Origin of the sequence: Agrilactobacillus yilanensis, assembly GCF_003946725.1 — a bacterium.
Lineage (GTDB): Bacteria > Bacillota > Bacilli > Lactobacillales > Lactobacillaceae > Agrilactobacillus > Agrilactobacillus yilanensis.
In genome coordinates this window covers 1-57,671 of sequence record NZ_RHOY01000002.1, presented here as the reverse complement: position 1 = coordinate 57,671, position 57,671 = coordinate 1, and the positions used below count along the sequence as shown (strand labels likewise).

The 57,671-nt window shown below is 39.6% G+C and carries 53 protein-coding genes, 1 riboswitch and 2 other annotated features (1 of these 56 running past the window's edge); of the genes, 24 read left to right on the top strand and 29 right to left on the bottom strand.

Going from position 1 to position 57,671, the window contains the following annotated elements:
* From EKM93_RS01740 to EKM93_RS01730, 3 genes are all read right to left on the bottom strand, one after another.
* Window positions 1-305: the beginning of an MFS transporter gene (locus EKM93_RS01740; RefSeq protein ID WP_125712450.1), read on the bottom strand. The gene continues 994 nt to the left of window position 1, outside the view; 305 of the gene's 1,299 nt are visible here — the first part of the coding sequence; its start codon is at window positions 303-305; its stop codon lies off the left edge, out of view.
* Window positions 306-410: 105 nt separating this feature from the next.
* Window positions 411-629: a binding site (T-box leader), on the bottom strand.
* A gap of 140 nt (window positions 630-769) precedes the next feature.
* Entirely contained in the window at window positions 770-1,237 is a 468-nt protein-coding gene (locus tag EKM93_RS01735; RefSeq protein ID WP_125712448.1) for a hypothetical protein, read from the bottom strand.
* A 47-nt stretch (window positions 1,238-1,284) separates the two neighbouring features.
* The gene (locus EKM93_RS01730) at window positions 1,285-1,680 is read right to left on the bottom strand and encodes an iron-sulfur cluster biosynthesis family protein (protein ID WP_125712446.1); all 396 of its coding nucleotides are present in this window, start codon (window positions 1,678-1,680) and stop codon (window positions 1,285-1,287) included.
* A 214-nt stretch (window positions 1,681-1,894) separates the two neighbouring features.
* Here EKM93_RS01730 and EKM93_RS01725 point away from each other — a divergent pair, with 214 nt between their 5' ends.
* Window positions 1,895-2,482 (top strand): tyrosine-type recombinase/integrase, encoded by a 588-nt coding sequence (locus tag EKM93_RS01725; protein WP_125712444.1) that lies wholly within the window; start codon window positions 1,895-1,897, stop codon window positions 2,480-2,482.
* Here EKM93_RS01725 and EKM93_RS01720 read toward each other — a convergent pair.
* Window positions 2,479-3,444: a glycoside hydrolase family 43 protein gene (locus tag EKM93_RS01720; protein WP_125712442.1), complete on the bottom strand. Its 966-nt coding sequence runs from the start codon at window positions 3,442-3,444 to the stop codon at window positions 2,479-2,481. The two genes, EKM93_RS01725 and EKM93_RS01720, sit on opposite strands and share 4 nt — an antisense overlap.
* 97 nt (window positions 3,445-3,541) lie before the next feature.
* Window positions 3,542-4,900, bottom strand: coding sequence for an 8-oxoguanine deaminase (locus EKM93_RS01715; RefSeq protein ID WP_125712440.1), 1,359 nt, complete (start codon window positions 4,898-4,900; stop codon window positions 3,542-3,544).
* A 70-nt stretch (window positions 4,901-4,970) separates the two neighbouring features.
* Window positions 4,971-5,067, bottom strand: a riboswitch (purine riboswitch).
* Window positions 5,068-5,208: 141 nt separating this feature from the next.
* Between EKM93_RS01715 and EKM93_RS01710 the strand changes: the two genes are divergently transcribed.
* Window positions 5,209-6,675, top strand: coding sequence for an NCS1 family nucleobase:cation symporter-1 (locus EKM93_RS01710; RefSeq protein ID WP_125712438.1), 1,467 nt, complete (start codon window positions 5,209-5,211; stop codon window positions 6,673-6,675).
* A gap of 846 nt (window positions 6,676-7,521) precedes the next feature.
* On the top strand, window positions 7,522-8,877 hold the full coding sequence (locus EKM93_RS01705) for a uracil-xanthine permease family protein (RefSeq protein WP_125712436.1): 1,356 nt from the start codon (window positions 7,522-7,524) through the stop codon (window positions 8,875-8,877).
* A gap of 77 nt (window positions 8,878-8,954) precedes the next feature.
* Here the strand turns inward: EKM93_RS01705 and EKM93_RS01700 are convergent, their stop codons facing one another.
* A complete protein-coding gene (locus EKM93_RS01700) occupies window positions 8,955-9,797 on the bottom strand; it encodes a MurR/RpiR family transcriptional regulator (RefSeq protein WP_125712434.1) in 843 nt (280 codons plus the stop codon).
* Between the two features lie 179 nt (window positions 9,798-9,976).
* Here EKM93_RS01700 and EKM93_RS01695 point away from each other — a divergent pair, with 179 nt between their 5' ends.
* Entirely contained in the window at window positions 9,977-10,639 is a 663-nt protein-coding gene (locus EKM93_RS01695; RefSeq protein ID WP_225423601.1) for a ribose-5-phosphate isomerase A, read from the top strand.
* A gap of 1 nt (window position 10,640) precedes the next feature.
* The gene (locus EKM93_RS01690; RefSeq protein ID WP_125712432.1) at window positions 10,641-11,621 is read left to right on the top strand and encodes a Gfo/Idh/MocA family protein; all 981 of its coding nucleotides are present in this window, start codon (window positions 10,641-10,643) and stop codon (window positions 11,619-11,621) included.
* A gap of 234 nt (window positions 11,622-11,855) precedes the next feature.
* On the opposite strand, the gene EKM93_RS01685 is transcribed toward EKM93_RS01690, so the two are convergent.
* The 11 genes from EKM93_RS01685 to EKM93_RS01635 form a co-directional block, all read right to left on the bottom strand.
* Window positions 11,856-12,956, bottom strand: a complete 1,101-nt coding sequence (locus EKM93_RS01685; RefSeq protein ID WP_125712430.1) for a sortase domain-containing protein — start codon at window positions 12,954-12,956, stop codon at window positions 11,856-11,858.
* A 292-nt stretch (window positions 12,957-13,248) separates the two neighbouring features.
* Window positions 13,249-13,701 (bottom strand): DUF3955 domain-containing protein, encoded by a 453-nt coding sequence (locus EKM93_RS01680; RefSeq protein WP_125712428.1) that lies wholly within the window; start codon window positions 13,699-13,701, stop codon window positions 13,249-13,251.
* A 320-nt stretch (window positions 13,702-14,021) separates the two neighbouring features.
* The gene (locus EKM93_RS01675; protein WP_191988473.1) at window positions 14,022-14,681 is read right to left on the bottom strand and encodes a VTT domain-containing protein; all 660 of its coding nucleotides are present in this window, start codon (window positions 14,679-14,681) and stop codon (window positions 14,022-14,024) included.
* Window positions 14,682-14,718: 37 nt separating this feature from the next.
* Entirely contained in the window at window positions 14,719-15,612 is an 894-nt protein-coding gene (locus EKM93_RS01670) for a DUF4097 family beta strand repeat-containing protein (protein WP_125712426.1), read from the bottom strand.
* 2 nt (window positions 15,613-15,614) lie between these two features.
* Window positions 15,615-16,250: a DUF1700 domain-containing protein gene (locus EKM93_RS01665; RefSeq protein WP_164506960.1), complete on the bottom strand. Its 636-nt coding sequence runs from the start codon at window positions 16,248-16,250 to the stop codon at window positions 15,615-15,617.
* The gene (locus tag EKM93_RS01660) at window positions 16,240-16,584 is read right to left on the bottom strand and encodes a PadR family transcriptional regulator (protein WP_125712422.1); all 345 of its coding nucleotides are present in this window, start codon (window positions 16,582-16,584) and stop codon (window positions 16,240-16,242) included. Before EKM93_RS01660 ends, EKM93_RS01665 begins: the two co-directional genes overlap by 11 nt.
* Window positions 16,585-17,054: 470 nt before the next feature.
* The gene (locus EKM93_RS01655; RefSeq protein WP_125712420.1) at window positions 17,055-17,978 is read right to left on the bottom strand and encodes an L-lactate dehydrogenase; all 924 of its coding nucleotides are present in this window, start codon (window positions 17,976-17,978) and stop codon (window positions 17,055-17,057) included.
* A 27-nt stretch (window positions 17,979-18,005) separates the two neighbouring features.
* Window positions 18,006-19,361, bottom strand: coding sequence for a Na+/H+ antiporter NhaC family protein (locus EKM93_RS01650; protein WP_125712418.1), 1,356 nt, complete (start codon window positions 19,359-19,361; stop codon window positions 18,006-18,008).
* A gap of 35 nt (window positions 19,362-19,396) precedes the next feature.
* Complete coding sequence (gene megL, locus EKM93_RS01645; RefSeq protein WP_125712416.1) at window positions 19,397-20,578, bottom strand: methionine gamma-lyase; 1,182 nt, start codon at window positions 20,576-20,578, stop codon at window positions 19,397-19,399.
* A gap of 398 nt (window positions 20,579-20,976) precedes the next feature.
* Entirely contained in the window at window positions 20,977-21,198 is a 222-nt protein-coding gene (locus EKM93_RS01640; protein ID WP_125712414.1) for a helix-turn-helix domain-containing protein, read from the bottom strand.
* A gap of 11 nt (window positions 21,199-21,209) precedes the next feature.
* A complete protein-coding gene (locus EKM93_RS01635; protein ID WP_125712412.1) occupies window positions 21,210-21,695 on the bottom strand; it encodes a DUF2975 domain-containing protein in 486 nt (161 codons plus the stop codon).
* Window positions 21,696-22,238: 543 nt separating this feature from the next.
* Here EKM93_RS01635 and EKM93_RS01630 point away from each other — a divergent pair.
* The 8 genes from EKM93_RS01630 to EKM93_RS01595 all read left to right on the top strand — a co-directional run bounded on the left by EKM93_RS01630 (window position 22,239) and on the right by EKM93_RS01595 (window position 29,270).
* Window positions 22,239-23,261, top strand: coding sequence for a LacI family DNA-binding transcriptional regulator (locus EKM93_RS01630; protein WP_125712410.1), 1,023 nt, complete (start codon window positions 22,239-22,241; stop codon window positions 23,259-23,261).
* Window positions 23,262-23,437: 176 nt separating this feature from the next.
* A complete protein-coding gene (locus EKM93_RS01625; RefSeq protein ID WP_125712408.1) occupies window positions 23,438-24,115 on the top strand; it encodes a hypothetical protein in 678 nt (225 codons plus the stop codon).
* A 193-nt stretch (window positions 24,116-24,308) separates the two neighbouring features.
* Window positions 24,309-24,986 carry a hypothetical protein gene (locus EKM93_RS01620; protein WP_125712406.1) on the top strand — a complete coding sequence of 226 codons (678 nt, stop codon included), beginning with the start codon at window positions 24,309-24,311 and terminating at the stop codon, window positions 24,984-24,986.
* Window positions 24,987-25,007: 21 nt separating this feature from the next.
* Entirely contained in the window at window positions 25,008-26,024 is a 1,017-nt protein-coding gene (locus tag EKM93_RS01615) for an aldo/keto reductase (RefSeq protein WP_125712404.1), read from the top strand.
* A gap of 57 nt (window positions 26,025-26,081) precedes the next feature.
* Window positions 26,082-26,344 (top strand) — a binding site (T-box leader).
* Between the two features lie 130 nt (window positions 26,345-26,474).
* On the top strand, window positions 26,475-27,914 hold the full coding sequence (locus EKM93_RS01610) for an anthranilate synthase component I family protein (protein WP_125712402.1): 1,440 nt from the start codon (window positions 26,475-26,477) through the stop codon (window positions 27,912-27,914).
* Window positions 27,898-28,470: an anthranilate synthase component II gene (locus EKM93_RS01605; RefSeq protein WP_125712400.1), complete on the top strand. Its 573-nt coding sequence runs from the start codon at window positions 27,898-27,900 to the stop codon at window positions 28,468-28,470. The genes EKM93_RS01610 and EKM93_RS01605 overlap by 17 nt, the downstream gene beginning before the upstream one ends.
* A 117-nt stretch (window positions 28,471-28,587) precedes the next feature.
* Window positions 28,588-28,914: a cupin domain-containing protein gene (locus EKM93_RS01600; protein WP_125712398.1), complete on the top strand. Its 327-nt coding sequence runs from the start codon at window positions 28,588-28,590 to the stop codon at window positions 28,912-28,914.
* Between the two features lie 68 nt (window positions 28,915-28,982).
* Entirely contained in the window at window positions 28,983-29,270 is a 288-nt protein-coding gene (locus EKM93_RS01595) for a cupin domain-containing protein (protein ID WP_376923057.1), read from the top strand.
* A gap of 238 nt (window positions 29,271-29,508) precedes the next feature.
* Here EKM93_RS01595 and EKM93_RS01590 read toward each other — a convergent pair whose 3' ends face one another.
* Together EKM93_RS01590 and EKM93_RS01585 are read right to left on the bottom strand one after the other, a co-directional pair.
* Window positions 29,509-30,372, bottom strand: coding sequence for an aldo/keto reductase (locus EKM93_RS01590; RefSeq protein ID WP_125712394.1), 864 nt, complete (start codon window positions 30,370-30,372; stop codon window positions 29,509-29,511).
* Between the two features lie 20 nt (window positions 30,373-30,392).
* Window positions 30,393-31,262: an aldo/keto reductase gene (locus tag EKM93_RS01585; RefSeq protein WP_125712392.1), complete on the bottom strand. Its 870-nt coding sequence runs from the start codon at window positions 31,260-31,262 to the stop codon at window positions 30,393-30,395.
* A gap of 113 nt (window positions 31,263-31,375) precedes the next feature.
* Here EKM93_RS01585 and EKM93_RS01580 point away from each other — a divergent pair, with 113 nt between their 5' ends.
* Entirely contained in the window at window positions 31,376-32,251 is an 876-nt protein-coding gene (locus tag EKM93_RS01580; protein ID WP_125712390.1) for a LysR family transcriptional regulator, read from the top strand.
* 104 nt (window positions 32,252-32,355) lie between these two features.
* Window positions 32,356-33,075: a hypothetical protein gene (locus EKM93_RS01575; protein WP_125712388.1), complete on the top strand. Its 720-nt coding sequence runs from the start codon at window positions 32,356-32,358 to the stop codon at window positions 33,073-33,075.
* Window positions 33,076-33,147: 72 nt separating this feature from the next.
* Here EKM93_RS01575 and EKM93_RS01570 read toward each other — a convergent pair whose 3' ends face one another.
* From EKM93_RS01570 to EKM93_RS01550, 5 genes are all read right to left on the bottom strand, one after another.
* The gene (locus tag EKM93_RS01570; RefSeq protein WP_125712386.1) at window positions 33,148-34,830 is read right to left on the bottom strand and encodes an FAD-dependent oxidoreductase; all 1,683 of its coding nucleotides are present in this window, start codon (window positions 34,828-34,830) and stop codon (window positions 33,148-33,150) included.
* A gap of 15 nt (window positions 34,831-34,845) precedes the next feature.
* The gene (ahpC, locus tag EKM93_RS01565; RefSeq protein ID WP_125712384.1) at window positions 34,846-35,409 is read right to left on the bottom strand and encodes an alkyl hydroperoxide reductase subunit C; all 564 of its coding nucleotides are present in this window, start codon (window positions 35,407-35,409) and stop codon (window positions 34,846-34,848) included.
* Window positions 35,410-35,660: 251 nt separating this feature from the next.
* Window positions 35,661-36,329: an HAD family hydrolase gene (locus EKM93_RS01560; protein ID WP_125712381.1), complete on the bottom strand. Its 669-nt coding sequence runs from the start codon at window positions 36,327-36,329 to the stop codon at window positions 35,661-35,663.
* 206 nt (window positions 36,330-36,535) lie between these two features.
* Window positions 36,536-36,769: a hypothetical protein gene (locus EKM93_RS01555; protein WP_125712379.1), complete on the bottom strand. Its 234-nt coding sequence runs from the start codon at window positions 36,767-36,769 to the stop codon at window positions 36,536-36,538.
* Between the two features lie 82 nt (window positions 36,770-36,851).
* Entirely contained in the window at window positions 36,852-37,334 is a 483-nt protein-coding gene (locus EKM93_RS01550; RefSeq protein WP_125712378.1) for a MarR family winged helix-turn-helix transcriptional regulator, read from the bottom strand.
* Between the two features lie 130 nt (window positions 37,335-37,464).
* Between EKM93_RS01550 and EKM93_RS01545 the strand changes: the two genes are divergently transcribed.
* Window positions 37,465-39,786 (top strand): ABC transporter ATP-binding protein/permease, encoded by a 2,322-nt coding sequence (locus EKM93_RS01545; protein ID WP_125712376.1) that lies wholly within the window; start codon window positions 37,465-37,467, stop codon window positions 39,784-39,786.
* 75 nt (window positions 39,787-39,861) lie between these two features.
* On the opposite strand, the gene EKM93_RS01540 is transcribed toward EKM93_RS01545, so the two are convergent.
* Window positions 39,862-40,725, bottom strand: coding sequence for an arginase family protein (locus tag EKM93_RS01540; RefSeq protein ID WP_125712374.1), 864 nt, complete (start codon window positions 40,723-40,725; stop codon window positions 39,862-39,864).
* A gap of 96 nt (window positions 40,726-40,821) precedes the next feature.
* Between EKM93_RS01540 and EKM93_RS01535 the strand changes: the two genes are divergently transcribed.
* Window positions 40,822-41,655, top strand: coding sequence for a MerR family transcriptional regulator (locus EKM93_RS01535; protein ID WP_164506959.1), 834 nt, complete (start codon window positions 40,822-40,824; stop codon window positions 41,653-41,655).
* Between the two features lie 2 nt (window positions 41,656-41,657).
* Here EKM93_RS01535 and EKM93_RS01530 read toward each other — a convergent pair whose 3' ends face one another.
* Both EKM93_RS01530 and EKM93_RS01525 read right to left on the bottom strand, forming a co-directional pair.
* Window positions 41,658-43,205, bottom strand: a complete 1,548-nt coding sequence (locus EKM93_RS01530) for an endonuclease MutS2 (protein WP_125712370.1) — start codon at window positions 43,203-43,205, stop codon at window positions 41,658-41,660.
* Window positions 43,206-43,535: 330 nt separating this feature from the next.
* Window positions 43,536-44,864, bottom strand: a complete 1,329-nt coding sequence (locus EKM93_RS01525; RefSeq protein WP_125712368.1) for a dihydrolipoyl dehydrogenase family protein — start codon at window positions 44,862-44,864, stop codon at window positions 43,536-43,538.
* A 212-nt stretch (window positions 44,865-45,076) separates the two neighbouring features.
* Between EKM93_RS01525 and EKM93_RS01520 the strand changes: the two genes are divergently transcribed.
* Complete coding sequence (locus EKM93_RS01520; RefSeq protein ID WP_225423600.1) at window positions 45,077-46,300, top strand: MalY/PatB family protein; 1,224 nt, start codon at window positions 45,077-45,079, stop codon at window positions 46,298-46,300.
* Between the two features lie 49 nt (window positions 46,301-46,349).
* On the opposite strand, the gene EKM93_RS01515 is transcribed toward EKM93_RS01520, so the two are convergent.
* Both EKM93_RS01515 and ilvD read right to left on the bottom strand, forming a co-directional pair.
* Window positions 46,350-47,339 (bottom strand): bile acid:sodium symporter family protein, encoded by a 990-nt coding sequence (locus EKM93_RS01515; protein WP_125712366.1) that lies wholly within the window; start codon window positions 47,337-47,339, stop codon window positions 46,350-46,352.
* Between the two features lie 48 nt (window positions 47,340-47,387).
* Complete coding sequence (ilvD, locus tag EKM93_RS01510) at window positions 47,388-49,124, bottom strand: dihydroxy-acid dehydratase (RefSeq protein WP_125712365.1); 1,737 nt, start codon at window positions 49,122-49,124, stop codon at window positions 47,388-47,390.
* A 1,101-nt stretch (window positions 49,125-50,225) separates the two neighbouring features.
* Between ilvD and lpdA the strand changes: the two genes are divergently transcribed.
* From lpdA to EKM93_RS01480, 6 genes are all read left to right on the top strand, one after another.
* A complete protein-coding gene (gene lpdA, locus EKM93_RS01505) occupies window positions 50,226-51,566 on the top strand; it encodes a dihydrolipoyl dehydrogenase (RefSeq protein WP_125712857.1) in 1,341 nt (446 codons plus the stop codon).
* A 24-nt stretch (window positions 51,567-51,590) separates the two neighbouring features.
* Window positions 51,591-52,559, top strand: coding sequence for a thiamine pyrophosphate-dependent dehydrogenase E1 component subunit alpha (locus tag EKM93_RS01500; RefSeq protein ID WP_125712363.1), 969 nt, complete (start codon window positions 51,591-51,593; stop codon window positions 52,557-52,559).
* Window positions 52,560-52,586: 27 nt separating this feature from the next.
* Complete coding sequence (locus EKM93_RS01495) at window positions 52,587-53,633, top strand: alpha-ketoacid dehydrogenase subunit beta (protein ID WP_125712361.1); 1,047 nt, start codon at window positions 52,587-52,589, stop codon at window positions 53,631-53,633.
* Between the two features lie 12 nt (window positions 53,634-53,645).
* Window positions 53,646-54,857, top strand: a complete 1,212-nt coding sequence (locus EKM93_RS01490; protein ID WP_125712359.1) for a dihydrolipoamide acetyltransferase family protein — start codon at window positions 53,646-53,648, stop codon at window positions 54,855-54,857.
* A gap of 222 nt (window positions 54,858-55,079) precedes the next feature.
* Window positions 55,080-56,363, top strand: coding sequence for an RNA polymerase factor sigma-54 (gene rpoN / locus EKM93_RS01485; RefSeq protein ID WP_125712357.1), 1,284 nt, complete (start codon window positions 55,080-55,082; stop codon window positions 56,361-56,363).
* Between the two features lie 4 nt (window positions 56,364-56,367).
* Window positions 56,368-57,357: a sigma 54-interacting transcriptional regulator gene (locus EKM93_RS01480; RefSeq protein ID WP_125712355.1), complete on the top strand. Its 990-nt coding sequence runs from the start codon at window positions 56,368-56,370 to the stop codon at window positions 57,355-57,357.
* Window positions 57,358-57,671: the final 314 nt, after the last annotated feature.

The following is a 57,671-nucleotide window of genomic DNA, read 5'->3' as shown; positions in this document are numbered from 1 at the left end:
AAGGTAAATAATCCAAATAATAGCAAGTTAATCTGATAAGCTTTTTTACGGCCATAAAAATCACCGATAATCCCGGCAGCGATGGAACCCACGAACAGACCTAAAAAACCTGCAGATAAAAACATCGAACTTTGCAGCATCGTGGCGAACTTAGTACTCAATAAATCCGTATTTACTGCACTGGCCATGTAAACATCCCCAGCATCTAAAATCATCCCTCCGGCAATCAAACCAAAGACTTTGTAAAACAACGGGGTTTCTTTAGCGCTATCCAAACGATTTTGCAATTTAAAACTACTTTCCATAGTCACACACTCCTATTTTAATCATAATCACATTTTTTAATTTAAATTATTTTTATTTATGCATGCCCCCTTTTTTAAACAAAAAAACGCCCTTCGACATAATTGTCAAAGGACGTTAAATAATTAGCGTGGTACCACCTTAATTTACTGAAAAAATTCAGCCTCAACCGCGTCAAACAACACGTGCCGATATAGTGGTCGGTCCCAGCAGCTTCCACTGCAAAACTCTAGAATTTACTTCAGCACCCATATTTTGTCTTGTTCCACCCTTCCAAGACTCGCTGGAAAAATACAGTCACTTACTCTTTCTATCAACGTTTTATAATTAATATTTAATATATTTATAATAATACTGCAATTTTTATAAAAGTCAAGCTGCTTATTCATCAATTTGGTTTAACCAAATTAAAAAACCGCTGTATTGATCAAAAGACCAATTCAACGGCTTTCCGCATATCTAAAAATCATTTATTTTTAGGATCAATGGCAATTGTTTCTTGATAACTTTGTAAAACTTGTAAAAAAGCAGCATATTCTTGTGCAAATTCAAAGTGAATCTGAATATCGCCTTGATTTGGTCCAGCAAAATTAATTTCAAAAAAGGAGGTTTCTTTAAAAGATTGCTGACCGACAGGGGCAAAATAATGATCGTTAACTTCATCTTTATAAACTTTTTGGATCACAATATAGATCAACGTCAAAAACTGTTTGAACTGGCGCCGATCTGTATCAGTATCCGCTACCGCATCATGAATGGTAATCAAGTTTTGGTCCGGGTCGGTCTCAAGCTTTTGTCGCTGTACATTTATTTTCATATTCGTTATATAAGCTGGTAAAAGTCCAAAAGGATTCTTATCGGGACTCTGAAGATGCTCGACGCGCTTGACGGAAATTTCTTTAACTTTGAGTTTACTACGTTTTTTCTTAGCCACTAGTGACGTCCTCTCATATCTATGACACAATAGTCATTTTTTAAGCTTTAGCAAGGTTTTGATGGCCCATTAAAACCGGCTTTGAATTTTGCCACAATATCTGCGCCTTTGGCAACCATCACGGCGCTATCTAATAAACCTGAATCATCCCGTAAAACGATTTGATAATTCAAGTAATCTAATTTTAAGCCCGGGCCTAAAAAAGTCAGATCATAATCTGAAGTTTTTAAATCTATTCCGGCATCATTCGCTAAAGGCACATTATATTCTGGATCCGGCTGTGCTAATTCAATTAATGCAAAGTTTGAACCAATACTGCAAGCCCCACCAGACTGGGAATAGCGGCCACCAGCATCTTCTGTAATTAGTAGTAAATGCTTATCTTGAAGCTGTTTATCAGTTAATTGCTGCAACATAGCAGCTGTAATTATAATTTTTGACATAATCTTCACCTCAAAGCTATTATAATAGTTTTGTATTGGTTTGGCGATTGTGGTTGATAGATATTTCGAATGCGTTAATATAAATAATTTTATATCCGCGCACACAGCTAAACTTCATCTTGTATTCTTACCCTAAACTCCCGTATAATAGGGTCATCCTATAATACACGGTATTTTTTAAAACGTGTATTAATTACTGAAAGGAAGTTACCCCATGTCTCAACCGCATAATACCAACAAAGGTGAACGTCTTAATGTACAGCCCATTCGAAAAAAATCAGATATTGAAATTGCCCGCTTTTTATTATCTAAAAACAAACATGGCCAGCGGGATGTCTTACTTTTTTTGATGGGGATCAATACCGGTCTGCGGGCTAGTGATTTGGTGGTCCGCACAGTAGGTGAATTCCGTAACACAAAACATCCCGTTATCGTGGAACAAAAAACCCATAAAAAAAGGACACTCAACGTTAGTAATTTGAGTGACCTGATTGATGATTTTATCAAAGATAAACAAGATAATGACTATTTGTTTCAAAGCAATAAATTTAAAAACTATCATATTAAAGTAAATGGTGTTTACCAAATTATGCAAAAATTAGGGCGTCAAATGGACCGAGATGACTTTGGCACCCACACGATGCGTAAGACATTTGGGTACCATTATTATCGTCAAACCCATGATATTGCAACTTTAATGACAATTTTTAACCATAGTTCTCAACAAATCACCAAGCGTTACATTGGGATTACCGAAGATGAAATCAATGAATCTTTGGATAAATTTAAATTAGGTCTTTAGTCAATACCGTAATGATTAATTAACCGATCATACTCTGACTTAGTGATCGTTAAAACAGAGCCATGTCGGGCATCAGCTGGTAAACGATACTGATCTGTGGCCAATTTTTGGAAGTTCCCATGGTCAATATCCGTTGTCATTACGGGTTCATAACCCCCCGCATTATAGTGGTCTAACAGTAAAATCCATTTATTTTGACCATATAATTGATAAGCAATTGGGCCTTCCACACCGGTTAAATTATTTAACAACGGACTGGTAATTGCTTTACCTTCTGACGTTGTTAAATCAGCTACCCGTTCTTCATAGACTTGGCTGGTCGCTTCATTTTTTGTAAACCGTAAATAATGATCGCCATTTTTGATTAATGTGGTATCTAGTCGACTTGTATCCCCAGCTACATAAGTTTGCGGTACAGAATACGTTTGAAAATCATTCGTATTGGCCGTTTGAACAATGAACTTCGTATCTGTCGGCTGTGTCCAATACATCTTATAGCCGTTGATCGCTGCATCATACACCGCTTCTGGTGCCCAAATCCGAGTAGTATCTGTATCGGTTACGGCCACTCTTTGATCAGTCCAATTCAATAAATCTGAACTATGATAGACAAACATTGAATATGGCGTTGGGAAAACTTTTGTCCCCACCGAAGATGCTAAAATATAAAAGCCTTGATTATCCGCTTGCCGTACTATAAACGGATCTCTCAAAACGTTCTCACTTTTAATCGCTGGCTGCCCGTGATTTAATTCCTGATAATGCAAACCATCATCACTAACCGCAAAATAAACTTTTTGATCGTTAGGCGTATAACTTGGTGATTTAAAATAAACTAATAAATAGTGATCGGTCACTTCGTCAGCCGCGTTAACGGTATGTGCTTTTATTAAAGTTGTACTAAATAAGATGCCAGCAGCTAAAGCCACCAGCCAAAACCAGTGTTGCCATTTTTGATGCATGATAATCCCTCCCGATAGATACTTACAGTCTATTCTAAGCTTTTTATCATGGACACACCAGTTTTTATTATAAAAATGATGACATCAATTAACTAAACTAATTTCTCATCAAAAATTCTCGTTGCAATTGATTGGCATCGGCTACAAATTTTTGCTCGTCCAAATGGGTTAATTCGCCGTGTTCCACGACCACATCCCCGTCAACAATGGTATAATCTACCGCACTTAAATACCCTACCGTCCCTAAAACAGCCTTAGGATCCTGCAGGGTGCCTACTAAGCCGATTTGCCGTGTATCGATCATAAATAGATCCCCGGCTTTACCAACTTCTAAAGCACCAATATCGTCTCTACCCAATAGTTTAGCACTACCATTCGTTGCCATTTTCAAGAAATCATAGCCCGTTGGCGCCGCATTACTGGCATTCAAACGCTGTAATAAAAAGCCAACTCGCAAGTCTTCCAGCAGATTAGAGGCATCGTTACTGGCACTGCCATCTACCCCAAGGCCTACAGGTACCCCTAGTTTTAACATTTCTGGAATTTGACAAATCCCTGAGGCTAATTTCATATTTGAAATCGGGCAATGCGCCACCCCAGTCTGTGTTTCAGCTAAAAAGGCCAACTCTTCTTGGTTAAAATGAATCCCGTGGGCATACCACACATCTTTACCTGTCCAGCCTAAAGAATCCATGTAAGCTAACGGCCGCATACCAAAGTTTTCTAAAACAAAATTTTCTTCATCTTTAGTTTCTGCCAAGTGTGTGTGTAGCCGGACGCCCAACTGACGGGCTAATTTAGCAGTTTCTCGCATCAAATCGCTAGTGACACTAAATGGCGAACAAGGGGCCAGTACAATTTGATGTTTTGAAAATGGTTTTGGATCATGGAATTTTTCCACAATGCGCTGGGAATCTTCTAAAATAGCATCCACTTCTTGGACGACGCTGTCTGGTGGCAGACCGCCGTCTTTTTTACTGAGACTCATGCTCCCTCTAGAAGCATGCAAACGAATGCCTAAATCATCCGCCCCTTTGAACTGCGCTTCTAACAGACCCGTTTCCGCCCCTTTAGGGAAAACATAGTGATGATCAAACGCTGTTGTACAGCCACTTTTTAGTAGTTCGCCTAGACCGGTTACGGTACTGTAATAGACGACTTTTTGATCCAAATTTTTCCAAATTTCATATAACGTATTTAACCAGTCAAATAATTCCATATTCTGGACTTCCGGCAAGTTTCGGGTGAACGTTTGATAAAGATGATGGTGGGTATTCACCAGTCCGGGATAAACCAAATGATGACTGGCATCAATCGTCTTATCGGCTGGTTTTTCATCCGAGCCGATGTATTGAATGACCCCGTCTTGAATCCATAAGTTCACATCTTTTAAAACACGATCTTGGGTATCACAAGTTACAATTGTTTGGGCATTTTTGATCAATAAGGTTGTCATAGTAGTGCCTCCCAGCAAGTTTTTAGTCTGCGCTAAGCTATAAAAAAACTGCCGGACAAATTGAAAAGCTACTCGATTAAGAGTAACTCATAGTCAACTTGTTCGGCAGTTGGTAGAAACGTCTATCCATATCATAGGCTTATATGAGTATAATTTATGTATTAATTACAAGCATCATAACCAATTCACTTAGGCTTTGTCAATCAAATTTTAATTTTTAGCAATTTGACGAAAATCTGAAAGATCCGTAAAATCGTTTGTTGTAAGCGCTTCACAAGTGCTTAACTTTATAATTCGAGGTTTGTAAAATGACAGTTTTCCAAAAATCAAATCATGGCGTTGTCGAACTTACGCCGGCGGGCTTGGCCGAAATTAAAAAATATCCAGGTAATGTTTATAGCGACCAAACCCAACCCTATGCTTTTGAGCAGCGAACTTGGAACACCTATGCCTTTGCGTCACTTTGGGTAGGGATTATTATCTCCATTCCAGTCTACATGTTGGCCAGCGGGCTATTATCCAACGGTATGAACTGGTGGCAAGCGTTATTCACCGTTGTTTTAGGTCATACCATCGTTATGGTCCCAGCAGTTTTATTAGGCCACTTTGGGACAAAGTATGGCACCAACTTTCCGTTATTGTCTAAATTTGCTTTCGGACCTAAAGGCAATGTATTTCCTACCCTCGTTCGAGGTATTTTAGGCTGTTTTTGGTTTGGTATTCAGTGCTGGATTGGAGGCACCGCGGTTAATTCAATCTTATCCGTTTTAATTCCCGGCTTTGCCGACCTTAGTGTCAACGTGTATCTTTCTTTTGGCTTATTTTTAATTTTAAACATCATCATTGGTCTTAAAGGCTCTGGATTCATCAAGTTTATTGAAAATTATTTAGCCGTCGTCCTAATCGCCTTATGCTTTATTGTAATTTTTTGGGGCAGTGCTAAAGCAAATGGCTTCTTTAACGTGTTTAAAAATCCGGTGGCGCAAGGTAATGGCGGTAATTTCTGGCATGCTTTTTGGCCAGCACTAACCTCCATGATCGCCTTTGACAGTACGATTGCTTTAAACATGTCTGATTTCACCCGGCATGCAAAATCTCAAAAAGATCAAATTATCGGCCAACTTGTTGGTTCGCCATTCACCACTTTATTTATCGTTTTAGTAAGTATTTTCGGCTCCGTTGGCTCTCAAATTGCTTTTGGGACAGCCATTTGGGAACCAGCTACTTTGGTCAGCAAATTTGATAACCCAGTGGTTGTTATCATTTTTTCATTGGTCATTTTGATGGCTGTTTTAACAACCAATGTAGCCGGTAATCTAATTCCCGCTGGGATTGTTTTTTCTTCGCTTTGGGGTAAAATCGTAAAATATAAATATGCGATCTTGGCGGTTGGTTTAATTGGGGTCGTGACGCGGCCTTGGGCAATTATCAAAAATCCTGACAGTTATTACAATTTTATTAATACGGTCGCCACTGTCTTAGGGCCAATGACCGGTATTTATATGGTGATGTACGCTCGAACTTTAAAACAACCGATTAATCTGGTTGATTTGTATCGTAAAGATGGCGGTCAGTACTATTACACCAATGGCTGGAACGTCAGTGGGGTTGTTGTTTTAATTTTGACCACAATTTTTGTCTTGATTGGTAAATTTGTGCCAAGCTTGCATGCTATTTATGATAGTTCTTATATTCTCGGCGTGCTCTTATCCGCCATTCTTTATTACGTGATTAGTAAATTTCAAAAACCTATTGATGCTGAAGCGCTGGATTAAGTCCTGCTTCCCCCCGATTTATTTAAAAATGGAATAAAATGTAAATTTTTGAATGTTTTAAACGAGTGCTTATTAATTTAAATAGCAATTAAAATTGTTTTGAAATCTCTAATAAACCTTTAAATGGCAATTCATTATTCTTTAGTGTTAGGTTATTTAATAATTTATATATTTTTGAACTAAGTATAAATTCTATAGTCTTTAATATATATCAAGTACACTACTAAAAAAAATTATTTTTCCAAACAAAATTTAATTGTAATTCCGAGTTTCATGGTATATCATGATAGTAGTTATTATCTTCACAATAATATAATAAAAATGTACAAACGGGGTGATGATTTATATGTATCTTTGCGGTTATCTAAATCAGTAAACAGCGCGCTATCAAGCCCATGACTATTTAGATAATTGATTGATTAAGACTCTTGGATCCACCCAGTGTTTTTCACTAAACACTGAGCAAAGTTGCTTGACAACAAGAAGTTAATACATAAGAAAATTTAATCACATTGATCTGCAATCATGTATAAAATACTTGTGTATCTAATCTTGGCCAGCATTTTTTAAATGTTGTAATTTCTTGATATTTAGGCTGACTTATAGCTTTGTGGAAGCAAACATTAATCATGTAAGGGTATTGGCTCAATTGATAGCTGAGTTCATACTAAAGATTAACGTATATCTATTTAAATTTTTGGAAGCGTATACATACCACTAATGAAAATTTAAACGCGCTTAACGGCGCAAACTTCCCAATCCCCTCCTTAGTTGCCAGATCCATCTGGGGGATTGATGGCTAGTCAACTTACGTATCCTAGAAGAATCGAATGGAGGATTTACTAGATGAGTAAGGATAACAAAGTAGTAGCAGATAAAGATCTGGTCTATCAACTGGAAGGCAGACCCAAATTTTCAATCGCCTTTCCTTTAGGCATGCAACACGTCTTGGCAATGTTTGCCGGGAACTTGGCACCAATGTTAATTATTGCCGCTGTCGCTAAAGCAACACCGGCGCAAACCGTTGTTATGGTTCAAGCCGGGATGTTAATTTCCGGTTTAACAACATTCCTGCAATTATATCCTATCAAAATTGGGAAGTTCCAGCTTGGTTCTGGCCTACCAATTGTCATGGGGACCAGTTTTGCATTCGTTCCAACGGCTTCCGCAGCAGCTGCTGTCGGTGGCGTTCCAGCCGTTTTGGGGGGCGCATTAGTCGGTAGTGTGGTTGAAGGTTTGATCGGTATTTTCTACAAATACTTAAAACGTTTCTTCACTCCATTAGTTATCGGTTGTACTTTAATCGCTATTGGGATTAACTTATTGGCCGTTGGTCGTGATTATTTCGCCGGTGGTACTGGTGCTTCAGACTATGGTTCTTGGCAAAACTTGACGATTGCCTTTGCAACTTTCATCTGTGTTGCTGTTTTACAACGTTTTGGTAAAGGCGTTATTAAAACTGCCGCATTATTATTTGGTTTAGTATTTGGTTATGTATTGGCTTTGTTCTTCGGCAAAGTTAGTTTTGCATCAGTTGGATCAGCTTCTTGGGTTAACGTTCCGTTACCTTTCCATTTCATTCCAACTTTTGATACAAAAACCATTATTAGCTTTATCGCAATTTACATCACAATCGCAATGGAAACGATCGGGAACACTTCTGGTATCACGATTGCAACCTTCAACCGTACTGCCAATGAAAAAGAAACATCTGGTTCTGTTTTAGCCGATTCTATCGGTTGTGCCGTTGCTTCTATCTTTGGTTCTATGCCACAAACTGCCTTTGGTCAAAACGTTGGTATCGTTTCAATGACTAAAGTTATTAACAAATGGTGTATCTCTATGGGTGCTGCCGTTCTTGTTATTTGTGGTTTCTTACCTAAACTTGGTGCTGTCTTTGCTTCTATCCCATCTGCCGTTTTAGGTGGGGCTTTAATCTCAGTATTTGCTATGATCTTGATCAACGGGGTTAAAATGTTAGCACAAGCTGGCTTTAGTGAACGTAACGTCTTAGTTATCGGGATCACAATTGCCTTAGGTATTGGTTTAGGCGGTAACGCCGAAGCTATTTCCGGCTTACCTACTTGGTTAAAATTTGTCTTTGAAGATAGTATCGCTGCAACTACTTTCATCGGTATCCTTGCAAACTTACTTTTCCCTGAAGATAAAAAAGAAGCCGCTACAGAAACTGCTGAAGCTTAAGACCAGTATTTCTGTTTGAAAGATTAATATAGAAAGACCAGTTACTTGAAATTATCTTGTAACTGGCCTTTTTTTGTTTAAATTTTTGTTTCAGCCACCAAGTCTTCATGGGCCTTAATGTGATCTAAATACGTTTTATCTTCCGTAATTAACAGTAAAAACAAAGCTTCTATTGCCGTCATTGCAGCCACCCTAGAAAAGAAATATTCTGACTGCAGCACCTGCTGACGAACGGCAATGGTAAACTGCAAATCCGCCTGCAAGCTGATCGGTGCATCCCCCCGATTGGTAATTGCAATCACCAAAATCCCCCGTTGTTGTGCAATTTTGATCTGCTGTAATAAGCTTTTTGTTTCCCCAGAGTTAGAAATTACAAGTAAGACGGCTTGCTTTGGCAAATTCATTGTTTGTGCAATGGCCGTTTCCCAAGACTCGGCCGCAATTGCAAAAATACCTAGCTGGTTGAACTTATAAACCGCATCTGCGGCCACTGGATACGTATCTCCGGCAGCCGCAATTTGAACCACCTGCGCCTTTTTTAAAGCTTGTAAAATTTGTTTAATGGTCGCTGTTGGCACTTTGGTTAACGTATTTTCTAATTCGGCCACTTTATTAGCAGTAATATTTTGTAAAGACTGTTGCAAATCATCAGGCTTTAAATTCTGGTAATAACTATATTTGTCAGCCGCTACCGTTGCCAATTGAATTTTTAACTGATGAAAACCGGACAAATTCAAATTTTTACAAAATCTAGAAACCGAAGCATCGCTGACACCAGCTGCCCTAGATAATTCTGAAATCGTAAAATTCACAATTTTAGCCGGGTCTTTTAAGATTACCGCTGCAATTTTTTGATCTGATCCTGTCATTGAATGCGCTTTACTGTATAATAAATCAACAATATTTTGCTCGTCGTTCATAAGCCACCTCAAAATTCTCGCCATTTTTAATACTAAGAAAATCATCTACTTGCGATTATAATCGATTCACTTTCTAAATTATAGCTTAATTTTCAGCTTGACGAAAGTTAATTTCTGTTTTATATTTTTAATGAAAATAAATTTCCAAATAAACTCATTTTTTGAAAGGATGATCTGTCGTGTCTTCAGTTTTAACAACCGCATTAAACTTAATTAAGCCAGGTATGACCGTTAGTCTCGGTGGCGGCAGCCATGTACAAGCCTTAGCTGAATTAATCCAGGCAACACCTAATTTACCAGTACAACTCTGTACCCCTTCTGAATTAACCCGCGATTACTGTCAAAGTATTGGCCTACCAATCGTTGCCAATTGGACAACAATTGATTTAGCTTTTGATGGTTGTGATTCAGCTGATCAAAATTTGAATTTATTAAAAAGCAACGGTGGTATCCATACACTGGAAAAAATTTATGCTCAAGCTTCTGACGAATATATCATTATGACGCAAAGTGACAAAGTGACAAAAACATTGAATTCAAAATTTCCACTAACTTTAGAAGTCATTGACGAAGCTGTGCCCCAGGTTATCACGGCTGCCCAGCAGCTGAATTTAACCGTTCAACGACGTTTAGCCACAAATTTTATGGGCTATACCCGCAGTGCCCATGGTAATCAGCTGCTTGATTGTTTTAGTCAAGACTGGCATGAAATTCACAATTTAGACCAACAATTACGGCAACTTAACGGTGTTGTTGGAACTTCTTATTTTGAAAATTTAGCAACAAAACTCTTAATTGAAACGCCTGAAAAAACGATTAAAATTTTAAAAAGGGGTGCTTAAAATGACAAAATTAAACTGGGGTATGATTGGTACTGGTTGGATTGCCCACGAAATGGCAGATGCTTTAAATACCGTTAACGGTGAAATATACGGTGTAACTGGGGTTAACCAAGAAAAGTTACAACGCTTTGCGGCCGAAAAACAGATTCAACATACTTTTGCAAACGCTGAGGCTTTGATTGCTGATCCTAAAATTGATATCGTCTATATTGCAACGCCCCATACAACCCACTATGAATTCATTAAACAAGCTTTAAACGCCGGCAAACATGTTCTTGCTGAAAAAGCGATTACAGTTAACGAACGCCAATTTGATGAAGTGCAGAAATTAGCCCAAGATAAGGGTTTATTGCTTATGGAAGGCTTTACAATTTATCACATGCCTATTTATCCAATGGTTAAAGAACTCATCACCAGCGGTCAATTAGGCACAATTAATTTAGTTCAAGTCAATTTTGGAAGCTTAAAAGCTGATGACATGACAAACCGTTTCTTCAATAAAGACTTAGCTGGTGGTGCACTTTTAGATATCGGCGGTTATGCCACCGCCTTTGCTCGTTATTTTTTGAACACTCAACCAAACGTTTTACTAACTACTGCCAAGTTTACGGAAACTGGCGTTGATGAACAATCTGGTATTATTTTAAAAAATGATCAAGAGCAAATGGCCGTTATGGCACTCTCCTTTAGAGCCAAACAGCCAAAAAGAGGTGTGATTGCGGGCACTAAAGGCTACGTGGAAATTTCTAATTACCCAAGGGCCGATCAAGCGACAGTCACTTATACAAGCGATGCGCATGGTGAGACCACACAACAATTAACCGCTGGTAAATCCAGCGAGGCATTGGTTTATGAAGTACAGCACATGCAAGATTATGTTCTTGCTGGTCACGACAACGGTGAATTACAACTTTCCCATGATGTTAGTCATTTACTAGGCAGTATTCGTAATGCTTGGGGCCTAAAATTTCCCTTTGAATAAGCAATCACAAAAAAAGACAGGATAATTTGCCGATTATCCTGTCTTTTTTGCCTAAATTAGGGCTTATAAACGTTGATATATAGGGTTATGTCAGATTTGAATAGAAATCTTATTCAAAGTTGAAATCTATTTTTAAAATAATCTGATATTATACTAACTGTAAGAAACAAACCCAATGCCAGTTGGGTCGGATCCTAAAAGTTAGCGAAGATTCAAATCACTTTGCCGAGTGATTTAGATCCCATTTGCAACAACGATTCGAATTGAATATTCATCAATACACGTTTGTAACGTAATTTTCTCAGTATTACCTGCATACAGATTATCAAAAACATTTTGACCTGTGTCGAGGTCAATCCACTGATTACCAGAATTGGATGCCGGAAGTCGATAGATGGCAGCTATTTGGTAATTTTTTGTGTTGTTATTCGAATCTGTAGCTGTAATAATATTCCCCACATTAACCTTCATCAAGGGTGTAAACGCGCCGACATTATGACCAATAAAGTAACTGTTCTTGTTATCTGTGGTCGAGAATTCCGGTGCCGCCTGATCGTTAATGTGGTTATTTGCGTTGGCATTAATATTCCAAACACCAGCAGTTTGCTTGTTCAACCAGCCTTGTAAGTCTGTATCTCGATAATTCGATCCGTCGTTAACATTAGGTGTGTCTGCGACGTTATCTTGATACCTTACAGTGTAGCCCGCAATTTTTAACGTGTCCGTTGCCGGGCCGTTATATGCTGTCGAGGTACTGGCTGCTTGATTTGCAGTACTAGCTTGGCTTACAGCAGCTACCTGTTGATCTGTCGTTCTTGCTTGAACACTAGCCGGTTGATTTTCAGCCGATTTATTGATGACGTTAACAGCGGCGGTCGATGTTTGCGTTTGTCCCTCTCGCGCCTGGGTTGTCATTACCGTCGGTGTCTTTGCCTCTGCGGTAGCATCCTGCACTACTGCTGCGGTAGTACCGCTAGACATCTCCAGCTGCGTGTCCGTAATCGCGACTTCCTGGTAACCAGGTTGCTGCTCCGAAGTGGTATCTTCCCATTGGTTATACCCTAATTTCAACCAATTCTGTCCGTTACTAAACATCGTACTCTGTGTTTCCGTTGTCGATGAAGTAAATAAATCCATCGAATTAAACGCCACACGGTTGTTTAGTAACGAAGTTCGTTGCCCACTTGGTAAAGTTGCGGCCGAAACAACTTTTGTTGAGTCGTTTCGGCTTACCTTGACAGATGTATCTTGATTTAAAATCACTGCCGATGATAATGATAGTGCAGTGGCTGAAGCCACTACCAATCCAATCACCTTTGCAAGGTCAGATTTCATAATGCGCCCCCATTAATATGTAAGCTACGACTACATATCTATTCAATTTTTAGTGAAACAAGATTTATTGCCACATCACCACCCTTTCTAAAAGGTATCCCTAACAAAGCATAGTCCGATTTTAAATCGCACCATACTTTGAAACTGACTAAATAAGTTTAACCTGATTATAGCAGATAAAAAGCCATTTGATTAGTCTTTTTTACAAAAAAATAACAAAATTTATTTGATCATTAATTTTGTTATTTTTTATTATATTATTTATATTAACTGCCTTTTTGCCGTTAGATCACTACGAATGTCGCTTTTTGAGATATTTAATCACTAAACTAATCAGAGTAACTACAATTCCACTGACCAGAAATAAATAACCAATCGGGATCAAAAAAAATGGCTCGTGCAAAATTCCATTGCTATCAAGGCTTGAGCCAATGATCGTCTTAGCTAAAAAGCAGCCAAGTCCAATGACTATCAACAAAATACTTATCATATTAAAACGTGCTCGCCGAACATTACTACTATCTTTAACCAATTTTTTTGTCATCGCTGCATCTCCTAAAATAAGTTGATCCAAAGATAGACCAAAGGTTTGTGCAATTTGAACAACCATCTCTAAGTCCGGTAAATTACGATTATTCTCCCAACTAGAAATCGTTTGCCGCGACACATTTAGCTGTATCGCCATCTGTGCTTGGGTAAGTTCATGGGTTATCCGAATTTTTTTAACTTGCGCCCCAAAGTCCATATCGTTGAATCTCCTTATGTTTTCTATTGCAATTTCACTATATAAAAAGTGGTTTCAAAAGGCTAGCTTGCAATTCGAGCATCCCGCTAAATACACGCTAGCCCCACAAGCAACGTTATAACGGCGTTACAGATAAAATGAAAATTAGACCAATTACGTATTGCACGATTGAATTTACTAAAATTGATTATTTCAGTTAATGAATGCGTTAATATAAACAATCATTTTATTAATGTTAATTCACTATTAATTGCAATAAAATAAAACTCCGAAATCGTCTTACTGATCCCAGAGCTTTATCTAAATTTATTTAGTTCTTATTATTCATCAATACCAACAGGTTTAGTCGTAAATTTATTTTTCAAATAGACAATGAGCATTGGCAATAATGAAATGGCAATAATACCCATAGCTACTAGCGAGAAATTCTCTTTCACAAACGAGATATTACCGAAGAAATGACCACCACCGACGCATAACGTCACCCAAGCTAACCCGCCCAAGAAATTATACATTAGGAAATGGCGATAATTCATATGACTGCCGCCGGAAACAAAAGGCGCAAAGGTTCGAACGATTGGCACAAACCGAGCCAAAGCAATGGTTTTCCCACCATGGCGATCGAAGAAATTCTCGGCGACTTTTAATTTATCTCGATTAATCAGTCGACCGAACCGGCTACTCTCCAAAGCATGATCGCTTAAGTGCTTCCCAATTTCATAATTGACAGTATCCCCAATAACCGCAGCTAGCAAAAAACCAAAGAATAAGACGCCGTTGTTCAAATGATACATCGGATTAGCGGCTAACGCTGCTGCTGCAAATAACAAAGAATCCCCAGGTAGAAACGGAAAGATGACTAAACCAGTTTCGATAAAGACCATCAAGAATAAGATGACATATGACCAATTCCCAAACGTATTTACAAGTGTCACTAAATGTTGGTCAATGTGCAAAATAAAGTCGATTAATTGTGTCAATACAGGACCTACTTTCTATTCATCATTGTTCTGTTGCTTACCAGATTATATTATCTCCAAACGTATTCGTCAATTCAATTCTATCCGCTGCTGTTTCATTATGTTGTAAAGTCTCCGGATTATCTGAATCGTCATCGTCTGTTTTTTGATCAAAAAGCTGATTATCACCATCTTGCGTCTTCACAATATAACCGATAGCCCTATCCGCATTTTTGATTTCATTATCACCGCTTTGATTGGTAATTGTCGTCACACCGGTTGTTCTTGTATTTGTCGCTTCAAAATCACCATTTTTTAGCTTAAATGTACCTGCGGTTAATGTATCAAATTTTAACGAAATATCGCCGCTGTCTGCCGTCATAATTGGATTGTTCAGCTGACTATTTTCAACTTGAATATCCCCGTTAGTTGTATAAATTGAAATGCTGTCAGTTAACTTAGAATCAAAAATCCGAATATTACTATTTCGCGTATCTACAATTAGCTTATTCACAGTCACCTGTGCTAAGTGTAAACCACCATTATTTCTACTTTGAATCGCCGTTAATTTAGCCGTCTTAGGTACCGTGATCTCGATTTCTGGTTCATCATTAGTATGGAAACTAATCACCGGCCAAGTCGTTCGTGCGGGCTGTTTTACACTCAATGTACCATTAGTTACTTTAGTTGTTGCCAAAGTGGCATCTACACCGCTGACCTTAACTTGATAACGCGTACCAGATTTGATTTTGACTAAATAATCACTTGTATCTAATTGAATATTTTTAAACGCAGGTAACGTTTTTGTCTTAGTGTTATTCTGCTGGTCAATGACTTTAGGTTTACCTGAAACTAGCGCCACATCTTGAAACCCCTTTTTAGAAAAACCAACTAAACTGAAGAAAATACCGACTAATAACACAAAAGCGCCTACTTTAGCTAAACGTTTCATGATTAGGCCACCCCCTGTCGACGATTTCGACGGTCATTAAACTTAGTGTAGATATATCTAAAGAAGTTGCCCATCGCTTGAAATAAAACCTTAGCCATCAAACGAATGAACGGGATTAAGATAAACACAATCCCTACACCGACTAAGCCCAGCCCCATATAACTTAAACCGACAAAGAAGTGGGTCAAGATTAAACCTAGACCAATATAGAAGCAAAAAGCACTCAAGACAATACCGCCGATGATAAGTGCTGCTAGAGTTGCTAAAATCGAACCAATAATAATAACAGCTGTTATGACAAATGCAAATAATACCAATAAAATGACGATACTTATAGGGATTGTCACCGGTGTCGATAAAATCGCTAAAATAATTACCCAAATCATTGAGATATTTGATTTTGGCGTTACCTGTCTACCAGATTCTGAATTAATTTCATTTTGTTTAATAGAATGATCTGCTAAAATTTTACGAGCTAACTGCCGTGGTGTTCCTAACTTTGCAATAACTTCAGCATCCGTCGTTAACTTGGCATCCTCGATGTATTCTAAGTAAAAGTCTAAAACATCGGCTTGCTCATCTTCATCTAAAGGTGCCAATTGTCGCTGAAGTTCATCTAAATAGGCTTCAATTGTCATCATTTACCTCCATAGTCGTAGGTAGTGCTGGCTGCTCAAAAAAGTAATTTAAGCGCTGTTTATAACCAGCCCATTCCCGTGTAATTATTTCAAGTTGTTGCAGTCCTGCCGGTGTAATTTGATAATAGCGACGATTACGGCCCTGAAAGGGTTTATCGTAAGTGATTAACCAGTGTTGTGCCTTTAGACGTCGCAACACCGGATACAGCGTTGACGGTGACAAAGTCAAAGATTCTTGAATTCGCTGCGTTAATGCATAACCGTACATATCTTCTTGACGTAAAATCGCTAATACAACCCCATCCAATAGCTCCGTACTAATTTGAATACTCATGGGATACTCCTTTCACATCATTTATCAAACTATATTATACGTCATATAATATGAAGGTCAATACTATATCCCATAAATTTAAAAAATCAGACCTAAGACCCAGAGCGTGAGCTAGAGCGGGAAAGCCTCGAGCACTAACCTAGTCTTACGATATAAGCCCGAACTTGGCTTGTAAGTAAGGCGTAGTTAGGTGAGAGCTTTGCTCTAGTGAACGCGTTTAAGACCCAGAGCGAGAACTAGAGCGGGAAAGCCTCGAGCACTAACCTAGCCTTACGATATAAGCCCGAACTTGGCTTGTGAGTAAGGCGTAGTTAGGTGAGAAGTCAGTGCCCCTGAACGCGTTTTAGAATCCCAACCTAAATCAAACTGCCGTGAGCGGTTTTCGCTCACAAGTCAAACATATCAATGACCATAAAAAAAGACCAAGTCAAAAGTTCCCTTTCAACTCAGTCTCCGATCAAATTAATAATCTATTCCATAACTGGTTCCTTCAAACTGGCATACATCTCTTTGACCTTAGCCGCAGAGCTTTCCCAATTATGTTGTTCTTGATCATTTAAAGCAACATGATAGTCTTCCCGGACACCAGTTGCTGTAACAACAGCTGGATGACCCACATAACAATTAGCCGCTTCACTATAATTAGACACTGGCAAAATCTGCCGCGTATCTTTTAAAATAGCCTCTGCACAAATATTAGCCTGATTGGCAATACCATAAGATGTATAGCCTTTACCGCCAATCGTATCCCAAGCACTTTGTTTGGCCCCATCTGCGAAAGCTTGCAACTGCGCTGGCGTCAAAACCTCGGTTAACGCTTGATCTGTCAAACGCACACTAGACCAAGCCACAAATTGTGAGTTACCATGTTCGCCTAACACATAGCCATGAACCGTATTGGGATCCACATTAAACTGCTGTCCCACAGCCACTTGCATTCGAGCAGTATCTAGCGTTGTGCCCGTGCCGATCACCCGATGCTTCGGAAAACCAGTTAATTCTTGGAAATACTGCGTAATGACATCACATGGATTTGTAATATTCAACAACACACCTTTAAAGTCCGCTGCCTTCAATTTAGGTGCCCATTCTTCCACGGTCGTTCGTGTATATTTCAGTTCATCAAAACGATCATTGCTATGTTGCAAAATAGAAATGTCGCCTGCTGAAAAAATAACTAAATCACAATCGGCCAACTGACTTAAATCGGAGGCAATCACTTTAACTTGACCCTTACGGCCAACTTGGCCATCAGTCAAATCATTTTTTTCTGCGGCAACCAAAGCTTCATTCTTATCAAACAATACTAAAGTGTCACATAACTGACGGGTAATCAACGTGTAGGCAACCGTGCTTCCCACATGGCCAATCCCGATAACTGCAACTTTTTTCATAGTTTAACGCTCCAAATCCATAATAGTTTAACTGCCAATCGATTTTTGCGGTTCCAAGATTTCGTTTTTTGTACCCGGTCGCTTTTCCTTTGGCGAAAACTTAGTCAATAAGAAAATAACGGAAACAACAAACAGTACCATACAATACCAGCTATACGGCACAATTGACGCCGCTGAAATACCAACAATCGAAGACGCTAATAATAACTGCGCCCCATATGGGATAATCCCTTGGCCAACACAAGAGAAAATATCTAAAATACTGGCCGTATAAGAAGGTGAAATGTCATAAGTCTTTGCTAAGTCTTTGGCAATTGGACCAGCAATCATGATCGAAACTGTATTATTAGTCGTAATTAAATCCAATAGTAAGATCAAGAAAGCAATGGAAAATTTCCCACCTACCGGACCATTCGCCCGCTTAGTGATTTTAGCCAACAGCCATTGGATGCCACCCATATGATGCATTAACTGAGCCAGGCCCCCAACGACAATTGAAATAAAGGAAACATCTGCCATCGACAACATCCCTTTATGAATCGAGTTCATCGCCTGGATCAACGTGAAATCGCCATAAATCAAGCCAATGACCACCGCAGAAACGATGCCCAAAATCAAGACAATCAGCACATTAATATTCATAAAGGAAGCCACAATAACAATAACATACGGCAATATTTTAACCCAATTAATTGCCCCCAAGCTCAAAATATCCACATTACCGACTTGTACAAACGTCAGCAAAAACGTTGTTAATACAAAAGCCGGCACAACGATAATCGCATTTGTTTTGAATTTTTCAAAAATCGTAACATCCTGTGTTTTCGCTGAGATAATCGCTGAAGCTGAGATCAAAGATAAATCATCCCCGAACATAGCGCCACCAACAACGACCCCTGCTAACAGCGGCAAACTAATATCTGCCATCTGCCCAATATTTGCCGCAATCGGCATCAACGCTGCTACCGTCCCCATTGACGTCCCCATGGCAAAACTGATAACACAGCCTAAAACAAAAATACCTGGGATTAAAAAACTACTGGGCAAAAAAGTCAAACCAATATTCGTCACCGCATCCACTGCATGCATAGACTTAGTAACATAGTAAAAAGCACCAGCTAGCATGAAGATCACGATCATCAAAATCATCGTTTCTTGGCCGGCCCCCTTACAAAAGACCACCAATTTGTCCGAAAATTTATCATCTTTATTATCGCCTTTTAAAGCAAACGCAATCATACATGCAATAATCATCGCTACTAATAAAGGTAACGAGTCAAAATTTTTAGTAATTAACCCCGAGCTAATATAAATAACCAAGAAGAAAATGAGCGGTAATAACCCTATGAAATTGCCTTCATCCGTATTCGCCTGCTTTTTCATAAACTTGCCTACTTTCTTAGATCATCGCAACTCACTTAAAGTTGCGCTAAAGCTTGATCTAAATCATTAATCAGATCTTTGGCATCTTCTAAGCCAATTGATAACCGGACTAAACCTTCAGAAATACCCGCTTTTTGTAGCGCTTCTGGTGAATAAGTCGCATGTGTCATGCTGGCAGGATGTTCAATCAATGTTTCTGCATCACCTAAACTTACAGCAAGTGTCAATAATTCAACCGCATCCATTAATTTTTCACCGGCAGCTCGGCCGTCTTTTAGTTCAAATGAGATCATTGCCCCAGGTAAGTTCATTTGTCTTTTAGCAACTTCATGGCCTTTAAAACTCTCGAGCCCTGGATAATAAACTTTGCTAATCTTAGGATGCCCATCCAAAAAGGCGACAACCTTCTTGGCATTTTGCACATGTTTTTCCATCCGGATATCTAACGTCTTCAACCCACGACTTACTAAAAAGGCATCAAATGGTGAAATAATTGAACCCGTCATATCTTTCATACCCACCATATGAATCTGATCAATCAATTCTTTACGGCCAGTAACTGCACCAGCTACCACATCCCCATGACCATTCAAATACTTCGTTGCTGAATAAACCACTAAATCAGCGCCTAAATCAATTGGTCGTTGAATGTATGGGGTACAAAATGTATTGTCCACAACAAACAAGCAGTCATGCGCTTTAGCGATTTTGGCAATCGCGCCAATATCTGAAATATCTAAAGTTGGATTCGCTGGTGTTTCTATGTAAATCAGTCTTGTATTTTCTTTAATATTTGCTTCAATCGCTGCTGTATCCGTTGTATCTACAAAGGTCACATCCACATCATAGCGCCGCAAGCCTTCGTCAAATAACGAGTGTGTACAGCCATAAACAACTTTAGAAGCAATCATATGGTCGCCGGCCTTTAAGAAAGTATGCATTGTAGAACTAATTGCGCCCATCCCTGAAGCCGTTACAACGCCAGCTTCCGCATTATCCAGACCCGCTAATTTCTCTTCAAGTTCCATTTCCGTTGGATTACCTAGACGTGTATAAATAAAGCCATCTTCTTCGCCAGCAAATCGCTTAGCCCCTTGTTGGGCACTATCAAAAACAAAAGTGGATGATTGATAAATTGGGCTGGTCAAAGCACCTGGTAAGTTCTTCGTGTGTCCCCCGTGAATTTGTTTTGTTGCAAAACCATATTCCTTGTTCATAATAAACCATCCTCTCACAAATTTTAGTTTGTGTTGCTTTGTACGCCTGTTATATTACACTGCGAAATCGTTCGTGTAAACGCTTTCTATCTTAAATAACATAGCGTTTTTTGTTCTTTAATCTTTAGAATTCATGAGGGACTTACCTTAGATTCTCATTTATTTTTGGACCTATCCAATTTTCTGTATTAATTAAATGGGTACAGAATCGTATAATTACCGCAATCTGCTGATAATTTTTTATTAACCGTTACTGAGATTAATTAATGCTAAATTAGTGAATTTTGTTTTTAAATTTTTGCCTATTTAGCCGATATTTTAAAATAAATTTGTTAAATAACGCTATTTTTTACATAATTTTACATTAATTTCTGTTTTAATTTTTTTAATGCGTGCATTTAGACGTCTTCTGAATTATCAGGTTGATACCTTAAAATATCACCAGGCTGGCAGTCTAAAATTCGGCAAATAGCTGACAAAGTCGAAAAACGAACGGCTTTGGCTTTCCCATTTTTTAAAATGGACACGTTGGCCATTGTAATGCCCACCGCTTCAGATAATTCTGTGACACTCATCTTCCGCTTTGCCAACATTACATCTAAATCTACAATAATCGCCATTGCTATTCCTCCTAAACCGTCAATTCGTTTTCTGTTTTGATCGCAATCGCCTCTTTAAGCAACATTTCCATAACATACGCAAAAATTCCAATCACCAGCGGTGCAGAAGCGAATAAAAAGGCAAAAATGATTAAGCCTGGTGCATCCCCATCGTCAGCGATCATATAAGCTACCGGTAAAAAAGCCACGTATAACAAGCCCGTTACAGTCATCGTCTCTTTTTTAATATGATTTAAAGTGACCACCGCCATTTGTGTGAACGTTTTTTGCCAGCGGATATAACCCAACAACCGAAAAGCTTGATACAAAGCCATCAAGAATAAAAGAATCGCTGGATAAATCGTTATCCCAAAAATAAGCCGCCAAATACCAAAGTCAACCCCATTAATGCGCATACTGCGAATAAAGCTAGGTACCCCAAAGATCCCAATAATCATTAAAAGTAAAGCCACTACAATCAGCACAAATTTTAAAAAGTTAAGCGCAATATGTTTCATTTCTTTCACTCCTTATCAGTTAAAACAATATATATTTATCGTAAAACGATAATAACATATCGTTCAACAATTATAAACAGGAATTATAATTTTAATTATGGATTTTACCTAATATTATAAATTGAGCTCAAATGTTATGCTGTGCATTCAAATTTTCGGTAATTAATTTTGTTCATTAAAAAGCTAATTAATGCTGAACAGCATCAAATTACCAGATCTTCATTTAAATATAAATCGACCTTTTTAAATCAATAGATGTTAATAGTTGTCATTTTGGTGAAAAAATGATAAGTTATTGCAGGAAGTGTTTTTTAGATCCTTAATCATCAGCTGATCCAGTTTTAGGCTAAGGTACTTGTCATTGCTGTCAAATGCTGATATAAAGCGAATATCTAACTTTTAATCAAAAAAGATACGGGTCTAATTTTCGGAAAATATAACATTGGTTCACCTTTGAATGAACACGTTTTCATCATTAACAAGCATAATCATTGACATATTTCAAGCACGAATATTATTATCATACCAAAAGGTGGTCTAATTATGGATACAAAACAAGAAGTAACACTTAAAACTATTGCCAAAATGGCCAATGTGTCCCATACAACCGTTTCTCGGGCGCTTAATGGCAGCAACTTAGTCAAACCAGATACTAAAAAACGCATCACTGAAATCGCTGAACGTTTGGGCTATGTTCCCAATTTAAATGCTAAAGGTCTAGTAACTCGCCGATCTTTTTTAGTGGGTATCTTTTTTACCGACCTTTCTACCGGGACCTCTGAAAGTTTCTTAACCGATGTTGTGGGCCAAGCCCGAGCAACGTTATCTAAAGACTATGATCTCTCAATCAATAGCACCCGTAACGCCACTAGTGCCCAAGGTTTGTTGCGGCATAACTATGATGGCATTATTGTCTTAAGTCAATCTAAATTAGATGACGAATTCATCGAACGGGTTAAGGACCAAGGCTTCCCACTTGTTGTTTTAAATCGGAATATCAGCCGCAATGACATCCCTAACTTCAGTATTAATGATTTTATCGGTTCTAAGAATATCGCTGAATATGCGATTCGTATGGGGCATACAAAATTCGGTATTATCCAAGGCCCTGATTTCTTTGAATCTGTAACGCAACGGACTAACGGTTTTAAAGCAGCCTTAGAAGAACACGACTTAACGATTGATGATGCCCTAATTAAAAGAGGCGATTATCGACCAAAAAGCGGTAACGTGGCCATGCGGCAAATTCTTACTTCCGGTGACATTCCAACTTGTGTTTTTTGTGAAAATGATGATATGGCGGTGGGCGCAATTAACGCCTGCAAAGAGCTAGGGTTCCAAGTACCTGAAGAAATCTCTTTTATCGGCTATGACGATATGGCTTATGCAAAATACCTTGTGCCTGGCCTGACGACTGTTCGAAAACCAACCGATGTCATTATCAAATTAGGCATTGAAGAATTAATGGATCTTTTGGATAATGAACCAGAAAATGATGCCGTCCGTCGGAAAATCATCGCACCGGAGATTATTGTCCGGAATTCTGTCTCTGATCGACGGGTCTAATTTTAAATTTATTAAGGTCTTGGCGGTGCATCCCCAAGGCCTTTTTCGATGTCTAAAATTAGTTTTTAATTGGAAACGTTTTAAATAAAATAATTATAGCCTGCTACTTACTTTGCCCCACTAACTAGTGTACAGTATTAGAGAGTATATCCGGATTATAGAAAGGCTGTTTCCAAATGAAAAACAAAGTACAACGATTGACCGCAAGGCAAACCATGGGCTTTATTTTATTGTCCATTCTCATCAACGCTACCGGGAATGGCTTAACCGTTAGTTTAAATATGGGTAGTGCTTTATGGACCGCTTCCACAGTAAATTTAAGTCACCTTTTAAATTTTGATTTAAAACCGTTGTTAGTGATTTATGGGGTAATCGTCGTTATTTTGAATGCTTTTTTAATTAAGCGCATTGAACCAAGACGGATTATTAATAATTTTTTGTTCATGATTCCTTTTAGTTATTTAGTGGGCTGGACTGCAGAATTGTTTAATTTATTACCATTAGATCAATTGAACACTGCCACTAAAATTCTCTTGGACTGTTGTGGTATTTTAATGATTGCCACGGGTGTTTCTATCTATCAAAGGGTCAATATTCTACTGCACCCTAACGATGACTTTATGCAAATTTTGCGGTTTAAATTCTTCCACGGTAATTCCGCAATTGCCATGTGGGTGTCTTTTATGCCGCCGATTACTATTTCACTAATTTGTATTTTGATTACCCATCAAATTTATGCCATCAATGTCGGGACCGCCTTTTCTTTACTATTCCAGGGTAGTTTAATTGGTCTCGCAGATAGATACATTTTCCCTAATTTAAAACACCAAGGCATTGAGTCGGCGGCTGACTAGTGCCCCACTACATTTAAATTGTAAACAGATCTACGCCCAGCGCTAATCTAAGCCCTATTTCAAATCAACTCGTGTCGATTCGCGTGCTCTGTTTTTTTGTCACTAAGGTAAGCGTTTACGAATACTTACTTTCCTAAAGAGTCGCGGTAAAGTAAAGTTAGATGTTATTCCTTATCGAAAGGCAAAATTTGTAATGAAAGCTAAATCTGAATCCCTAACTGCAAAACAAACTATTTTTTATTTATTGCTCTCCATTCTTTTAAACTCTTCTGGCAATGGTTTAACGGTCAGCTTAAACATGGGCAGTGCCTTATGGACGGCATCATCGGTTAATTTGAGTCATTTATTAAATTTTGATTTGAAGCCACTGTTAGTCATTTACGGCGTTATTGTAGTGATTACCAACACCTTATTGCTCGGTCGAATTGAGCCAAGGCGGATCATCAATAACTTTTTATTTATGGTTCCTTTTGGTTACTTAGTAGGTTGGACGTCTCAACTTTTTAATCTACTGCCTTTAAATCAGTTAAGTACGCCACTAAAGATGTTATTAGACTGTTTTGGTATTTTAATGGTTTCAGCCGCGTGCTCTATTTATCAACGGGTCAATATTTTATTGCATCCCAATGATGACTTTATGCAAATTATCCGTTTTAAATTTTTCCATGGTAATTCCACGGTAGCGATGTGGGTGTCTTTTGTCCCACCGATTATTGTGTCAATTATTTGTATTATTATCAGTCGCCAAATCTACGCGATCAATGTGGGGACTGCTTTTTCATTGCTCTTCCAAGGCAGTTTGATTGGTTTAGCTGATAAAATTATTTTTCCAAGCTTAAAGCATCACGGTGTAGAACAAGCGGTTAATTAGTCTAAATTGGAGGTTTTTTATATGTATTCTGCAAATTCAAAACGTTATGACACAATGGTCTACAATCGTGTCGGTCAAAGTGGCTTAAAACTGTCCGCTTTTGGCCTTGGTTTTTGGCACAACTTTGGTAGCGTCGATGCCTATGCGCAGCAACAAAAAATTGTCCATCAAGCTTTTGATCTAGGGATTACTTATTATGATCTGGCCAATAATTATGGCCCCGTTCCTGGCAGTGCGGAAAGTAACTTTGGCAAAATGATGGCTACGGACATGAAGCCTTATCGTGATGAAATGATTATCGCCAGTAAAGCTGGCTATGATATGTGGCCCGGACCTTATGGCAATTGGGGCTCTCGTAAAAGCATATTAGCCAGTGCGGATCAAAGCTTGCAACGTTTAGGGTTAGATTACGTAGATATTTTTTACAGTCATCGGCCTGATCCTGAAACACCCGTGACCGAAACGGCCTTAGCCTTAGATCAATTGGTTCACCAAGGTAAAGCACTTTATATCGGTATTTCGAATTACAGCGGCACGCAGACAAAACAAATTATCGATATTTTTGAAGCTTTAAAAACACCTTTTATAATTCATCAGCCCCGTTATAATTTATTTAATCGGCAAGTAGAAACCGATTTATTCCCAGTTTTACAGGCACATCACAAGGCTGCTGTTTGTTTTAGTCCTTTATCCCAAGGGCTGCTCACTGATAAGTATCTAAAAGGTATCCCCCAAGACTCCCGGGCTGCTAAAAGTACAAGTCCTTTTTTACAGCCGAAGCAAGTTGAAAGCACTCTAAAAACCGTTCGTGCTTTAAATAATATTGCCCAAAAACGGGGTCAAACTTTAGCTGAAATGGCTTTGGCTTGGAATTTACGTCGCCCTGAAATTGCCTGTGTTTTAGTCGGTGCTAGTCGACCGGCACAATTACAAGACGATGTGAAGGCATTAGATCATTTAGAATTTTCTAAAACTGAATTAGCTGAAATTGATCAAATTTTAGAACAACAGGCCCCAATAGATTGGCGTCGTAACTAAATTAATGTATTGACATTTTTCTCTAATTAATTTAATATTATGCCATAATTAATTCGTCCTAAACCAATGACGTGGATATCAAGGTTATTATGCCCGCAAAGAGAGTCGCCGCTGCTGAGAGTGCGATCGAACGCAAATAACTAAATGGCCCACGGAGGGTTCTTCTGAAAGAAAGTTCAAGTAGGAAGAAACGTCAGGTATACGTCAGTTACCGAAGGGGTGTTAGCCCCTTGCTAAGAGGGTTAAAAGGTTATTTGTGATTTCTAAATGACCAGTTTAACCAAATTGAGGTGGCACCGCGGATAAAATCCGTCCTTAACATCATGTTTTGGACGGATTTTTTTGTTGTTTTTAAATCTAAGGGGGCCTTTAAATTGATGACTTTTATAAAACGATGGCAACGCACACTTTTTGTTCAATTCAAATTTTACAAACAAGGAGTGCTTTATAATGTCCAAAAAACAAACGCTTGCCCCAATCATGATTCAATTTCCTTTTCCAAACTTTGACGGTCCAAAGTTAGTCAGTCAGCTTCAAAGTCAGGGTCTAACCGCAAACTTATTAAAGTTTTATTCAAAACAGACGACCCACACCTTTACCTACATCAGTCTGCACGAATACTGCCACTTAACCCTTAAAAACCACCGTTTGATTTATAGTGACGCCCTAGGGACAAAGCTACAGTCAGAAACTTTAAAAACGGTCGTAACCCAATTATTAACAGAATTCAAAATTGCTGATCAACCACAATTACCGCCATTTTTCGGCGGCTTCATCGGTTACTTCAGCTATGATTACGCCCGCTATGCTAATTCGATCTTACCTCAAAATCCTCAGGATCCTTTTGATTTAGCAGACGCTGACCTTAGTTTTGTAGATCAAACTTTCATCTATGATCACCAAAGCCAACAAGCTTATTTAGTGCAGTTGCGGTCACCAAAAACTACCGCGACTGCTACAGAGATTTTAGCAACGCTCACCAAATTAAAACAGCAGCTGCTGACTTTAGCGCCCTCAGTACAACCTTTATTTCAATTAAAAACCCCTTTCCAGTTAGCTTTTGATCAAAAAACATTTACTGAAAAAGTGGCACAAGCTAAGGCCCATATTTATGATGGTGATATTTTTCAGCTCATTTTGGCCAACCGTCAACAAGCCAAGATGCAAGGCCGTTTATTAGGCATTGCTGAAGATTTCTTTAGCCATAACGCAACCCCTTATCAATTTTATTATCAGCACGGTGATTTTGAAGCCATCGGTGCTTCTCCAGAGACACTGGTCACCAAAAACCAAAAACAGCTCTTCACCTATCCTCTAGCAGGTACTCGGCGCCGAGGCAGAACCCCCGCTGAAGAAACTAAGTTCAGCACCGAATTACAAACGGATGCTAAAGAAATTGCTGAACATAATATGCTCGTGGACTTAGGTCGGAATGACTTAGGCCAAGTTAGTCAATTCGGCAGTGTCCAGGTCACTAAATTGCGACAGCTCTTAAAGTTCAGTCAAGTGATGCATCTTGGCTCTACAATTGAAAGTACGGTGGCAAAGGGTATAACTAGTATGCAGATTATTGAAGCTTTGATGCCCGCAGGTACTTTATCCGGTGCACCTAAAATGGCCGCAATGACTATTATCAACCAGCTTGAAGCTCAAAAGCGTGGTCTTTACGGTGGTTGTCTAGGCTATATAAGTCCTACCGGTGATTTGGATTTATGTATCGGTATTCGTTTGGCTTATCGCCAAAAAGATAATTTATTTGTGCATTCTGGTGCGGGGATTGTGGCGGACAGTCAGCCAGATAAAGAATATTTGGAATTTAACAATAAAGCCCGGGCAATCATGTTGGCATTAACTAGAAAAGAGGTCGTCGCTGATGCTTTATCTCATTGATAATTATGATAGTTTTACGTATAACTTATACCAATTAGTTGGTACACTCACCGACGAACCCGTGACTGTCGTTAAAAATGACACTTTAAGCGTAGCCCAATTATTAGCTAAGCACCCCAGCAAATTACTGCTTTCCCCTGGACCCGGCCGACCGGAAAATGCCGGTTATTTAATGGCTTACTTAAAAGCCTTTGTAGGCAAAGTACCGATCTTAGGTGTCTGTTTAGGCCACCAAGCTATTGGCGCTTATTACGGCGTTCCTGTCGTTCATAGTCCCCAATTGATGCATGGTAAAGCCAGTAATATTCATATTGTCCAATCTACCCCTTTGTTCAAGAACTGTCCGCAAACCTTCACCGGTGCGCGCTATCATTCCTTAGTCTTACAGAATACTTTGCCTGAAAATTTAAAAGTCACTGCTACCACTGATACCGGCACCATTATGGGGATTGCCGATCCAGACAAAGCCGTATATGGCGTGCAATTTCATCCCGAATCTATTTTGACAGACCCCACAGTTGGTACCCAGCTGCTCCAAAATTTTTTGAAAATATGAAGAAATAGTGAATTGTTTACAATGTATTGTTTTTTAGGTATCAAAACGTTTATAATTAATGATAAGATTTATTCTTATAAACAATAACTATTATTTAATATAAGGGATGTGATATTTTTGAAAATCGAACCTTCCGTTTTGAATCTAACGGATCTCGTCGCATACCATGAAGGCCGCATCAGCAGCCGTTCATTGAATAAAAAGGTACCGTTTAATACAGCAAAAATGACTTTGCTAGCTTTGGCGGCTGATGAAACTATTAGCCGTGAACAAAGCGATTTGCATAAATTTGTTTTAGTCATTGACGGTCAAGTGGATATTATTTTCCCAAATAATGAAGTTTTTACTTTAAATGTGAACGATACTTTGTTAATTCCAAAAGGAACTTGGCATGAATTTAGAGCACCAAAAGATTGTAAACTTTTACAAATTGAAGCTGAATAGGGGGATGAATTCCAGTGAGTTTTATTAAAAAATTACCACAACAACAAGTTTTAGATCTACGAGAAGAAATGCCAATTGAAGAGGACCAAATGTCCAGTGAAACTTTGGTTCAACGTGACGACTTAGGCATGACGTTATTTTCTTTAGATAAAGATGAGGAAATCCAAGCCCATAGTTCTACAGGGGATGCTTTAGTCCAAATCTTGAGCGGCACAGCTGAAATCACCATTGCTAACGAAAAATACACCGTTCAAGCCGGCCAATGCATTGTGATGCCAGCCAACATCAAACACGCCCTTTTCGCCGTAGAAGCCTTCCAAATGCTGCTCACCGTTGTAAAACCTGAAAAAGAATAACAGAGCGCGAACTGGAGCGGGAAAGCCTCGAGCGTAACCTAGACTTACGATATAAGCCCGGTTTTGGCTTGTGAGTAAGCCGTAGTTATGTAAGAGCTTTGCTCCAGTGAGCGCGTTTAAGAGCCAGAGCGCGAACTGGAGCGGGAAAGCCTCGAGCGTAACCTAGAACTATCAAAAAAACAGACGAAAAACGCAATCGTTTTTCGTCTGTTTTTTTTGATTACTTTACAGCAATACTTTAATTTTGATGCACATCAAAAGCCGCTAATAATCGTTCCCCAACCCCTGGTGCATCTGGGTCATGGCGCCCATGACCTTTATCAAGTGTTTCCAACTGGGCTAATTCTGCAGCTGTTAGTTCAAAGTCAAAGATGTTTAAATTTTCTTTGATCCGTGAATCATGTACTGATTTTGGTAAAACAATGATACCCTTTTGATTTTCAAAACGTAAAATAATTTGACCCACATTTTTATGATATTTTTCAGCTAATGCTGTAATTAATGGTTCTTGCAGTAATGCTGTATTCCCTTGACCTAGCGGTGACCAAGCTTCTAATTTCACTTGGTCTTTAGCCATCAATTGTAGTAATTCTTTTTGTTGGGAATAAGGGTTATATTCAACTTGATTCACCGCAGGTAGCACTTCAAATTGAGGTACAAATTTCTGCCAAATTTTAGGTGTCATATTGGAAACCCCTATAGAACGCAATTGCCCTGCCTGTTGCGCCTGAACCATAGCTTGCCAAGCTTCAAGTACAGCACCATATGGCTGGTGAATTAAATATAAATCAATATAATCCAAACCTAATTTCTTCAAGGATAACTCAATTGCTGTTTTAGTCGCTGTTTTACCATAATCTTGCAGCCACAATTTACTGGTCACCCAAATTTGATCCCGGGGAATACCACTATCTTTAATGGCCCGACCAACTTCAGCTTCATTAAAATAGGCAACAGCTGTATCAATATGGCGATACCCTGCTGCTAGCGCTTGTTTCACCGCTTCATATGTCGCGCCATTATTAGGAATTTGGAACGTTCCAAAACCAATCGCTGGAATTTCATGACCATCATTTAACTTAATTACAGGTATTTTTGACATAAATAGATAACTCCCTTAATTTATTTTTTTAATTGTGCCAAACTTGAACCAAAAATTTGTTCAATCGTCACTGGATCACGGTGATCAAAAAATTGACTTTCATTTCTATCCAAATTATTTATTTGCTGCATATCTGCAGGGCTGAGCTCAAAATCAAAAACATCTAAATTTTCAGCCATACGCTGTGGGTGAACCGTTTTAGGAATCACTATAATGCCACGTTGCAGTAACCACCGTAAGATAATTTGCCCAGTAGTTTTATGATATTGCGCCCCTAATGCTGTTAACGTTGGATTTTGGAAAATGTCATGTTTGCCTTCCGCAAAAGGTGCCCAGGCTTCGGCTTGAATACCTTCATGCTGTGCAAAATTAACGGCTGCGGTTTGCTGATACCAAGGATTGATCTCAATTTGATTCACCACTGGTTTCACTGTCATTGATAATTCGAGATTTTTTAATTGGTCCTCATAAAAATTGGAAACACCAATAGCTCTAATTTTGCCAGCCTGATAAGCTTCCTCTAAGGCCCGCCAAGCGCCCATCACATCGCCATAAGGTTGGTGTAATAAGTAAAGATCCATATAATCTAGGCCTAATCGTTGCAATGAGGCATCAATGCCCGCTTTGGCCCGTTCATACGTAAATTCAGAAACCCAAAGTTTAGAAGTGATAAATAAATCTGTGCGTGCAACACTGCTGTTTTTGATACCTTGTCCCACAGCAGTTTCATTTTGGTATGCTGTTGCAGTATCCAATAAACGATAGCCTGTATTTAAGGCTGCTGTGACTGCTGTTTCGCAAATTGATAAATCTGGAATTTGGAATACCCCAAAACCTAGTTGGGGCATCTGAACACCATTATTTAATAGAACAGTTGGTACATTTGCCATTTGTAATACCTCCTCATTAATCATTGTCCTTATCATAAACGCTATTAGCCATATTGAAAATTACCACTTTATTATGCTAGTATGTATTTAACGTATACTAGGTGGTGTTTTTTATGATCGACAACTACTTATTGGAAGAATTAGTAACCTTTGCCCAGACAAAAACATTGGCTAAAGCCGCCCAACAGCTACATGTCACCCAACCCACACTTACCCGGGGGATGCAAAAATTAGAAACAGAACTGGGCGTTCAATTATTTCAACGTCGTCCTAACCGCATCGTCTTAACGGCAACCGGGGTCTTCGCTGCGGAAACTGCCGCAAAACTATTACAACAAAATCAATCTTTTGCCACAACTATTCGCAACTTCGATCAAACACAAACTGTGGTGAAAATCCGTTCTGTACTGCCAGGCCCCTTAATGATTGCTGAACACACCCAATCACAGAGCCCGCAAAAAATTCAGATTGATTCAACTTTGTTACCTAGAACACAAGTCAGTCAGAGTCTAGAAAATAATACCGCAACCTTAATTTTTTCAGATCAAAATTTAGCCACTGACCAAATCAGTTCCCAACTTATTGGTATCGAAAGTCTAGCAGTTAACTTAAATAAATTTATGTATCAGGCCAATCAAACAACCATTCACTTTGCCGACTTAAAAAATCTGAGCTTTATTGTTCTAAATGACATTGGCCCTTGGCGTAAAATTATTCAACAGGCTATCCCCGGCGCTAAATTCTTTTATCAAGCCCAACAAGATGCCCTTATGGAAATTACAGCGTATTCCGATTTTCCTTATTTCAGTACCAATCTTTCAAAATTAGCCCCCGGCTACCAGCGCCGTGTCATAGAAGACGATAGTCGCGTCCGAATTCCTTTAAGCGATGATCAGGCACAAATGCCAGTTTATGCCAGCTACTTAACCCGACAAAGCGCAATTGTGCAACCTTTATTACAACAATTTCAAGAAATTTGGCCAGATTAAGTCCTAAATTTTATTTTGTTCACCAATTCACTTGCAATTTTAGTTAATTTTGCTTAATCTTAAATAGGCACAATTGTGTCAGGTTATAGGATTGGATGAGTTAAATGCAAAAATCTTTTACATATCGTTTAGTAATGTTGATCATTGCCCTAATTATTGCCGGCTTAACCCAAGCTTTGACAATTACGACCGAACTTGGCGCGACAATTTGGTCCGCCTCGTCTTTAAACATCTTAGGCGCCATATTTCAAACTGCCGATCTATCCAAAATCAATGGATACAATGGTACTACCATGTTAATTATGAGTTTGTTGTTAGGTTTATTGAACATGAAGCTCTCTCCTGAAAGTGACTGGGGCCGCTTTTTTAGAAATTTATTGTTTGTTGTCCCTTTTAGTTATTTCATTCAGTTTTTTGTCCCCTTTTGGCAGTTCATCTTTGAAAAAATTCATCCCTTCATTCCAAATGATACCGCTTGGTTCGGATTAATGATCTTCTTAGATATTGTCGGACTGGCCGGCGTTGCGTTAGAGATCTCACTTTACCAACGGGCTAATTTAATTTTACATCCCATTGATGATCTGACATTTATTTTGCGTTTTTACTATTTAAAGGGTAATTCCACCAAGTCCCAGTTAATCAGTTTTTTAATTCCAGCGACCATTACCTTGATTTCTGTCTTATTAAATCATGGTCAACTTATCTCTGTCGGCTTTGGGACGGTCTGGGCTATTTTTACCCAAGGCCCTTTAATCGCTTTCTTTGATAAACATGTTTGTCCTAGTTTTAAACATCAAGCTTTAGTTCGCGAAGCACTGAATTAAAATTAAAAATGACGCTAAAAAATACCCTTAAAACCAATAATATATTGATTTCAAGGGTATTTATTTTTTTAGTTAGCCTTCTGTAACCGCTTCTGCACTTTCACAAGCAGCGACTAATTGTTCTAATGTTTGACTGCCAAAAATCGTTTCACCGCCGTTAATGCGGGTCGCCGGCACACTCATAATATGATGTGCTTTTCGATAATCTGGGAACTCTTGCAAGTCAATCATTTCAGCACTGACCTTTGGATTCAAAATGGCGATATGCTGACAAGCTGAAACCACATCTGGACAGAAGTGGCAAGTTAAGGCAATCGCAATCTCAATATGCCGTTCAGGTAATTGTTTAATCCGTTCAATCAGTTCTGGATCAATCGTTTGGCCTGGACCAGCCAAATTATAAATGGCAAGTACTAACGAATTTAATTCGTGGCCACTTGGGATCCCACTGAATTGTACCCCACGGGCTTGTCCGTTTTCATCTAATAATTCTAATGATGGTAACCGACGGCCTTCAGGTTGTTCATTGGATTTCTCAAAGGAAATTAAGTCACTCATCTGACTGAATTCTTCTGCAAAGCTTTCCAAAGACTGCGCTTTATTTGAGCCATCTGTATAGAATTTCAGTGTTACAGGTTTCGTTAACTTACCAAAAATTGGACTCAATTGTTGGATAATTTCACTGGAGAACCATTTGCCTTGATGCACAGGTGCTTCTTTTTCGGCTGCTGGCACTTCACTGCTTTGACCCATTTGTTTAGGTGCTTTGGCCTTTGGTGCTGCTGTATGCAATGGCAAGCCTAATTTTTGTTTTAGAGCCGTAACATAATGTTCTGCGGAAGTAGCTGCCGTAGCACCATCGCTAGCTGCGGTGATGATCTGCCGTAATTCTTTGGAAACTACATCCCCAGCCGCATAAACACCTTCAATATTTGTTTTTTGATCATTGTCTGCTAAAACATAGCCCCGCTGATCACAATCTACTTTATCTCGGAAATCCGCAGTTGCTGGTGTTGTCCCAACAAAAACGAAGATCCCAAAAGTCGCATCCCCATCATCTACATGATAAGTTGTCTCTTCACCGGTTTCATTATTCTTTAAGACAAGATCCGTCAAATAATCCGTCCCTGAAGCTTTAACGACTTCGGTATGATATTTAACATCAATTTTTGGATTTTCAAGTGCTGGTGCTGCAACCAATGGTGGACACTTAAATTCGCCTTTACGCACTAAAATCGTAACGTGTTTTGCATAACGGGTTAAATAATTGGCCTCTTCAGCGGCGGCATAACCCCCACCGACAACAAAGACTTGTAGGCCACTGAATAATTCCCCATCACACGTTGAACAATAAGCAACCCCACGGCCACGGAATTCTTTTTCACCTGGAAAACCTAATTCTCTAGGATTCGCACCAGTTGCTAAAATCACACTGCGGGCAGCATAGTCATTTTTTTGACCATGCAAAATCTTAACATCACCCTCTAATTCATAGTTCGTGATATTATCGCTTGTAATTTTAACGCCAAAATCTGAGCACTGCTGCTGCATTTTTTGCATCAATGCCGTGCCGCTAATCTCAGGAACCGCTGGGTAGTTAGCGACAACGGAAGTCGTTGTTACTTGACCACCTACTTGATCAGCTTCCACAATTAAAGTATCTAACGTCGCACGGCCAGCATAAATTCCGGCAGACAAACCAGCGGGTCCAGCACCAACGATCACTGTATCATAGATATGTTTTTCTTCTGCCATTTTATCTCACCTCTGCTAAATCTTGCCGACAAGATCTAGACTAGGTGTAATTGTTTCTTCACCAGGATGCCAGTTAGCAGGGCAAACTTTATCCCCATGTTCACGGACAAATTGTGCAGCCTCTAAAGTTCTTAAAATTTCTTCAGCATTCCGGCCGATACCCATATCATTGATAGTATAAGATTTGATCTTACCTTCAGGATCAACAATAAATACCGCACGGAAAGCTTGGCCAGCATCTTCATCTAAAACATCAAAGAAACGTGCTAATTTGCCAGCTGGATCTGCTAACATTGTATATTTGATCTTACCGATCGTATCAGTAGCTTCAGCCCAAGCTTTATGTACGAATTCGGTATCTTCAGAAACGGAGTAAATTTCAGCGTTAGCCTTTTGGAATTCAGCATAATGATCTTGTAAATCCCCTAATTCAGTAGGGCAGACAAATGAAAAATCTGCTGGATAGAAGAAGAAGACGGACCATTTACCTAAAACATCTTTCGTTGTTACTTCATGGGTTTCACCGTCGCGATAAGCATTGACCTTAAAGTCTGGGATAGATTGATTGATGTAATTCATGGAAATTCCTCCTTAAATTATAATAATTATTAACTAAAGAATATTATAAGGCTAATTAAGTCTTTTTTCAAGTTCAAGACTCGAAATTTTCATTCATTTTATTTTTTCAAAATAGCCTTAAATAAGCGTTCTCATTATTAGTGTAGCACACCGTTTTTAGAATGGATAATAATTGTTCCTAAAAATTGCGTCTACTCTAAGTGCACTAAAAAACGCCCACTTAAATTAAGTAGGCGGCCCTTTTTTTGTTGCTATAACATTGTTTTAAGCTGTGGTTCAGTGAAGTCATCCATAACATATTGCACATTAGGCAGCTGCCGTAGCGCTGCTTGATTGCCCTCAGTGCTCACTGCAATAATTTGTTTTGCTTTTGCATTATTAGCCGCTTGAATACCTGAAGTCGAATCCTCAAATATAGTAATTTCAGAAATTGGCACTTCAATTAAAGTGCTCGCTTTTAAATAAGGCGCTGGATTAGGTTTACTTTGCAAAGTTCCGTCATCAAAAACGACTTTCTTTTCATCAAACCAACGGCCTAATTCAAAAACATCAAAATAAAAAGCCATATTTTCACCATTAGCCGCAGTGGCAATCGTTCGTGGCACTTCATTGGCAACTAACCAGTCGAAATAAGCTTCAGCACCCTTAATCAAATGCAAGCTGGCTTGATCAGCCAAACAAAGTTCACGATAAATACGTTCTTTTTCTAAAGCAAAAGCTTCAATTTGTGTTTCGGTTAAATCACTACCAAAAAAATATTCCAAAATCAAACTATTGTTACGACCGTGGACATGATCCGCATAATCCGGCGAAGAGAGTTCATGACCTGTATGCTTTTTAGCAAAAACTTGCCAAGCCGCTTCATGTTTGTCTGAATCTCTAAATAATGTCCCATTAAAATCAAAAATAACCCCCGTCATTCAATCGCCCCTTTTAAATACTTAAGTTTATCATATTCCACCCAATTGACCAGCCTTATTCTAGATATTTATCCGACTTAAGACTGAAATTAAGCCATGTTGATTGACGAAAGCTAATCTCTTTTTATATGCTTTATAAGCACCATCAATTTTATACCGTTACATAATCACTAAAAAACGGCCGCCATAACGAGCCGTCCAGCCATTTAAAAATGGTAAATGATATTTAGTTTCTGCTGTATTGTATGCACTTCTTGAAACGTTAATGATGGCAAAATCTGCATGACTGTCATCCCAAAAGAATTCCGTGCTGTTAAATAATTCAGCTGGTTTAAAACCTCTTGATGCTCTGCTGATCGTGACTGACAGATTTCGATGATCCCATCAACTCTAGGATTAATAAAAATATCCTCGCTCAAATAAATTACACTAGCATTCAAAATAACACACCCCATCATAAACGTACGTTCGTATTTCTATCCGCCAATCTAGGATACCAAGGATCAATTTTAAATGCAAGTTTTATCTTTCGCTGGCACGATAATTAACTGCCGTTTGCTGATCAGTACCTTGACCAATCACTTCAGCTTTTTTTAACAATTGATAAATCCCGTTTAAATGCATTACCAATGCCTGATGATCCTCAGGTTCTAATTTATTTAACCATTGTTGGATCGTCTCAATACTTAATTGAATATGTTTTTGAACAAGGGCATCCCCCGCTTGTGTCTGCTGAACATTGACAATCCGTCGATTGGCTTCATTATGGTGTCGTTTAATAAAACCATCCTGTTCCAAATTGCCAATCATTCGACTTAACTGTGCCCTAGAAATACCCACATTTGTCGCTAATTCTGACATCGTGATATTAGGGGTCGTATAAACGGTCATCAAGATTAAGGCGTTTAGGCCGGAAACACCTAGCTCATCTTGTTTTAACCCTCGATGCATCATCTGAGCGACGGTGACAAAAACTTCACTGAATAACACGTCGTCATTACTCACAATTATAAACAACCTCTCTATCTAATAATGTCCACATTATAAACTATAATGTACAAAAATAAAATATTGACTTTTGTTAACTATTTATTATAATAAATATTCATAAATAAAAAAGGTGGGTACCATAATTATGTTAGAACTGAAACATATCAAAAAGTACTATACCGTTGGTGACAATGTTACAAAAGCATTGGATGACGTATCCGTTGCTTTTCGCAAACAAGAATTTGTCGCAATCCTCGGCCCCAGTGGCTCAGGTAAAACAACGATGCTTAATGTCCTTGGGGGCTTGGATCAATATGATTCTGGCGACTTAGTCATCAATGGTAAGTCCACAAAAGGCTTTAAGGCGGCTGACTGGGATGCTTATCGCAATAATTCCATCGGCTTTATCTTCCAAAGCTACAACTTAATCAGTCATTTAAGCATTATTGATAATGTTGAAATGGGTATGACATTAAGTGGTGTCCCTGCTGGTGAAAAAAGTAAACGGGCAAAAGATGCCTTAGTTCGTGTGGGCTTAGGGCCGCATATGAATAAAAAAATCAATCAGCTTTCCGGGGGTCAAATGCAACGGGTGGCCATTGCCCGGGCGATTGCTAACGATCCAGAAATCCTTTTAGCCGATGAACCAACGGGTGCTTTAGATACGGTTACGAGTAATGAAATCATGCAGCTGATTCAAGATCTTTCTAAAGAACGGCTTGTTATTATGGTAACCCATAACCCGGAATTGGCCCATCAATATGCCGATCGGACCATTGAATTTTCTGATGGTCAAATTCTAGAAGATTCTAAGCCATATACCGATGAAGTCAGTTCTAACGATTTTAAATTAAAACATACTAAAATGCGGTTTTGGACGGCTTTAAAGCTCTCCTTTAACAATATTCGAACTAAAAAAGGCCGTACCTTCTTGACAATGTTTGCCTCCAGTATTGGTATCATTGGTATTGCCATTGTTCTAGCCTTATCCAGCGGTTTTCAAATTCAAATTGACAAAACTCAGCGAGAGACCCTGTCCCAATTTCCAATTAGCATTAGTCGAACGGGTACGGATCAAACCGCCGCACAAAGCAGCCAGCAATCCGACAAAGTCTCCAAGTCCGATAAAATTACCGCTAAAACCAGTGCTGCCGAAAAAGCACAGCACACTAATAAAATTACCCAAGATTATGTGAATTACTTAGATAAAATTGACAGTTCTTTAACAAAAAATATCAGTAAAACTTACGCCACTGGCTTGAATTTGATCCGAGAAGTCAACGGTACTTATAAACCGATCCAGTTCTCCTCAGCTTCCGGCAACGGGATGGATAGTTCAGCTATGTTAGCCGCTTCTGGTATTGGCGGTTCCGTTTATCCAATTGACCGTAATGGCAATCAAACTTTCTTAAAAACAAACTACAAACTGTTATCCGGTGCTTATCCAAATAGTGCCACTGATATTGTTTTAATTGTGAATCGGGATAATACTGTGAACATCAATGCCCTTAAAAACTTAGGCTTTAAAGTAAAAGAAGGCCAAAAATACGATTACAATAAATTATTAGGCACTACGATCAAAGTTGTCGCTAATAATGACTATTATCAAAGTTTACCCACCGGCAATTTTGTGCCTAATACGGACTACACAAAAATGGCAAACGCCAGTGATACTAAAACTTTAAAAATTACCGGTATCCTACGGGTTAAATCTAAAAATAGCGATGGCCTATTATCCAGTGGCATTGCTTATAGCGATCAGCTGACCAAATTGGTTGTTGACCAAAACGAAAAATCTGATATTGTCAGTGCTCAAAAGAAGAGCGATACGAATGTTTTAACCAGCCAAACGGTTAATGCCGCTACAAAATCAACCTTAATCTCTTATCTTGGTGGTTCTTCTATTCCAAGTAATATTCAGATTTATCCAACTAATTTCAAAGATAAAGACAAGATCCTAACCTACTTGGACAAATATAACAAAGGCAAAACTAAAGCTAATAAGATCGTTTATACCGACTTAGCCGGGAATGTTTCTAGCTTAACCGGTGGCTTGATGGATGCAATCACTTATGTCTTAATTGCCTTTGCTGGTATCTCCTTAGTCACCAGTATGATTATGATTGCCATCATCACTTATACTTCTGTACTAGAACGGACCAAAGAAATTGGTGTCCTAAAAGCCTTAGGGGCTCGTAAACGGGATATTACCCGCGTATTCGATGCCGAAACAACCATTTTAGGCGTTGGTTCCGGCGTCTTAGGTATTTTAATCGCTTGGCTGCTCACCTTCCCAATCAATGCCATTCTTAAGAGCATGACGGACTTGAGTAATGTGGCTCAGTTAAATCCAACACATGCGCTCATTTTAATCATTGTGAGTACGGTCTTGACCGTCTTAGGTGGTCACATTCCAGCACGTATGGCTGCGAAGAAAGATGCTGCAATTGCTTTAAGATCTGAATAATCGATCCTTTCATTTCTAAATTAAAAGGCCCAGCTTCGGAAATTTAATTTCCAAAAGCTAGGCTTTTTTTGTCGTCTATTCTGCTTTAAAAATAGTCAATTCTTTAAATAACTGTTGTAACTTTGCGGCACTCCACGGTAAATATTCAGCGATGGTTAAGCCAACAACGTCATTTTCTGCCAAAAGTTGTTTTAACAGTTTAAAAGCCTTTGTCGGTGCTAACTTACCAGCTACTGCCCCGTAATCGGTGACACCGGGTTCTGTGAAATACAGCCCTTCAAATAATTCAGGAGATAGCACGTCTAAGTCAAAATGGATAGCTAATTTCTTAAAGTGATGCTGCGCCACCCAAGCTTGAATTTCTTCAGCGTTGACGGCTGCATTATCCTGTAGTGTGTAAGTCAGCTGCAGTTCTTGTAAAATTGCAACTTCGTCTTCAGTAGGCTGTTGCAGCCCAACATACAAAATATCAGCAGCGTTAAAAGGTTGTGTGACGGTCGTTGCCAATTCAGGATCCCCTGCACCTAGTAAATTGCCTAAAACCATCGCATGTTCATGGTTAAAAATTTGGGGCGTTGAAATATCCGGATGGGCATCCAGCCAAATAACGCCTAAATCATCCCCATATTGCCCATGTAAATAATCAAATGGCGCTTGGGACACTAAACAATTCCCGCCAAAGGTAATAATGCGATCAGGTTGTTCTTCACGCAATATCTTTTGTGCTGCTAAAGCATTGGCTTTAACGGTACTTTGCGCTACAACGCCGTTTTCAGACGTTAGCGCAGCGATTGCTGTGGGCTTTGCCACTGGGACTGTAATTTCTTTTTGCTGGTTATTTTTCGGTGCCAACCAGGCTAATAGTTGACTGCCTAAATAATACTCTGGCTTTGCACCGGCTTGCCAATCTGGATAGAGTAAACGGATCGTTTTTGTCATCTGTAAAAACCTCCAATGATATTGTGTACTGACTGGGTTACTTTTATAATAAACCCTATAGTTACTATAGGGTCAAATACATATCGGAGGTTTTTTATGACTGCTAAAAATTACTATACCATTGGTGAATTGGCAAAGCTGACGGGTTTATCCATTCAAACTTTACGGTATTATGATCGGATTGCACTTTTTAAGCCAGCCTATGTCGATCCGCATAACCAATATCGTTACTATCGTGTGGATCAGCTTTTTTACTTGCATATCATTAAATATTTACGTTTTCTAGAAGTCAACGTAGCGGATATTCGCCAAATTTTAACTTGTACCCCTGCAGAAATTAATGCTTTTTTAGCCACTCAATCAACAGTCATTGCCCAAAAAATTAACAAGTTAGAACAAATTCAGGCCACCATTGTCCAACATCGCCAACAGCTTCATTTACAAACCGCTTTAAATCAGCAACCTTTTGGTGTAGTTTATCGCCGTGAAGTGCCGACTCAAACTGCCTTGTTATTGGACTGTGATACGGTCATTACCCCTTTAGTTCAACCGGATAGGACCTTTAATTTACTTTATCAAGAATTAACGGCCAATGACTTGGCTGCAGAAATGCAATACAGCTGCCTTTATCCTTTACAGGCCTATCCGCAACTGCAAGACATCCACTATACCCAAATCTACACACCAATTATGGCCACTGACTTACAGTTAACCAAAACCTATACCGCAACTTTCCCGCAACATCAAGCCCTTTGCATCGCCTTTAAATGGGCTCACGAAACTTATTTGGCGCAATATCAAAAACTTTGGCAGGCTAGCCAGCAATACCCGATTGCCTCGGGTGCTAAAGTTCATGAAATTTCGTTGCCTAATCATTATGGTGCTGCTAAAGCAGATTTTATTACAGAATTACGTATCGCTTTAGCTTAAAATTAATGAGATTCGGTCATACCTTGTGTCATATAAGCTGCCGCCTTAGTAATAATTGCTTCCGGAATTTTCATCCGTCGAGCAATCCATAAAGCATTGCTGTCCCCGGCCTGCCCAATTAATAATTGGTACTTAGGCTGCAATGTTTGATTATCAAATTGCATCGCTGCATTGATAAAGCCGGGATGTGTTTCAGAGAAACGTTTTATTTCACCATAATGGGTCGTCGCTACCGTTGTGCAGCCTTTTTGGTAAAAAGCTTCTAGCAAAGCAATCGCCAACGCCGCCCCTTCGTTAGGTTCTGTGCCGCTGCCAATCTCATCAAATAGCAGCAACGTCTTTGACTGGGCTGTTTGTAAAATTTGCGATAAGTTTTGCATATGCGCTGAAAATGTACTTAATGCATTTTCTAAACTTTGATTATCTCCAAGGTCCACAAAAATTTGTTCAAAAATAGCAATTTCTGTTCCAGCGGCTGCGGCAATATGCAAACCGGCCATTGTCGCTAAAGTTACCAGACCGACTGTTTTTAAGACAATTGTTTTTCCGCCAGCATTTGGTCCAGTAATCATTAAACTTCGATAAGTCTGACCAATTTCAAATTTCAAGGGTACCACCGTTCCGGTTAATAAGGGATGTCGGCAGTCAACCAAACGAATCTGGCCTTGCGTATTTAACTTAGGGGCAATCCCGTCAATCGCTTGGCTATATTTGGCTTTGGCGAAAATTAGATCGTATTGCCCAATCAATTGCACATTTACAGTCATTGGCGCGATTTTTTCAGCGACTAAGCCAGATAGTGTTGCTAATATTTGATATTCAATCGCCGATTCTGTCGCTTTTAAGTCAATTAAGACATCGCTTAATTTCTGAATACTGCTGGGACTCATAAAAGCGGTTTGTCCTTTTGAAGATAACGCAATCACTTCACCAGCGACTTGGTGTTTATAGCTGGCTTTAATAGGAATCGTATAATGATCATGCTTTAGCGTTATCACAAATTCTTGAATATAATTGCGCTGCTGCTTACTGGCTAAAAATTGCCGCAACCGTTCTTTGATTTTTTGAGTCGTCGCCTTGATCTGCTGTCGAGTTTGCTGTAATGCTTTACTGGCATCGTCTTCAATCCGTTTATTTTTAATCACCCGTTCAATTTCAGTTTCTATCGTTCTAAATGGCTGTAGGTCAGCAGCGTAATCCGCTAAAATAGGCGCGATATACTGTTGTGCCATCATAAAATTTTGAATAATCCGGACATCCTTTAAAAATATTGAGATTTTAGTAAGTTCCTCAGGTTTTAAAATGTAGCCATCTGTTAACATTTCTACAATGGCGGCAACATCTGTCGCTATTAAAGCTGGTACTTTTTGAGGTGTTGTCAGAATCGCTTTAGCATTAGAGGTCTCATCTAATCGCCTTTGAACTGTGACTGGGTCTGTTGCCGGTAATAACTGCTCTAAATACTGTTGCCCCAATTTGCTCATACAATAAGGTTTCACTTTAGCAATTAATTCGGGGTATTGTAATTTTTCAAATGTTTTTTGATTCAATTTTTTCTCCTTCAGTGGACACGTCCACAAAGCAGAAATCTAGCCCGTTGATTTTAATGATTTTTAGGTACACAAAAAAGCCGTGATAACCACCGGCTTTTACAATGTTTTCAGATCGGGTCTGAACTTTGTAAAGTGGGTAGATTTCTTAACAAGTGACGCTAATGGAACACTAAATAAACAGCGTTATCAGCGCTGAATACGTGCAGAATTAGCTAACAAAACAACTTATTTAGAAATTACCGGACTCAAAAAGTTCACCCTTTCCATCTATAATTTAGTCTCCATTAAAATCAAATTTACTGTCGTCATTATACACAATACATATTTTTAAATCAAATATGGCAAATCACTGGCTGCTGTAGGATAGGCCATGATCAGCTGTAAAAGACTTTGATGATCTAATTTTTGTGTTATGGCCAAGGTCAAATAATTGATCAAAGTATCTGCTTCATAGCTCAGTACACTGGCGCCCACTAATAAATCTTGTTTGTCAAAAATTAACGTTGCTTTAGCGATAGAATCATTCGTCCGATGATAGCTAAACCATTGGGTCAAATCTTGTGTTTTAAGCTTATATTTATCTGGCTGCTGCGCTGCTTCAACAGTGGTTACCCCAACGGCAGCAAGTTTTGGACTGCCATATACAACGGTGGGGATTGGTGGATAGCTGATGGCCGCCGTTGTTGTCCCTGTTAATTGCTGCACGACATAGCGAGCTTCAAACCCTGCAACAGGCGTTAATTTGGGCTGTTTTTTAGCCACCACATCCCCAATCGCATAAACATGAGGATTAGCGGTTTGTAACTGTGCGTTCACTTGAATGCCATGACCATCACTAACTACATTGGCAGCTGCTAGATCCAACCCTTCCAAGTTCGGAATTCGACCCGTCGCTGCAAAAATTAAATCTGCTGGTAATTCTAAATTATTCGCCTGTAGCGTATAGCGATTTTGTTTTTGAACAATTTCTTTTGTAGCCACATTAAAGTGAAAAATAATGCCTTTTTGTTGCAGTTCAGTAATAAAATCTGCCACTAAATCCGCATCAAAGGCTTTTAACGGCCGCTCGTTATGGTGAATCACATGAACTTTTGTACCTGTGGCATTGGCAATTGACGCTAATTCAAAAGCAATATAGCCGCCACCAATGATCGCAATTTCTTCAGGCATTTGTTTTAAACTTAAAAAGTCACTACTTGTCAAAAGATGGTCCTTACCTGGAACATCTAACAATTTAGGTCGTTGTCCCGTCGCAATAATAAAATCATCGGCAGTAATCACCGCTTGGTTTACCTGAATCTGGTCGGCCGCAATAAATCTAGGTGTGCCTTCAATCGTTTGGATTTCTGCCTTTACTAAACCTTGGCGGCTATTTTCAGAAACTTGTGTCGTAAAGGTTTCTTTGAAAGCTTGGAGTTCAACCCAGTTAACTAACGGCGCTGTTTTAAAGCCTTTACCATGTAACTGCGCCACTTTATCCCGGGCCTCAACACCACTGAGTAAGACTTTTTTAGGATCACAGCCTCGATTTGGACAAGTACCGCCCCAGAGATCATTTTCAATAACAGCCACATTTTTACCAGCTGCTTTCAAGCCATAAGCTGCAGCTAAACCAGCTGGTCCAGCGCCAATGATAACAACATCATATTTTTCCATAACGAGTCCTCCATTAATGTTTTCAGAATATCATAAGTTCATTATAAACTTAATTATCAACTTCCTCTAACTAAAGTCAGACATTGTTTGTCTAAATTAAGTCCCTGCTTTCAAATAAGTTAAAATCACTTACTAAAAGTTACTAAAATGCTTTGACATTTTATAAAACTTCTTTCATACTAACGATAATTACTTGTTTTAAGAAGGGAATTATGCAAATCATGAAATATGACTTTACATCAATTATGGATCGCCAAGGTAAAGACGCTATCGCTGTCGATAGTTTAGGTAAAATACCCGGGATGGCCCCAGGTAAACCTAAAGCTGGTTTTGACATCATCCCGATGTGGGTGGCAGATATGAATTTCCCCACGGTCCCCACAGTACCTGAAGCCATTATTAACCGCGCCAAACATCCCGCATATGGCTATTTTTCACCGTATCAAGACTACACCGACAGTATTATTAACTGGCAGCAAACCCGTAATCAAGTTACTGGCTTAGCAGCGGAACATATCGGTTACGCAAACGGGGTCTTAGGCGGCGTTATCAGCGCCTTAAATGTCCTCTGTTCTAAAGGCGACAAAGTCTTATTGCACGCCCCAACTTATGTGGGCTTCACCCATGCTTTGACCGATAATGGTTACGATATTGTGCATAGTCCCTTACGTTTAGACGAAAATAATGTTTGGCGGATGGATTTTGAAGATATGGAAGCCAAGCTAAAAACTGAAAATATCCACGCCACTGTTTTTTGTTCCCCACATAATCCTACCGGCCGCGTTTGGGAAAAATGGGAAATCGAAAAAGCCATGGCCTTATTCAAGAAATATGACGTCTATGTAATTTCTGATGAAATTTGGTCAGACCTTATTTTAAGCGGTCATCAACACATCCCTACCCAATCTGTTTCTGAAGACGCCAAAATGCGGACAGTTGCCCTTTATGCGCCTAGTAAAACGTTTAATCTCGCCGGTTTAGTAGGCAGCTATCATATTATTTATAATAAATGGCTGCGGGATCGCGTTACTAAAGAAGGCAGCTTATCCCACTATAACGCTATGAACGTCTTGTCCATGCATGCCTTACTAGGCGCTTATCGTCCAGAAGGCGCTGAATGGGTCGATGAATTGCGGGAAGTTTTAACTAAAAATGTGGATTTTGCTTTAGATTACATTCATCAACACTTCAATGGCATCCAAGTTTCTCGTCCTGAAGGTACTTACATGTTGTTTTTAGACTGCACGGAATGGTGTCAAACTACCAATCATACTATTGATGAATTGTTGACGCTAGGTTCTGATGTCGGTGTGGGCTGGCAAGACGGCCGAGCTTTTCAAGGACCATGTCACATTCGAATGAATCTCGCATTGCCTTTATCTCGAGTTCAGGAAGCTTTTAAACGTCTAGATAAATACGTATTTAACGCTAAATAATCAGTCACAAAAAAACCACTGTCAAGATTGGCAGTGGTTTTTTTATAACTTAATTATGGACAGGTGCGCTTTGTTTCTCATGATCTTCATCCAACATTTCTGAAACGGTCTCAGTTGTATGTTGCCGCCACCAAGAAGACAACACTGAACCGGAGATATTATGCCAGATAGAAAAAAGTGTCGATGGAATTGCCGCAGCTGGCACAAAATACTTCATCGCTAAAGTTGCACCCAAACTTGAATCTTGCATCCCGACTTCAAAAGTGATTGCCTTGCGCTGTGGTTGTTTCAGTCGAATTAAGTGGCTGAATAGATAACCTAAACCATAACCACTTAAGTTATGCAAGATAACAACTGGGATGACCAAAGCTGTTTGTGCTGTAAATAAATCATCATGGTTCGCCGCAAAAACCGCCCCAATGATGGCTAAAATAGCAACTTGTGATACTAACGGCAGTACTTGATTAACCTTTGCTGTCTGTTTGCTGAACAACGTATGAACGACTACCCCTAAAATGATTGGCACAACTACAATTCTCAAAGTACTCAAAAATAGCTGTGTGGTTGGGATTGCCACATATTGCCCTGCATAAACTTTCAGCATTAATGGCAACATGATAGGTGCCAATAAAGTGGACAAGGCTTCAATAGATACATCTAACGCCACATCCCCCTTAGCTAAGTAAGCCATCACACTAGATGATGTTCCACTAGGACAAGAACCTACTAGAATTACACCTACTGCAGTTGGCCCCGTCAAATGGAATAACAAACATAATAACCAAGCAACTGTTGGCATAATCAAATAATGGGCGACGGTACCTAAAATAACTGGAACGGGCTGCTTTAAAATTCTAGCAAAATCCTCTTTGCTTAATGTCAGCCCCATCCCAAACAAGATAATCCCTAGTAAATAAGAAGTATTGGGGGCAATCCACAAACTCGTCTGTGGTAAAAAATAATTTACTGCGGCCCATAAGATAACCAGCAGCGTAAACCACTTGCTCATCCAATTACCGATTTTTGAAACTGTTGTCATTTTGCTCACCTCAAAAGTTTATTACATTACTTTCCCTTAATTTAAAATTTATTTAAACAATTCATCGGCACCTTTCATTACACCGCCCGTATTAGCAGAAGTAACTAAGGCTTGATAGCGTGCTAGATAGCCCGTTTTAACTTTTGGCTCGAATTTTTTCAGGTGCTTACGTCGTTGCGCCAATACGTCATCAGAAAGATTAACGTTTAATGTCCGAGCTTTCATATCAATCGTGATTTCATCGCCGTTTTCAATCAATGCGATATTACCGCCATCTGCGGCTTCTGGAGAAACATGTCCTACGGCAATCCCCCGCGTTGCCCCGGAGAAACGACCATCGGTAATCAAACCAACTTCTCGGCCTAAGCCTCGACCGACAATACTTGACGTGGGATTTAGCATTTCTGGCATACCAGGTCCACCTTTAGGCCCTTCATACCGAATAACCACAACATGCCCCGGTTGAACTTCACCACTGTCAATCCCTTGAACCGCAGCATCATGGGAATCATAGCAAATTGCTTTGCCGGTAAACTTACGAATATCTTTGTCTACCCCACCAACTTTGATAACAGAACCATCTTTAGCAATATTTCCTGATAAAATAGCTAAGCCGCCTTCTGTTGAATAAGGATTGCTTAATGGATGAATGACTTCTGGATTTTTTGTTTCACAGCCAGCCACATTTTCAGCTAAGGTTTTACCCGTGACCGTTAACCGATCACCGTGTAAAATACCCCCCTTTTGCATTAATTCGTTCAGAATAACCGGGATCCCCCCAGCAGCATGAACATCTTGCATTGTCCAATGAGAAGATGGGGCAATTTTTGCTAAATAAGGGACTTTTTTAGAAATTTCATTAATGTCTTCTTGGGAATAATTGATACCCGCTTCATGGGCAATCGCTAAACCATGTAATACCGTATTCGTAGAGCCGCCCATTGCCATATCTAAAGCATAAGCATCATCAAAGGCTTCTTTAGTCATCAAATCTCTTGGTCGAATATCTTTTTTGACCATTTCCATAACTTGCCGAGCTGCTTGACGAACTAATTCCCGCCGTTCTTCAGATTCAGCTAATGCGGTGCCGTTGTATGGCAAAGCAACACCTAATGCTTCCATCAAGGAATTCATTGAGTTTGCTGTAAACATCCCGGCACAGGCCCCACAGCTTGGACAAGCATTTTGTTCATATTTCAACAAATCTTCTTGGCTCAATTTGCCGCTCTTATAAGCGCCTACAGCTTCAAACATACTAGATAACGTTGTCGCATTACCTTGAGGATCAACCCCAGCACGCATTGGACCACCAGAAACAAAAACAGAAGGTACATTGGTCCGAGCCGCTGCCATTAACATCCCGGGTGTGATCTTGTCACAGTTTGGCATGAATAATACCCCATCAAACCAATGGGCATTGATCACGGTCTCTGCAGAGTCTGCAATAATTTCTCGACTTGGCAAGGAATAACGCATCCCCACGTGGCCCATAGCAATCCCATCATCAACGCCAATTGTGTTGAATTCAAAAGGAATGCCCCCAGCAGCCTTAATTGCTTCTTTAGCCACATCTGCTAATTCTCGTAAATGTACATGGCCGGGAACAATTTCAATATATGAATTACAAATTGCAATAAACGGCTTTTTCATGTCGTCTTCATTGTGGACCCGACCGGTTGCATAAAGTAAACTTCTGCCTGGGGCTTGATCGACCCCTACTTTAATTTTGTCACTACGTTTTTTAATATCTTTCCCAGAAATTGAGAAGCCTAAGGTATCTGCCATTGTAATCCATCCTTTTTTAGTTAGTATTATGTGTCGGTAATGCTTAGAACATTATGTCTGCAATCATGCCTAAATTATGTGATTTTCGCCTCCTAGATTAGAAAATTATGAGTTTTTTATGAAAAATTATAAGCAAAAAAGCCAAGAACTGTTTTATGCAACAGCTCTTGGCTTTTTTGACCAACGCTGCCCGCTTTTTGCGCGGGCAATTACAAACTAGCCCGCGCTACCTAATGACGAGACGGACCACTAAAATTTGTAATAATGTATCAGCGTTAGTTTTAGTCATGATTGATGAACTCCTTCGTTAAATTAATAAACTCAATTTCTAATGTTGTTATCATTATATTATAAAATTTCGATTTGTAAACACTAATTACATTAAAAATAAATTAAAAGTTTGATTTCCTATTTATAAACCGTTTTCAAAAACAGGGTTATTTACCGCTAAATCAAGTCTTAGGCGATTTTAAACTAATCTAAAAAAATATTTAAAAATCTTAGTTTAAAAATGAGTATCTCCTTGATTTTCATCACCAAATACAATCTACTAACTGTCGGCCAACAGTTTATTTTGTAGTTAAACCACCGCATCATCCATTGCGCAATAACCTAATTTACAAAGTAATACACTTGGATCCGTAAATAAGCTATCAGGATAGTCTTATAGCGAATACCAGTTACTTAGTATGATCTGAAAAATTGTATATTTTAGGAATCTGATCGCAAAAAGTGAGGCTTTTATTTTAAGAGCCAATACCTTTTACGCTCATGATGACAGATCTTATAACGTATTAAATGCTACGATACCAAGCTCTGCAATTTACGGTAGTCACTGTCACATAAAATTAGTCGTACATTTATGGCATTCTCTCAAAAATATTCTGACATCAGTAAGTTAGAACAACGCTTATTTTTAGTTTACTTAAATTTTTAAACACCGTTGCATCTCTTTTTAATCCATTTTGACTTAATTTGAAACACTTTGCGTTCTTCAGCGCACCTAACTAGGCCTAAAGAATCGTTCTAGCACATTTTCCAGTTGGCACGGACATTGCTTGTTATTAAAGTGTACACTTCAAAATTTTTTATAGGATGGTGATTACTGTGTTTGACTTAATTATTATCGGTGCCGGTCCTGGGGGTTATGTTTCAGCGGTCAAAGCCGCAAAACTCGGTTTAAAAGTCGCAGTTGTTGAAAAAAACCAGCTAGGCGGCACCTGTTTGAATGTTGGCTGCATCCCATCAAAAACCTATTTACAGCATAGCCATTGGCTGCAGTCTGCGACAACCGCTGCAGAATTTGGCATTCAATTAAAAGTTGAAAAAATTGATTTTGAAAAATTAGTTGACCATAAAAATCAAGTTGTCACCCAATTGCAAAGCGGGGTGCAGTTCTTGTTTAAAAAATATCATGTCACTTTAATTACGGGTACGGCTCAAGTTTTATCCGCAACCCAAGTTAAAGTTCAAGATAAAGTTTACCAAACAAAAAACGTTCTATTAACCACTGGTAGTGCGCCATTTGTGCCACCGATCAAAAACTTAGACCAAGTCGCTTATTTAACCACCGATACTTTCTTTAATTTAAAAGCGCTGCCAAAACGGCTAGTAATTATTGGTGGTGGTGTGATCGCCGTTGAGTTGGCCTTTGCGATGGCGCCTTTAGGGGTCGATGTAACGTTACTAGAAGTCGCTCCAGATATTTTATTAACTGAAGATCTAGAAGCACGGGCTTTGATGAAACAACGGCTGCAGCAGTTAAAAATTAACACGCATATCAAAGTTCAAATCGAACAAGTTACCTCTGATGCCGTGGTACTGACTGACGGGACCCAGTATCCCTTTGATCAGCTGCTGGTCGCCACTGGTCGCCGGGCAGATTTGACTTTAGCCAAAGCTTTAAATTTGAAACTTGATGAACGCCAGCGCTTTATCCAAGTAGATGCCCACTACCAAACAAGTGTCCCTCATATCTATGCTGCCGGCGATGCGATCGGCGGTTTAATGCTGGCCCATGTTGCTAGCGCCGAAGCAATTAAAGCGGTGCTGGCTATTGCTGGGCAGCCGCAACAACCGGTGGATGATAATCTAGTCCCCCGCTGCCTGTACACCACACCCGAAGTTGCTAGTTTTGGCTTAACCGCTGAAGCTGCCGAAAACCAAGGTTACTCGGTGAAAGTTGTCAAACTGCCGTTAACCGGTAACGGTCGGGCCTTAGCTTCCGTTAATACGACGGGATTCGTCAAACTCATCAGCGAGACAAAATATCATCAAATTTTAGGGGCCGTTATTGTGAGCGATGGGGCTACTGAAATGATTCACACATTGCTCAGTTTATGTACTGCGGAAGGGACCCTTGACGAACTAATGCAGACAATTTTTGCCCATCCGACTTTTTCAGAACTTATCCATGATGCTGCGGAAAACAGCTTAACCTAACTCAAATTTAAGGAGTGTTGAAAAATGAAAGCATTAACAAATGAAACGGCTAAAGCAGCTTATCAAAAAATGAACACTATCCGTGATTTTGAAGAACATGTCCGCAAAATTTTCGCGGCTGGTGTTATTCCAGGTTTCGTTCATCTTTATGCCGGTGAAGAAGCCATAGCTGTTGCTGCTTGTGCCCATCTAAATCAACAAGATTATATTACCAGCACGCATCGGGGCCATGGCCACTGTATTGCTAAAGGCTGTGATGTCAATGGCATGATGGCTGAAATTTACGGTAAGACTACTGGTTTATGCAAAGGTAAAGGCGGTTCCATGCATATTGCCGATTTGGATCAAGGTATGCTAGGCGCTAACGGAATGGTCGGCGGTGGTTTTCCAATTGCTATCGGTGCGGCGTTAAGACAACAATATTTAAAAACAGATCGGGTCGTTATTTGCTTTTTCGGGGATGGTGCTGCTAATGAAGGTGCCTTCCACGAAAGCCTTAATATGGCGGCCATCTGGAAGTTACCGGTGGTTTTTGTCAACGAAAACAACGGTTTCGGGGAAGCAACCCCACCAAAATATGCTTCTGCTTCTAAAACCTTTGCCAGTCGGGCAGCCGCTTATGATATGCCTGGCGAAAAAGTGGACGGTAAAGATTTCATGGCGGTTTACAACGCTGTCGGCCAAGCGGTAGACCGTGCCCGCGCCGGTGAAGGTCCATCGTTAATCGAATGTCAAACTTATCGCACTTACGGTCACTTTGAAGGTGATGAACAGACTTACAAATTTGACTCTCCTGAAGAAATTGCTTTCGCTAAACGTGATGATATTCAAGAGTTTCGGGCTTATGCCTTAAAAGCCAATCTCTTCACCGAAGCAGAAGCAACTGCCGTTGAAGATCAAGCAATGGCTGCTGTCCAAGCAGCTGTTCAGTTCGCTGAAGACAGTCCACTGCCAGACGCCCAAGCACTCTACGAAGATGTTTATGCTGATTAAAGCTTAAAAAGAAGGAAGGTTAACGCTATGTCAAGAAAGAGTAATATCACATTTATGCAAGTGATTAATGAAGCGCTGGATCAAGCGATGGCTAAAGATGATCGTGTCTTCTTAATGGGTGAAGATCTTGCTGGCGGTGCAACTGTTAAACATTTGGCTGAGGCCAATCAAGATGCTTGGGGCGGTGTTTTTGGTGTCACCAAGGGCCTAATGCCTAAGTACGGCCGCCAACGGGTTATTGATACCCCTATCTCCGAAATGAGCTACATGGGTGCTGCTGTAGGTGCCGCCGTCACTGGTTTACGCCCAGTTCCAGAATTAATGTTTAATGATTTTATCGGCTATTGTCTGGATACTATTTTAGCCCAAGGTTCCAAGATGCGGTATATGTTTGGTGGCAAGGCCAGTATGCCGTTAACCGTTCGTACCACTCATGGTGCTGGTGCCAATGCGGCAGCTCAGCATTCCGGCAGTTATTATGGCCTATTAGGTGCCATTCCTGGTGTCAAAGTCGTCGTGCCAACAACGCCTTATGATGCTAAAGGCCTATTACTAGCGGCCATTGAAGATAATAATATTGTCGTCTTTTCCGAAGACAAAACTTTATATGGTGTCAAAGGACCCGTTCCTGAAGAATACTACACTGTCCCTATTGGCAAAGCGCAAATTAAACGGGCAGGTACGGATTTGACGATTGTGGCCATTGGCAAAATGGTTTTTGTCGCCCAAGCCGTGGCAGATCAGCTGGCTAAAGAAGGCGTTGAAGCAGAAGTTATTGATTTAGTAACCGTTGCGCCATGGGATCAAGCCACCGTCTTACAATCCGTTCAAAAAACCGGACGTTTAATTATTATTGATGAAGCCCAGCCTCACAATAATACGGCTACTGATATTGCTGCTGTTGTTGCGGATCAAGCCTTTGACTATTTAGACGGCCCCGTTAAACGCATTACTGCGCCTAACACACCGGTGCCATTTGCGACCAACTTGGAGCAGCTCTACTTACCAAGTGCCCAAAGTGTATTAACGGAAGCCCAAGAAATTATCACAGATTTGAAACCGATCAAGGCTTAGGAGGGATCAATAATGGCTACTGAAATTTTAATACCCAAATTGGGCCTCACAATGACAGAAGGCACTGTAGATGTTTGGGACAAAGCCGTCGGTGATCAAGTAGCCAGCGGCGAACTCCTCTGCACGATTAGTTCCGAAAAACTCACCTATGATGTGGAAGCCCCAGCTGCCGGTTATTTACTCAAAATCTGTGTTGCTGAAGGCGAAGATGCACCGGTCAAAGCACCAATCGGTTTTATAGGTGCTGAAAATGAAGCCATCCCCGAAACAACGGCCGCAACCACTGAAGCTGCCCCGCCGGCAACAGCTGCGCCAGCGCCAGAACAAACTATTGCCCAAAGCCAATCAGAAGCTGCTGTTGCAGCAACCTCACGGATTTTGATAACACCGTTGGCTAGAAAAATTGCGGCAGACCATCAGTTAGATTACGCTCAGCTCAAAGGAACTGGTGGGAATCAACGAATTACGAAGCGGGACATTTTAGCGGCGCTTGCACAAAAAGACCTTGCGCCAGCCGAGACACCAGCTGCCGCACCAGCAGCAGGTTTAAGCGGGATGCGCCAGCAGATTGCCCGACATATGCTGACTAGCCTGCAGACCACTGCGCAATTAACGTTACAACGTAAGGTAGATTTAACCGCATTACTGGCCTTTAAAGCGGATTTAAAAGCTAAAATTACCCCACCACCAGCTGACGGGCAGCTGAGTTTGACCACCTTATTAGCCCGTGCTGTTTGCTTGGCTTTACAGGCCACCCCTGAGATGAATGCTAATTATCAAGACGGACAATATACAAAAATCGCCGATGTTAATCTAGGTATTGCTGTCGGTTTAGACAATGGCCTAATTGTACCGGTAATTCAAAAAGCGCAAACAATGACCCTCACCCAGTTAGGCCAACAGCTAAAAGCTAAGATTGCAGCCGCTCAAAATGGCACCTTAACCGCTGCTGATTACCATGGCGGCACATTTACTATAACCAATCTAGGCCATGAAAATATCGAATATTTCACGCCGGTTTTAAACACACCGGAAATTGGTATTCTCGGTGTTGGTGCATTAGCCCAAACTTTGAAACTCTCTGAGAACAATGACGTTGTCGCCGCTTCTGAACTTCCCTTGAGTTTCACCTTTGACCATCAAATCATTGACGGTCAACAAGCAGCTCAATTTTTAGATAGAATTGCTGTTAATTTGCAAAACCCTTATCAACTTATCCTATAATATTTTATTTTGTTTCAACTAAATCATTTGCCTAATATTGCTACAAATAAGCCTGTAAATATTTAATTTTACAGACTTATTTTTTATATTCAACTTAATTCTCAATTTTATTATTCAATTAATATAATTTAAAGTTCTTTTAATTGAATTTTAATGACATAAATTTTAAAATAAGCCATATCCTTTAAATTCGATGCTTCGCATAACGAAAGAAGGCCGCTTATGGATCATGCTTTAATTCAAACTTTAACGCAAAAGCAAAAATTATCACTGACCCCGCAGCTTCAAACTGCGTTAAAAATACTCCAAGCAAACAATACAGCTTTAGTACAACTATTAAACAATGCTGCTTTAGAAAACCCTTTTTTAACAGTTCATAGTCCCGCAATCCCCATGAGTAATATCGTTAAACCTGACTTTAATTACCCAGATAGGTCAACTTTTAGTTTGGAAACAACATTACGGAATCAAATCAGTTTTATGCCGGATAATAGTCAAAAACAGCTTTTAATCCAGCTAATTTATCAACTAGACGATCATGGCTACTTACCTGATTCCCTCGAATCTTTAAGCCAGCGGTTGTCCGTTTCTAAAACAGCTTTAATAAAAGCGATCGCTCAGTTACAAACTTTAGATCCGGCCGGTATTGGCGCCAGGTCTTTAGCGGAGTGCTTATCCTTACAACTTCAACGCCGGTCTGATACACAATTAGCCCAAGCAATGTTAGCTTTAGATCCATCAATTCTCCAGCAACACGACTGGTCCAGCGCAGCTAGACTGCTCAATGTTTCAATATCAAAAATTCAAATGGCCTTTGCCCAATTGCAGCAACTTTCGCCTAATCCTGTTGCTGTTTTTGATCAAGATACACCCTTTAATCAGCCTTATCTTTTTCCAGAGCTACAAGTCCATTGTCGACAACAGCAGCCAATCGTTACCTTAATCGATCAAGATTTTCCTGAATTAAAATTTGATCAACGCTATTTCCAAACCCTACAGTCCCAAACCTTTCAAGATCAAACTGTCACACAGTATTTAAAAAAACAGCTACAAGATTATCAATGGTTGGTCCAATCATTGGCTCGACGCAAAACAACTTTATTACAAGTGGCACAAATTATCGTTCAATATCAAAGTGCCTTTTTTACAAATTGCCAGCATCCCCTGCAAAACTTAACGCTCAAAACTATTGCCGCCGAAAGTGCCCACAGCGAATCAACCATTAGCCGCACAATTCAAGGTAAGACTATCTTAACGGACGAAGGCATACGCCCATTACGTTCATTTCTCAAAAATAGCCCGCAATATTCTGATCACACTGTTACCCAAGTTAAAACCTTAATCCAAGCGCTAATTTTACAAGAAGACAGGCAAAAACCACTGAGTGATCAAAGTATTGCCGACTTACTGCAAACTAAACAAATTCAAATTGCCCGGCGAACCGTGACTAAATATCGGCTGCAATTAGCCATCGCTTCTGCCCAGCAGCGCAAATTAAGGAGATAAGCTTATGATGCATCCAACAAGTACCCCCATTCCAAATCCGAATACTTTAAATTTTATTCACTTTGGTGTACCTTCCCAAAGTCCACGATATCAAAATTTTTTGGAAAAGGTGCGGTTGGCTGCCTTCAGTACGATCCCGGTGCATATTTATGGTGAAACTGGTAGCGGTAAAGAAATTATTGCCAAAACATTACATGCCAATAGTCCTTACAAAGATGGTCCATTAGTTAGTGTAAATTGTGGCGCTTTAAGCGATGATCTATTACAAAGCGAATTATTTGGTTACGCTGGTGGGGCTTTCACTGGCGCCAGTCCGAAAGGTTTTAATGGCAAAATTCGCCAAGCCAATCAAGGCACCTTATTTTTAGATGAGGTCAACAGTATGTCCAGTAAGCTGCAATCTGCGTTACTACGGGTATTAGAAGACAATTGGGTCATGCCCATCGGTAGCGACAAACGTCAAAATGTTAATTTTAGACTCATTACTGCCAGCAATCAGCCCTTACCACAACTCGTTGAACAAGGCCGATTTCGCTTAGATTTATTTTATCGGATTTATGTCTGTGTTTTGTCTGTGCCACCTTTACGAGAACGTTTAGAAGATTTACAACCGCTTGTTACGCGTTTTTGCACAACAAAGCATTGGCAAATAGATTGGGAAGCAGCGCTTTTGACGGTTGCTAAAACCCATCCTTGGCCAGGTAATATTCGCGAATTCGAAAATTTTTTAGAGCGGCTATACTTGTATTATCGGCAAACAACGCCTACGATATCTCAAATAACAGCACTATTAGATCAGATGATTTTTCCTACAGATCTAACAGCAACACCTCAAACTGCAGCCAATTCTTATTTAGAAAACTCCGAAAAAAAGCACCTTATTGAGGTGTTAATCAAAAATAACTATCGTTTAATGGCCACTGCGGATGCCTTGGGGATTTCTCGATCCACGTTGTATCGTAAACTTAAGAAATATCAGTTGACAACAAAATAAACCAGTATGCACTCAAGAATTATTTTTGAGTGCATACTGGTTTATGTGGTTTTATTTAGGTTGGTTTTTTGAAACGCGCTCACCAACACTGATTTCTACATATAACTACGCCTTGTTGTCAGTCGCCAGCGACTGTCCGCCAAGTCTAGGTTATATTGCGAAATCACCCGTGTTGGTTTGCGCTCTGGGCTTGAAACGCGCTCACTGGAGCAAAGCTCTCACATAACTACGTCTTACTCACAAGCCAAGACCGGGCTTATGTCGTAAGTCTAGGTTATGCTTGAGGCTTTCCCGCTCCAGTTCGCGCTCTGGCT

What these genes read in the sequence shown, in the direction of transcription:
- EKM93_RS01730 (WP_125712446.1), bottom strand. Translation starts at nt 1,680, where the DNA reads ATGTCAAAAATTATAATTACAGCTGCTATGTTGCAGCAATTAACTGAT.
- EKM93_RS01725 (WP_125712444.1), top strand. Translation starts at nt 1,895, where the DNA reads ATGTCTCAACCGCATAATACCAACAAAGGTGAACGTCTTAATGTACAG.
- EKM93_RS01720 (WP_125712442.1), bottom strand. Translation starts at nt 3,444, where the DNA reads ATGCATCAAAAATGGCAACACTGGTTTTGGCTGGTGGCTTTAGCTGCT.
- EKM93_RS01715 (WP_125712440.1), bottom strand. Translation starts at nt 4,900, where the DNA reads ATGACAACCTTATTGATCAAAAATGCCCAAACAATTGTAACTTGTGAT.
- EKM93_RS01710 (WP_125712438.1), top strand. Translation starts at nt 5,209, where the DNA reads ATGACAGTTTTCCAAAAATCAAATCATGGCGTTGTCGAACTTACGCCG.
- EKM93_RS01705 (WP_125712436.1), top strand. Translation starts at nt 7,522, where the DNA reads ATGAGTAAGGATAACAAAGTAGTAGCAGATAAAGATCTGGTCTATCAA.
- EKM93_RS01700 (WP_125712434.1), bottom strand. Translation starts at nt 9,797, where the DNA reads ATGAACGACGAGCAAAATATTGTTGATTTATTATACAGTAAAGCGCAT.
- EKM93_RS01690 (WP_125712432.1), top strand. Translation starts at nt 10,641, where the DNA reads ATGACAAAATTAAACTGGGGTATGATTGGTACTGGTTGGATTGCCCAC.
- EKM93_RS01685 (WP_125712430.1), bottom strand. Translation starts at nt 12,956, where the DNA reads ATGAAATCTGACCTTGCAAAGGTGATTGGATTGGTAGTGGCTTCAGCC.
- EKM93_RS01680 (WP_125712428.1), bottom strand. Translation starts at nt 13,701, where the DNA reads ATGGACTTTGGGGCGCAAGTTAAAAAAATTCGGATAACCCATGAACTT.
- EKM93_RS01670 (WP_125712426.1), bottom strand. Translation starts at nt 15,612, where the DNA reads ATGAAACGTTTAGCTAAAGTAGGCGCTTTTGTGTTATTAGTCGGTATT.
- EKM93_RS01665 (WP_164506960.1), bottom strand. Translation starts at nt 16,250, where the DNA reads ATGACAATTGAAGCCTATTTAGATGAACTTCAGCGACAATTGGCACCT.
- EKM93_RS01660 (WP_125712422.1), bottom strand. Translation starts at nt 16,584, where the DNA reads ATGAGTATTCAAATTAGTACGGAGCTATTGGATGGGGTTGTATTAGCG.
- EKM93_RS01655 (WP_125712420.1), bottom strand. Translation starts at nt 17,978, where the DNA reads ATGAAAAAAGTTGCAGTTATCGGGATTGGCCATGTGGGAAGCACGGTT.
- EKM93_RS01650 (WP_125712418.1), bottom strand. Translation starts at nt 19,361, where the DNA reads ATGAAAAAGCAGGCGAATACGGATGAAGGCAATTTCATAGGGTTATTA.
- megL (WP_125712416.1), bottom strand. Translation starts at nt 20,578, where the DNA reads ATGAACAAGGAATATGGTTTTGCAACAAAACAAATTCACGGGGGACAC.
- EKM93_RS01640 (WP_125712414.1), bottom strand. Translation starts at nt 21,198, where the DNA reads ATGGCGATTATTGTAGATTTAGATGTAATGTTGGCAAAGCGGAAGATG.
- EKM93_RS01635 (WP_125712412.1), bottom strand. Translation starts at nt 21,695, where the DNA reads ATGAAACATATTGCGCTTAACTTTTTAAAATTTGTGCTGATTGTAGTG.
- EKM93_RS01630 (WP_125712410.1), top strand. Translation starts at nt 22,239, where the DNA reads ATGGATACAAAACAAGAAGTAACACTTAAAACTATTGCCAAAATGGCC.
- EKM93_RS01625 (WP_125712408.1), top strand. Translation starts at nt 23,438, where the DNA reads ATGAAAAACAAAGTACAACGATTGACCGCAAGGCAAACCATGGGCTTT.
- EKM93_RS01620 (WP_125712406.1), top strand. Translation starts at nt 24,309, where the DNA reads ATGAAAGCTAAATCTGAATCCCTAACTGCAAAACAAACTATTTTTTAT.
- EKM93_RS01615 (WP_125712404.1), top strand. Translation starts at nt 25,008, where the DNA reads ATGTATTCTGCAAATTCAAAACGTTATGACACAATGGTCTACAATCGT.
- EKM93_RS01610 (WP_125712402.1), top strand. Translation starts at nt 26,475, where the DNA reads ATGTCCAAAAAACAAACGCTTGCCCCAATCATGATTCAATTTCCTTTT.
- EKM93_RS01605 (WP_125712400.1), top strand. Translation starts at nt 27,898, where the DNA reads ATGCTTTATCTCATTGATAATTATGATAGTTTTACGTATAACTTATAC.
- EKM93_RS01595 (WP_376923057.1), top strand. Translation starts at nt 28,983, where the DNA reads ATGCCAATTGAAGAGGACCAAATGTCCAGTGAAACTTTGGTTCAACGT.
- EKM93_RS01590 (WP_125712394.1), bottom strand. Translation starts at nt 30,372, where the DNA reads ATGTCAAAAATACCTGTAATTAAGTTAAATGATGGTCATGAAATTCCA.
- EKM93_RS01585 (WP_125712392.1), bottom strand. Translation starts at nt 31,262, where the DNA reads ATGGCAAATGTACCAACTGTTCTATTAAATAATGGTGTTCAGATGCCC.
- EKM93_RS01580 (WP_125712390.1), top strand. Translation starts at nt 31,376, where the DNA reads ATGATCGACAACTACTTATTGGAAGAATTAGTAACCTTTGCCCAGACA.
- EKM93_RS01575 (WP_125712388.1), top strand. Translation starts at nt 32,356, where the DNA reads ATGCAAAAATCTTTTACATATCGTTTAGTAATGTTGATCATTGCCCTA.
- EKM93_RS01570 (WP_125712386.1), bottom strand. Translation starts at nt 34,830, where the DNA reads ATGGCAGAAGAAAAACATATCTATGATACAGTGATCGTTGGTGCTGGA.
- ahpC (WP_125712384.1), bottom strand. Translation starts at nt 35,409, where the DNA reads ATGAATTACATCAATCAATCTATCCCAGACTTTAAGGTCAATGCTTAT.
- EKM93_RS01560 (WP_125712381.1), bottom strand. Translation starts at nt 36,329, where the DNA reads ATGACGGGGGTTATTTTTGATTTTAATGGGACATTATTTAGAGATTCA.
- EKM93_RS01545 (WP_125712376.1), top strand. Translation starts at nt 37,465, where the DNA reads ATGTTAGAACTGAAACATATCAAAAAGTACTATACCGTTGGTGACAAT.
- EKM93_RS01540 (WP_125712374.1), bottom strand. Translation starts at nt 40,725, where the DNA reads ATGACAAAAACGATCCGTTTACTCTATCCAGATTGGCAAGCCGGTGCA.
- EKM93_RS01535 (WP_164506959.1), top strand. Translation starts at nt 40,822, where the DNA reads ATGACTGCTAAAAATTACTATACCATTGGTGAATTGGCAAAGCTGACG.
- EKM93_RS01525 (WP_125712368.1), bottom strand. Translation starts at nt 44,864, where the DNA reads ATGGAAAAATATGATGTTGTTATCATTGGCGCTGGACCAGCTGGTTTA.
- EKM93_RS01520 (WP_225423600.1), top strand. Translation starts at nt 45,077, where the DNA reads ATGCAAATCATGAAATATGACTTTACATCAATTATGGATCGCCAAGGT.
- EKM93_RS01515 (WP_125712366.1), bottom strand. Translation starts at nt 47,339, where the DNA reads ATGACAACAGTTTCAAAAATCGGTAATTGGATGAGCAAGTGGTTTACG.
- ilvD (WP_125712365.1), bottom strand. Translation starts at nt 49,124, where the DNA reads ATGGCAGATACCTTAGGCTTCTCAATTTCTGGGAAAGATATTAAAAAA.
- EKM93_RS01500 (WP_125712363.1), top strand. Translation starts at nt 51,591, where the DNA reads ATGAAAGCATTAACAAATGAAACGGCTAAAGCAGCTTATCAAAAAATG.
- EKM93_RS01495 (WP_125712361.1), top strand. Translation starts at nt 52,587, where the DNA reads ATGTCAAGAAAGAGTAATATCACATTTATGCAAGTGATTAATGAAGCG.
- EKM93_RS01490 (WP_125712359.1), top strand. Translation starts at nt 53,646, where the DNA reads ATGGCTACTGAAATTTTAATACCCAAATTGGGCCTCACAATGACAGAA.
- rpoN (WP_125712357.1), top strand. Translation starts at nt 55,080, where the DNA reads ATGGATCATGCTTTAATTCAAACTTTAACGCAAAAGCAAAAATTATCA.
- EKM93_RS01480 (WP_125712355.1), top strand. Translation starts at nt 56,368, where the DNA reads ATGATGCATCCAACAAGTACCCCCATTCCAAATCCGAATACTTTAAAT.